51 protein-coding genes (2 of these 51 cut by a window edge) are annotated in these 57671 nt (G+C 40.5%); 29 read left to right on the top strand and 22 right to left on the bottom strand.

Annotation, left to right across the window (positions count from 1 at the left end; genetic code table 11):
• The 7 genes from QVH07_RS06240 to QVH07_RS06210 form a co-directional block, all read left to right on the top strand.
• A protein-coding gene (locus tag QVH07_RS06240) for a Gfo/Idh/MocA family protein (RefSeq protein ID WP_289999295.1) crosses the window boundary here: on the top strand, nucleotides 1-1330 show its 3' portion. 17 nt of this gene lie to the left of the window's left edge; only the last 1330 of its 1347 coding nucleotides appear in the window; its start codon lies off the left edge, out of view; its stop codon occupies nucleotides 1328-1330.
• A gap of 17 nt (nucleotides 1331-1347) precedes the next feature.
• Complete coding sequence (gene uxaC / locus QVH07_RS06235; protein WP_289999294.1) at nucleotides 1348-2769, top strand: glucuronate isomerase; 1422 nt, start codon at nucleotides 1348-1350, stop codon at nucleotides 2767-2769.
• Nucleotides 2770-2772: 3 nt separating this feature from the next.
• Entirely contained in the window at nucleotides 2773-3591 is an 819-nt protein-coding gene (locus QVH07_RS06230; protein ID WP_289999293.1) for an SDR family oxidoreductase, read from the top strand.
• 12 nt (nucleotides 3592-3603) lie between these two features.
• Complete coding sequence (gene uxuA, locus QVH07_RS06225) at nucleotides 3604-4779, top strand: mannonate dehydratase (protein ID WP_289999292.1); 1176 nt, start codon at nucleotides 3604-3606, stop codon at nucleotides 4777-4779.
• Nucleotides 4776-5339 carry a sugar O-acetyltransferase gene (locus QVH07_RS06220; RefSeq protein WP_289999291.1) on the top strand — a complete coding sequence of 188 codons (564 nt, stop codon included), beginning with the start codon at nucleotides 4776-4778 and terminating at the stop codon, nucleotides 5337-5339. Before uxuA ends, QVH07_RS06220 begins: the two co-directional genes overlap by 4 nt.
• Before the next feature lie 4 nt (nucleotides 5340-5343).
• The gene (locus QVH07_RS06215) at nucleotides 5344-7125 is read left to right on the top strand and encodes an acyl-CoA dehydrogenase family protein (protein ID WP_289999290.1); all 1782 of its coding nucleotides are present in this window, start codon (nucleotides 5344-5346) and stop codon (nucleotides 7123-7125) included.
• A 141-nt stretch (nucleotides 7126-7266) separates the two neighbouring features.
• Nucleotides 7267-8199, top strand: coding sequence for a UDP-glucuronic acid decarboxylase family protein (locus QVH07_RS06210; protein ID WP_289999289.1), 933 nt, complete (start codon nucleotides 7267-7269; stop codon nucleotides 8197-8199).
• Nucleotides 8200-8222: 23 nt separating this feature from the next.
• Here QVH07_RS06210 and QVH07_RS06205 read toward each other — a convergent pair whose 3' ends face one another.
• The 5 genes from QVH07_RS06205 to QVH07_RS06185 are packed head-to-tail and all read right to left on the bottom strand — an operon-like array spanning nucleotide 8223 to nucleotide 13456.
• On the bottom strand, nucleotides 8223-9293 hold the full coding sequence (locus QVH07_RS06205; RefSeq protein WP_289999288.1) for an alanine/ornithine racemase family PLP-dependent enzyme: 1071 nt from the start codon (nucleotides 9291-9293) through the stop codon (nucleotides 8223-8225).
• A 7-nt stretch (nucleotides 9294-9300) separates the two neighbouring features.
• Nucleotides 9301-10455 (bottom strand): alanine racemase, encoded by a 1155-nt coding sequence (gene alr, locus QVH07_RS06200; protein WP_289999287.1) that lies wholly within the window; start codon nucleotides 10453-10455, stop codon nucleotides 9301-9303.
• Nucleotides 10456-10457: 2 nt separating this feature from the next.
• Nucleotides 10458-11585 (bottom strand): amidohydrolase, encoded by a 1128-nt coding sequence (locus tag QVH07_RS06195; RefSeq protein WP_289999286.1) that lies wholly within the window; start codon nucleotides 11583-11585, stop codon nucleotides 10458-10460.
• Nucleotides 11586-11591: 6 nt separating this feature from the next.
• Complete coding sequence (locus QVH07_RS06190) at nucleotides 11592-12026, bottom strand: GNAT family N-acetyltransferase (protein WP_289999285.1); 435 nt, start codon at nucleotides 12024-12026, stop codon at nucleotides 11592-11594.
• 2 nt (nucleotides 12027-12028) lie between these two features.
• A complete protein-coding gene (locus QVH07_RS06185; RefSeq protein WP_289999347.1) occupies nucleotides 12029-13456 on the bottom strand; it encodes a sodium:solute symporter family protein in 1428 nt (475 codons plus the stop codon).
• 151 nt (nucleotides 13457-13607) lie between these two features.
• Between QVH07_RS06185 and QVH07_RS06180 the strand changes: the two genes are divergently transcribed.
• From QVH07_RS06180 to QVH07_RS06145, 8 genes are all read left to right on the top strand, one after another.
• The gene (locus QVH07_RS06180; RefSeq protein WP_289999284.1) at nucleotides 13608-14885 is read left to right on the top strand and encodes an MFS transporter; all 1278 of its coding nucleotides are present in this window, start codon (nucleotides 13608-13610) and stop codon (nucleotides 14883-14885) included.
• A gap of 61 nt (nucleotides 14886-14946) precedes the next feature.
• Nucleotides 14947-15654 (top strand): head GIN domain-containing protein, encoded by a 708-nt coding sequence (locus QVH07_RS06175; protein WP_289030960.1) that lies wholly within the window; start codon nucleotides 14947-14949, stop codon nucleotides 15652-15654.
• 95 nt (nucleotides 15655-15749) lie between these two features.
• A complete protein-coding gene (gene msrB, locus QVH07_RS06170) occupies nucleotides 15750-16196 on the top strand; it encodes a peptide-methionine (R)-S-oxide reductase MsrB (RefSeq protein WP_289999283.1) in 447 nt (148 codons plus the stop codon).
• Between the two features lie 78 nt (nucleotides 16197-16274).
• The gene (locus tag QVH07_RS06165; protein WP_289999282.1) at nucleotides 16275-18044 is read left to right on the top strand and encodes an arylsulfatase; all 1770 of its coding nucleotides are present in this window, start codon (nucleotides 16275-16277) and stop codon (nucleotides 18042-18044) included.
• A 59-nt stretch (nucleotides 18045-18103) separates the two neighbouring features.
• A complete protein-coding gene (locus QVH07_RS06160) occupies nucleotides 18104-19006 on the top strand; it encodes a bile acid:sodium symporter family protein (RefSeq protein ID WP_289999281.1) in 903 nt (300 codons plus the stop codon).
• Nucleotides 19003-20004 (top strand): 1-acyl-sn-glycerol-3-phosphate acyltransferase, encoded by a 1002-nt coding sequence (locus QVH07_RS06155; protein ID WP_289999280.1) that lies wholly within the window; start codon nucleotides 19003-19005, stop codon nucleotides 20002-20004. Before QVH07_RS06160 ends, QVH07_RS06155 begins: the two co-directional genes overlap by 4 nt.
• A 72-nt stretch (nucleotides 20005-20076) precedes the next feature.
• Nucleotides 20077-21171 (top strand): 4-hydroxyphenylpyruvate dioxygenase, encoded by a 1095-nt coding sequence (gene hppD, locus QVH07_RS06150; protein WP_289999279.1) that lies wholly within the window; start codon nucleotides 20077-20079, stop codon nucleotides 21169-21171.
• Between the two features lie 55 nt (nucleotides 21172-21226).
• Entirely contained in the window at nucleotides 21227-21814 is a 588-nt protein-coding gene (locus QVH07_RS06145; RefSeq protein WP_289999278.1) for a DUF502 domain-containing protein, read from the top strand.
• Here QVH07_RS06145 and QVH07_RS06140 read toward each other — a convergent pair.
• A complete protein-coding gene (locus QVH07_RS06140) occupies nucleotides 21811-23067 on the bottom strand; it encodes a hypothetical protein (protein WP_289999277.1) in 1257 nt (418 codons plus the stop codon). The two genes, QVH07_RS06145 and QVH07_RS06140, sit on opposite strands and share 4 nt — an antisense overlap.
• Nucleotides 23068-23203: 136 nt before the next feature.
• On the opposite strand from QVH07_RS06140, the gene QVH07_RS06135 reads away from it, so the two are divergent.
• Nucleotides 23204-24934, top strand: a complete 1731-nt coding sequence (locus QVH07_RS06135) for a phospho-sugar mutase (protein ID WP_289999276.1) — start codon at nucleotides 23204-23206, stop codon at nucleotides 24932-24934.
• A gap of 29 nt (nucleotides 24935-24963) precedes the next feature.
• On the opposite strand, the gene QVH07_RS06130 is transcribed toward QVH07_RS06135, so the two are convergent.
• The gene (locus tag QVH07_RS06130) at nucleotides 24964-25932 is read right to left on the bottom strand and encodes an L-histidine N(alpha)-methyltransferase (protein ID WP_289999275.1); all 969 of its coding nucleotides are present in this window, start codon (nucleotides 25930-25932) and stop codon (nucleotides 24964-24966) included.
• A 9-nt stretch (nucleotides 25933-25941) separates the two neighbouring features.
• Entirely contained in the window at nucleotides 25942-27081 is a 1140-nt protein-coding gene (egtB, locus tag QVH07_RS06125; RefSeq protein WP_289999274.1) for an ergothioneine biosynthesis protein EgtB, read from the bottom strand.
• A gap of 128 nt (nucleotides 27082-27209) precedes the next feature.
• Here egtB and murB point away from each other — a divergent pair, with 128 nt between their 5' ends.
• From murB to QVH07_RS06095, 6 genes are all read left to right on the top strand, one after another.
• The gene (murB, locus tag QVH07_RS06120; protein ID WP_289999273.1) at nucleotides 27210-28253 is read left to right on the top strand and encodes a UDP-N-acetylmuramate dehydrogenase; all 1044 of its coding nucleotides are present in this window, start codon (nucleotides 27210-27212) and stop codon (nucleotides 28251-28253) included.
• 175 nt (nucleotides 28254-28428) lie between these two features.
• Complete coding sequence (locus QVH07_RS06115) at nucleotides 28429-29031, top strand: DUF4136 domain-containing protein (protein WP_289999272.1); 603 nt, start codon at nucleotides 28429-28431, stop codon at nucleotides 29029-29031.
• A 6-nt stretch (nucleotides 29032-29037) separates the two neighbouring features.
• The gene (locus QVH07_RS06110; RefSeq protein ID WP_289999271.1) at nucleotides 29038-29355 is read left to right on the top strand and encodes an Mpo1-like protein; all 318 of its coding nucleotides are present in this window, start codon (nucleotides 29038-29040) and stop codon (nucleotides 29353-29355) included.
• 102 nt (nucleotides 29356-29457) lie between these two features.
• A complete protein-coding gene (locus QVH07_RS06105) occupies nucleotides 29458-29814 on the top strand; it encodes a response regulator (RefSeq protein WP_289999270.1) in 357 nt (118 codons plus the stop codon).
• A 72-nt stretch (nucleotides 29815-29886) separates the two neighbouring features.
• Nucleotides 29887-30375 (top strand): hypothetical protein, encoded by a 489-nt coding sequence (locus QVH07_RS06100; protein ID WP_289999269.1) that lies wholly within the window; start codon nucleotides 29887-29889, stop codon nucleotides 30373-30375.
• A 55-nt stretch (nucleotides 30376-30430) separates the two neighbouring features.
• Nucleotides 30431-30580: a hypothetical protein gene (locus QVH07_RS06095; protein WP_289999268.1), complete on the top strand. Its 150-nt coding sequence runs from the start codon at nucleotides 30431-30433 to the stop codon at nucleotides 30578-30580.
• A gap of 45 nt (nucleotides 30581-30625) precedes the next feature.
• Here the strand turns inward: QVH07_RS06095 and QVH07_RS06090 are convergent, their stop codons facing one another.
• The 3 genes from QVH07_RS06090 to QVH07_RS06080 all read right to left on the bottom strand — a co-directional run bounded on the left by QVH07_RS06090 (nucleotide 30626) and on the right by QVH07_RS06080 (nucleotide 34766).
• Nucleotides 30626-31735: a glycerate kinase family protein gene (locus tag QVH07_RS06090; RefSeq protein ID WP_289999267.1), complete on the bottom strand. Its 1110-nt coding sequence runs from the start codon at nucleotides 31733-31735 to the stop codon at nucleotides 30626-30628.
• Nucleotides 31732-33087, bottom strand: a complete 1356-nt coding sequence (locus tag QVH07_RS06085) for an alanine/glycine:cation symporter family protein (RefSeq protein ID WP_289999266.1) — start codon at nucleotides 33085-33087, stop codon at nucleotides 31732-31734. The genes QVH07_RS06090 and QVH07_RS06085 overlap by 4 nt, the downstream gene beginning before the upstream one ends.
• Before the next feature lie 89 nt (nucleotides 33088-33176).
• Nucleotides 33177-34766 carry a beta-N-acetylhexosaminidase gene (locus QVH07_RS06080; RefSeq protein WP_289999265.1) on the bottom strand — a complete coding sequence of 530 codons (1590 nt, stop codon included), beginning with the start codon at nucleotides 34764-34766 and terminating at the stop codon, nucleotides 33177-33179.
• Nucleotides 34767-34967: 201 nt separating this feature from the next.
• On the opposite strand from QVH07_RS06080, the gene QVH07_RS06075 reads away from it, so the two are divergent.
• The gene (locus QVH07_RS06075) at nucleotides 34968-36386 is read left to right on the top strand and encodes a Gfo/Idh/MocA family protein (protein ID WP_289999264.1); all 1419 of its coding nucleotides are present in this window, start codon (nucleotides 34968-34970) and stop codon (nucleotides 36384-36386) included.
• A gap of 24 nt (nucleotides 36387-36410) precedes the next feature.
• Here QVH07_RS06075 and QVH07_RS06070 read toward each other — a convergent pair whose 3' ends face one another.
• From QVH07_RS06070 to QVH07_RS06045, 6 genes are all read right to left on the bottom strand, one after another.
• Complete coding sequence (locus tag QVH07_RS06070; RefSeq protein ID WP_289999263.1) at nucleotides 36411-38051, bottom strand: OmpA family protein; 1641 nt, start codon at nucleotides 38049-38051, stop codon at nucleotides 36411-36413.
• 1 nt (nucleotide 38052) lies between these two features.
• The gene (locus tag QVH07_RS06065) at nucleotides 38053-39024 is read right to left on the bottom strand and encodes a deoxyhypusine synthase family protein (RefSeq protein WP_289999262.1); all 972 of its coding nucleotides are present in this window, start codon (nucleotides 39022-39024) and stop codon (nucleotides 38053-38055) included.
• An 85-nt stretch (nucleotides 39025-39109) separates the two neighbouring features.
• The gene (locus QVH07_RS06060) at nucleotides 39110-39712 is read right to left on the bottom strand and encodes an OmpH/Skp family outer membrane protein (RefSeq protein WP_289999261.1); all 603 of its coding nucleotides are present in this window, start codon (nucleotides 39710-39712) and stop codon (nucleotides 39110-39112) included.
• Nucleotides 39713-39805: 93 nt separating this feature from the next.
• The gene (locus QVH07_RS06055; protein ID WP_289999260.1) at nucleotides 39806-40708 is read right to left on the bottom strand and encodes a histone deacetylase family protein; all 903 of its coding nucleotides are present in this window, start codon (nucleotides 40706-40708) and stop codon (nucleotides 39806-39808) included.
• A gap of 54 nt (nucleotides 40709-40762) precedes the next feature.
• Nucleotides 40763-41320, bottom strand: a complete 558-nt coding sequence (locus QVH07_RS06050; protein ID WP_289999259.1) for a hypothetical protein — start codon at nucleotides 41318-41320, stop codon at nucleotides 40763-40765.
• A gap of 152 nt (nucleotides 41321-41472) precedes the next feature.
• Complete coding sequence (locus QVH07_RS06045) at nucleotides 41473-41841, bottom strand: phage holin family protein (RefSeq protein ID WP_289999258.1); 369 nt, start codon at nucleotides 41839-41841, stop codon at nucleotides 41473-41475.
• 133 nt (nucleotides 41842-41974) lie between these two features.
• Between QVH07_RS06045 and QVH07_RS06040 the strand changes: the two genes are divergently transcribed.
• Together QVH07_RS06040 and QVH07_RS06035 are read left to right on the top strand one after the other, a co-directional pair.
• Nucleotides 41975-42724, top strand: a complete 750-nt coding sequence (locus QVH07_RS06040; protein WP_289999257.1) for an acyl-CoA desaturase — start codon at nucleotides 41975-41977, stop codon at nucleotides 42722-42724.
• 152 nt (nucleotides 42725-42876) lie between these two features.
• Entirely contained in the window at nucleotides 42877-43206 is a 330-nt protein-coding gene (locus tag QVH07_RS06035; protein ID WP_289999256.1) for a BlaI/MecI/CopY family transcriptional regulator, read from the top strand.
• A 34-nt stretch (nucleotides 43207-43240) separates the two neighbouring features.
• Here the strand turns inward: QVH07_RS06035 and QVH07_RS06030 are convergent, their stop codons facing one another.
• Nucleotides 43241-46459 carry a S41 family peptidase gene (locus QVH07_RS06030; protein WP_289999255.1) on the bottom strand — a complete coding sequence of 1073 codons (3219 nt, stop codon included), beginning with the start codon at nucleotides 46457-46459 and terminating at the stop codon, nucleotides 43241-43243.
• Nucleotides 46460-46628: 169 nt separating this feature from the next.
• On the opposite strand from QVH07_RS06030, the gene tyrS reads away from it, so the two are divergent.
• Entirely contained in the window at nucleotides 46629-47921 is a 1293-nt protein-coding gene (tyrS, locus tag QVH07_RS06025; RefSeq protein ID WP_289999254.1) for a tyrosine--tRNA ligase, read from the top strand.
• Nucleotides 47922-48050: 129 nt separating this feature from the next.
• Nucleotides 48051-48746, top strand: coding sequence for a TetR/AcrR family transcriptional regulator (locus tag QVH07_RS06020; protein ID WP_289999253.1), 696 nt, complete (start codon nucleotides 48051-48053; stop codon nucleotides 48744-48746).
• A 44-nt stretch (nucleotides 48747-48790) separates the two neighbouring features.
• Here the strand turns inward: QVH07_RS06020 and QVH07_RS06015 are convergent, their stop codons facing one another.
• Nucleotides 48791-50317, bottom strand: a complete 1527-nt coding sequence (locus QVH07_RS06015; protein ID WP_289999346.1) for a peptide MFS transporter — start codon at nucleotides 50315-50317, stop codon at nucleotides 48791-48793.
• Nucleotides 50318-50624: 307 nt separating this feature from the next.
• Here QVH07_RS06015 and pckA point away from each other — a divergent pair, with 307 nt between their 5' ends.
• Nucleotides 50625-52226 carry a phosphoenolpyruvate carboxykinase (ATP) gene (gene pckA / locus QVH07_RS06010; RefSeq protein ID WP_289999252.1) on the top strand — a complete coding sequence of 534 codons (1602 nt, stop codon included), beginning with the start codon at nucleotides 50625-50627 and terminating at the stop codon, nucleotides 52224-52226.
• 110 nt (nucleotides 52227-52336) lie between these two features.
• Entirely contained in the window at nucleotides 52337-52774 is a 438-nt protein-coding gene (locus tag QVH07_RS06005) for a peptidylprolyl isomerase (protein ID WP_289999251.1), read from the top strand.
• Between the two features lie 57 nt (nucleotides 52775-52831).
• Here QVH07_RS06005 and QVH07_RS06000 read toward each other — a convergent pair whose 3' ends face one another.
• The 3 genes from QVH07_RS06000 to QVH07_RS05990 all read right to left on the bottom strand — a co-directional run.
• On the bottom strand, nucleotides 52832-54391 hold the full coding sequence (locus QVH07_RS06000) for a hypothetical protein (protein WP_289999250.1): 1560 nt from the start codon (nucleotides 54389-54391) through the stop codon (nucleotides 52832-52834).
• A 62-nt stretch (nucleotides 54392-54453) separates the two neighbouring features.
• A complete protein-coding gene (locus tag QVH07_RS05995; protein WP_289999249.1) occupies nucleotides 54454-55176 on the bottom strand; it encodes a TrmH family RNA methyltransferase in 723 nt (240 codons plus the stop codon).
• A protein-coding gene (locus QVH07_RS05990) for a DNA gyrase/topoisomerase IV subunit A (RefSeq protein WP_289999248.1) crosses the window boundary here: on the bottom strand, nucleotides 55176-57671 show its 3' portion. Its footprint extends 261 nt past the window's final position; the window shows 2496 of its 2757 coding nt (coding positions 262-2757); the start codon falls outside the window, past its right edge; it ends in the stop codon at nucleotides 55176-55178. The genes QVH07_RS05995 and QVH07_RS05990 overlap by 1 nt, the downstream gene beginning before the upstream one ends.

Genomic DNA, 57671 nt, shown 5'->3' with positions numbered 1-57671 from the left:
AGAATTCATCAAAAAATCAAGCGCTGCAACTCTTGGAATATCTGCCCTTGGGTCAGCCGCTTTTTCAGCAAAATCCTATGCAAGAATTATTGGAGCCAATGAAAGACTGAATGTGGCCATCGCAGGACTAGGTCGAAGAGTTGGAGCTTTTTATGAACCGATTTCTTTGCCTTCCAGTAACGTGAATCTGCTTTACCTCTGCGATGTGATGACATCACAAATGGACAGAACAGCAAAGGCTTTTTCAGAGAGAGTCGATTATCAACCAAAGCTTGAGAAAAATATCCTCAAAGTATTGGAAGACAATGAATTAGATGTACTTATAAATGCTACCCCTGATCATTGGCATGCCCCAGGTACCTGGCTAGCTTTAGAACAAGGAAAACATGTTTATGTGGAAAAACCTTGCTCCCATAATCCGTACGAAGGCGAAGTCCTCATGGCTCTTCAAAAGAAATATGGGAAAGTGGTACAAATGGGCAACCAACAAAGATCCGCTCCAGAATCGGTGGAAATTATCAAAGCCATTCATGATGGTGCCATTGGCAAAGCTTATAAGGCAGTTGCCTTTTACAGCAACAGACGTGGTGAAGTGGTCAATCAAACAAAAGCCCCTGTCCCAGAAGGTTTAGACTGGGATATGTTTCAAGGTCCGGCACCTAGAAGAGAATATACCAATGATACCTGGAACTATAATTGGCATTGGTATGGATGGGATTACGGAACAGCTGAGACGGGCAACAATGCTACGCATGAATTGGATGTTGCGAGATGGGCACTACAAGTAGAGTATCCGGAGAAAGTACAGGTAAGCGCAGCCAAGAATCACTTTTTAGATGATGGCTGGACCATGTACGACACCATGGAAGCAAGCTTTATGTTTGGTGATAACAAAGTAATCCAATGGGATGGAAAAAGCCGAAATGGATACAACACATATGGATCAGATCGAGGAACCATCATTTATGGCTCTGAAGGTACGGTATTCGTGAACCGTGGTGGTTATAAGCACTATGATCGAGATGGAAATCTAGTCAAAGACAGTAAATCAGCTGGCAATGAAGCTGGAACCCAATTGGGTGGTGGAGGAGATATGAGTACCCTTCATGTGGTTAATTTCTTCAATGCAATTCGTGGTACAGAGGCCCAAAACTCAAATATTGAGGATGGAGCTATTTCCACCTTGCTTTGCCATCTGGCTAATATCAGTTACCGTGTGGATGAAGATTTAATCTGTGACCCTTCGAACGGACACATTCAAAACTCTAAGAAGGGCAAGGAGCTTTGGACCAGGAATTATGAAAAAGGCTGGGAAGCACCAAAAATCTAAATATTCCATAATTCCGTATGATAAACCCAATAGTCCAACCCGACTTTTTGCTGAGTAATAGTTTCGCGGAGAAGCTTTATTTTGGTTATGCCGCAGACCTTCCTATCATCGATTATCATAATCACCTTCCTCCTGCTGAAATCAATGAAAACCGTCAATTTGAGAATATTTCACAGATTTGGCTAGCAGGTGATCATTATAAGTGGAGAGCTATGAGAACCCTTGGTATTCCCGAAAAATACATCACGGGGAGTGCATCTGATTCGGAAAAATTCTCGAAGTGGGCAGAGACTGTACCCTACACCGTAAGAAATCCACTCTACCACTGGACGCATATGGAATTAAGCCAATACTTCGATATAGAAAGGCTTCTTTCACCAGAAAATTCCAAAATCGTTTACAAGGAATGTAACTCAAAATTGAAGTCCTCAGACTTTTCAGTTTTAGGCTTACTAGCCAAGAAAAAAGTTGAGACAGTTTGTACTACGGATGATCCGATAGATTCTCTTGATCATCATCTTCAGTTTAGCAGAAAAGGCCATGATTTGGGTTTATTTCCTGCTTTTCGTCCGGACAAAGCTTATGCCGCAGAAAACCCAATCACTTTTATAAAGTACCTGGAAAACCTATCCAGCACCAGCGGGATTGAAATTAGCAGCTACGCCGATTTACTTGCAGCCTTAAAAGCAAGGATTGAACATTTTCACAAGCGAGGCTGTCGGGTCGCTGATCATGGTCTGGAAAACTTGAGGTTTTTCAATTGGGGGTCTTATAACCCAGAGAGCTTATTCCACACCTTGCAAGAAGGGAAACGACTTCAGCCAGATGAAGTAGCTTATTTTAAGTTTCATACCCTCGTGGAACTGGCAAAATTGTATCACCAAAAAGGCTGGGTAATGCAGTTCCATTTGGGGGCCTTAAGAAACACAAATAGTAGAGCCTTTAGCACCTTAGGTCCTGATACCGGATTTGACTCTATTGGAGATTTTGATCAGGCTTCCGGTCTAGCCAAGTTCCTCAATCAAATGGATAGTACTGATCAGCTTTGTAAAACAATTATCTACAATCTGAATCCAAGAGATAATGAGGTTTTTGCCAGTATGATTGGCAATTTCAATGATGGCTCAGTGAAAGGAAAAATTCAATTTGGCTCAGGATGGTGGTATCTGGATCAAAAAGATGGCATGGAAAAACAGCTAAACGCTTTGTCAAATATGGGCTTGGTCAGCTGTTTTATAGGGATGCTCACGGATTCAAGGAGTTTTCTTTCCTTCCCAAGACATGATTACTTCAGAAGAATTCTGTGTAACCTATTTGGGCAGGACGTGGATGCAGGTATGCTTCCAAAAGATGAAAAATGGCTAGGTAAAATAATCTCCGACATCTGCTATTTTAACGCGAAGTCATATTTTGACTTTGACTCAAAAAATATTCAATGAGATATGAATAAGAATCTGTTTTCACTAAAAGACAAGGGAATATTGTTTTCTGGGGCAACTGGAGTGCTGGGATCCGAAATGAGCAAGTATTTAGCAAGGCAAGGTGCACATATTATTGTTTTGGGAAGAAACATTTCAAAAGTCAATAATTTGGTGGATGCCATCAAGGCAGAGGGAGGAAAGGCAGATGGACTCATTGCGGATGTTACTGATCAGGAGGATTTGGAAAAATCCTATTCAGAACTGCAAGAAAGAGAATTAGACTTTGATATTTTGATCAATGCTGCCGGAGGAAACCAGAAAGGAGCGGTTATTGGACCTGATCAAACCTTTTTGGATTTGAATATAGACGCTCTTCGTGAAGTAATAGATTTAAACTACTTGGGAACAGTTTTACCCATTTTTACTTTCCTACCCTATTTTCTTAAACAGGGATATGGGAATATTATCAATATCAGCTCCATGGCTGCTGAAAGGCCAATGACCAGAGTTATGGGCTACGCATCTGCAAAAGCCGGAATCGATAATTTAACCAAATTCCTGTCAGTGGAATTAGCTCAGAAGCATGGACCAAATTTTAGAGTTAATGCACTTGCTCCTGGTTTTTTTCTTACGGATCAAAACCGAGAATTATTAACCGATCCTAGCGGTAATCTGACAGAGAGAGGTAAACAAATCATTGATCACACACCTATGGATAGGTTTGGTCAGCCGGAGGATTTACTTGGCGCCATTCACTGGCTATGTAGCGATGCTTCTGGTTTTGTGACCGGATCAGTTGTCAAGGTAGATGGCGGTTTCAGCGCTTATTCAGGGGTATAATTAAATTAGCATATGATTCCAGAAATGATTCAAACCATGCGTTGGTACGGACCAAATGATCCTGTCAGCCTTAAAGATATTAGACAGGCCGGAGCTGTAGGAGTAGTCACAGCTCTTCACCAGATTCCAAATGGAGAAGTTTGGCCGATCGATGACATCAAGGAAAGAAAAAGCCTGATTGAGTCTGAAGGGCTAAGCTGGGTAGTGGTAGAATCGGTTCCGGTTCATGAATCCATTAAAACACGCTCGGGAGATTTTAAAGGGCATATTGAAAATTATAAGCAAACCCTTTTGAATCTTGGTCAAGAAGGAATTAAAACGGTGTGTTATAACTTTATGCCCATTCTGGATTGGACCAGAACTAATTTGGAGTGGCCTTTGGAAAATGGGGCAAGGGCCTTAAGATACGATAGTAAGGCAGTTGAAGCTTTTGATTTATTTATCCTTGATAGACCTGAAGCCAAGAGAGAGTATTCTGAGGAAAGAATTAAGGAATTAGAATCCTATTTTAACTCCCTGACCCAGGATGAAAAGGATTTAATCACCGCAAACATTCTGAAAGGATTACCCGGCTCAGAAATTGGTTACACGCTGGATGAGTTCAGGGAAATGCTTTTGACCTACTCAGATATAAATACCGATAAGCTTCAATCTCATCTCAGACTTTTCCTTGAAGAAATCGTACCCATAGCTGAAAAAGCAGGTATTTACCTTACCATTCACCCAGATGATCCTCCAAAAAGCCTTTATGGTTTGCCAAGGATCCTGAGTACCGCTGAAGATTGTAGAAGGGTCTTCGGTGACAATCCCAGCCTAAATAATGGCTTGTGCTTTTGCACAGGAAGTTTTGGGGTAAGAGCTGATAATAACTTGGTGGGAATGGCTAAGGAATTTGGCGAGCATATCAACTTCATTCATTTACGAAGTACCAAAAGAGACGAAGAGGGAAACTTTTATGAAGCAAATCACCTGGATGGCGATGTCCCCATGGTAGAAGTGATTGAAGCCATTCTACAAATTCAAAAAAAACGTGGTAAATCCATACCTATGCGGCCAGATCATGGACATCAAATGCTCGATGATTTGGGGAAAAAGACAAATCCAGGTTACTCTGCCATAGGAAGATTGAAAGGACTGGCTGAAATAAGAGGAATAGAAAAAGCACTTATTCATCACATGCAAAAATGACGGAGAAGGAAAAAATGCTTGCCGGACAGCTCTATCAGGCAGGAGGAACTGAATTAACCCAGGAACGAACCAAAGTCAGGAAGCTATTAAAGAGATACAATGATTCGGAACCGGACTCTTCAGAGGAGCGGGACAGGCTCCTTGAGCAAATTCTTGGGAAAAAAGGAAAAAATCTTTGTATAGAGCCCCCTTTCTTCTGCGATTACGGTTACAATATCGAAGTAGGAGATGATGTCTTTTTCAACTTCAATTGTGTGATTTTGGACGTAGTTAAGGTAACCTTTGGTGACAGAGTTTTTGTCGCACCAAATGTTCAGTTTTATCCTGCCACCCATCCGATAGAAGCCAAAACCAGAGGTCAAATGTGGGAGTTTGGCAAGCCTATTTCCATAGGAGATGATGTTTGGATTGGTGGTTCATCTGTAATTTGTCCTGGAGTAAGTATCGGCAACCGGTCGGTTATAGCCGCAGGAGCAGTCGTTACCAAAGATGTTCCTGAAGACGTTGTAGTCGCGGGAAACCCCGCCAAAATAATTAAGCATATCAAACAAGAAGATTAAGCCAATGGCAAATTTTTATTCACCCAGAGATTTGAATTTTCAGCTTTTTGAGAATATCGACTTATCTAAAATTACCGATATCCCCTACTTTTCAGACCATTCAAAAGAAAACTTTGAGCTGGTCCTTGAAGCAGCAAAAGAAATAGCCGAGAGGAAGCTTCACCCACTTCTTACCGAGATGGATAGAAAGGAACCCCAATTAAAAGATGGCTCCATTTTAATTCATCCGGGAATGAAGGAGATCGTTCGACAATTTGGGGAAGACGGCTGGATTAACGCAACGTTTTCCTATGATGAAGGTGGGCAGCAACTGCCTTGGACCATACACCTAGCTGCTGGATATATATTGCAGGCGGCCAACTATTCATCCAGCGTTTTTCCTTTCCTCACCACGGGTGCAGCTAATCTGATTCGTTCTTTTGGTAGCAAAGCTCAGATTGATCGATTCACCCCAAAAATGTATTCCGGCCAATGGCAGGGAACTATGGCCCTGACGGAACCTGATGCTGGAAGTTCTCTTTCAGACTTGACAACCCAGGCTATTCCGACCGAAGAGGAAGGAACATTTTTGATTAAAGGGCAAAAAATCTACATATCATGCGGAGACCATGATGCATGTGAAAATGTGGTGCATTTGCTTCTGGCAAGAATAAAAGGGGCACCAGCAGGAACAAAAGGCATATCGCTTTTTATTGTACCCAAGTTAAATCCGGAATCTGGAGAACCAAATGATGTCACAACAGAAGGTTTATACCATAAAATGGGCTATAAAGGAGCTCCCATCGCACATCTCATGTTCGGGTCAAATGAGGCCTGTAAAGGGTATTTGGTAGGAGAAGCGAATCATGGATTAAAATACATGTTTCAGATGATGAATGAGGCCAGGCTTGGTGTAGGAATGAATGCGGTAGCGATAGCAACTGCCGCCTTTCATGCATCCTTGGCTTATGCAAAAGAAAGACCCCAAGGAAGAAAACTGGGGGAAAAGAATTTGAGCCAACCTCAAGTTAAAATAATAGAACATGCTGATGTGAAGAGGATGCTTCTATTTCAGAAAAGCATTACCGAAGGTACCTTAGCCTTGCTGATTTATTGCTCCTGGCTGTCTGATCAGGTTACCCATGATAAAGACTTTGAAACCAGAAAAAAGAGGGAGAGTCTTTTGGATTTACTCACACCCATTGCGAAGTCTTTTCCCTCGGAAATGGGGCTCCAAACCACTTCTGCGGCTGTTCAGGTATTAGGTGGAGCCGGATATACCACAGACTTTCCTGTGGAGCAATATTATCGCGAAGCGAGAATCCACCCTATTCATGAAGGCACCACAGGAATTCATGGTCTGGATCTTTTGGGTAGAAAAGTTATCCAAAATGATGGACTTGGCTGGAAGGAATTGATGAAAGAAATGCAAAAGGATTTAATAAAGGCAAAATCTTTTCCTGAGCTTAAAACTCAGTGTGTAAAATTCGAATCTGCCATACAAGAAGTGAATACCTGCCTGCAAAAGCAGCTAGGCAAAGCTCAGAAAGGGCCTGAAGTGTTCCTGGCAGATGCTACACTATTCCTTGAAGTGAATGGAATTCTTTGCGTTAGTTGGATGTGGCTAAGACAAGCTGCTACTTCAATCCAAGCATTAAAGAATTCAAGTGATAAAGACTTTTATCAGGGAAAAATCACAACGGCTGAATACTTTATGGAATATGAGTTGCCAAAAATTCAAGGGCTAATTTCGAGATTAAACTCAGAAACCTTCCCGACAATTAAGATGAAAGAATCGGAGTTTTAAAAAGGAACTTTCTTACTCTCAAACACTTACCCAAAAAACGTAGCAATTGGACGAGTAAAACGGTTCAATTATCGAAAGTCAGGGGTTGTATTGTGAATCATTTGTCTATTTTTACCCATCGATTTTTAAGGAACTGAATAAATGAAAAGAGTACTAGTTAGTGGTGGCGGAGGATTTCTCGGAAGCCATTTGTGTGATCGACTACTAAGTGAAGGAAATGAAGTATTATGCGTGGATAATTTCTTCACAGGAAATAGAAGGAATATCCATCATTTACTGGATAACAAAAATTTCGAGTTGTTAAGGCATGATATAACTCACCCGCTTTTTGTCGAAGTAGATGAAATATATAATCTGGCATGTCCTGCTTCTCCAATCCATTATCAATTCGATCCAGTCCAAACCACTAAAACTTCGGTAATTGGAGCGATGAATATGCTTGGTTTGGCTAAACGCCTTAAAATTAAAATTCTTCAAGCCAGTACTTCTGAAATTTATGGTGATCCTGAAGTGCACCCACAGCCTGAATCCTACCGGGGAAATGTGAATACCCTTGGTCCCAGAGCTTGTTATGACGAGGGGAAAAGATGTGCTGAAACTTTATTCTTTGATTATCATCGCCAGCATGGAGTGAATATAAAGGTCATGAGGATTTTTAATACTTATGGACCAAGAATGCACCCAAATGACGGTAGAGTCGTGAGTAACTTCATAGTGCAAGCCTTAAAAGGAGAAGATATAACCATATACGGGGATGGCCAGCAAACCCGATCTTTCTGCTATGTAGATGATAATATCGAAGGAATGTACCGTCTTATGAATAGTCGGGATGGTTTTACAGGCCCTGTGAATATTGGTAATCCTGGTGAATTCACCATGCTTGAACTGGCTCAATTGATCATTGAATTGACAGCAAGTAAAAGTAAGTTGATTCATTTTCCACTACCTGAAGACGATCCACTTCAAAGAAAACCAGTGATTGATCTTGCAAAAGAAGAGTTAGGCTGGGAACCAAAAATCCCATTGAGAGAAGGCTTGGAAAAAACCATTGCCTATTTCGAGTCGATTATCTAATAAAAACCTTAAAGAATTAGCCTTTAGATTACCTTTTTCTCGATGTACTCAGAGTTAAGTAGGGTGAGAGCACCCATATACTTGAGGTCAAAAGGGATAAGGTCTCCTACTTTGTAGCCTTGGTCATTGTCATCGATATCTATGACAAGCATATCGCTGCTTGCTCCCACGAATTCAAATGAAGCATCCTCAGGGATCAAAAAATCAGAATTGATATCCAGTAAACCTAGATCAAGGATGGCTCTGTGGGTAGTTCGACCATAATCATTCGTATCCACTTCAAATTTTTCCCCACTGGGATTTGCTTCCAAAGTCCCTATTGGAACGACAGGTTTTCTTGTAATCTCAATAATCTCGGCATAAAGTCGGATCACATCAGGCTCCATTCCTTCAAATACAGTATGATTCACCAGATCCGTCCCAAAATATAAGGTCTCTCCTACTCTGAAATGATTGATTCCTTTAGGCAATTGATGGATCTGTAGAAGTGGGATTACCACAGAAGTCCCACCTGTCACCCAAGGTATTTTTTGGTTGAATTTAGCCTCTATAAGTTGCTCATAAAGAGATAGTTGTATAAACTTATCGTGACTGGGCATAACCCCATGAAGGCAATTCAAATTTGAACCAATTCCGGTTACTTTGATATTTGGTAGCTTAAAGATGGACTCATAAAAGCTCATTAAGGTATCTCCCATAACCCCTTCCCGAAGATCACCTAGTTCGATCATAATGATCACTTTATGAAGCTTATTTTGCTTTTTAGCCTCCTCTGAAAGAAGCTTAATAGTCCTGTACTCAGTATTAAAACTGGCATCTGCATACCTGACGATATTCTCGATTTCTCGCTTTGCAGGTGGCTTTATGTAAACTGTCTGAACATCAGGGGCCAGTTTTTTGATTTTTTTTAGATTACTGATTCTTGCATCACATACCTCTTTTATGCCAAGATCCAAAACCTCTTTTAAGTAGGGTTCATATCCACAAAGCATTTTAGTCACTATCGCCCATTCAATACCATTCTCTTTAAACAGGTTATCGAGGTATTCATAATTCTTTTTAAGCTTTGCCCTATTTAGGGTTATATATGCCATACAATCTCTATTTTACGATTTTTCTAGGAATATCTCGAGGCAATCGAGTCAGTAATTCGTAGTTCAACTGATCACTGAAATCACCAAAGGATGCCACAGAAATACTCAGATCTCCTTGATTTCCTATCAGAACCACTTCATCTCCCTTTTCTACTCCATCAACATGGGTCACATCCAGTAACATCAAATTCATATTCACTGTTCCTATTACAGAAACTCTTGAGTTTTTTACCAGTGCCCGGCCAGTGTTGCTTAATGATCTGCTAAAACCATGACCATATCCAACGGGAATTGTTGCAACTTTTATCTCAGAAGTAGCCAGATAGCTCATTCCATACCCAATATATTCCCCTTGATTCACCGTTTTCACATCCATCACTCTGCTTTTCCAGCTAATCACTCTTTTGAGCGGATCTTCATCACCAATCCCTACAGGCTTGATTTTCTCTATATAGGTTTCCTGAGAAGGCCAGAATCCGTATTGTAAGATCCCAATTCTTACCATATCGAATCTTGACTTAGGGAATCTTACTGCACCTGCACTACATGCTGTATGAAGTCGCTCAGCTTTCAAGTTGTTTTTAGCAAGAAATTTTACCCCTTTTTTGAATTTTTGGAATTGAGCTTTGACCCGAAAAAAATTCGCAAAGCTTTCAGCACCTGCATAATGTGTACAAATGCCCTTAATTTCGACCTGGTCTGGATAGTAGTGAACTAACCTCAGAACCTCATTAAGTTTGTCGAACTCAAAGCCAGTTCGGTTCATTCCTGTTTCCAATTCTATATGTATCAAAGCAGGCTTGCCTATTTTCTTTGCCACTTTGATACACTCCCTCAAACGGTCGAACTCAAACACAAAAAACTCAATCCCATTCTCAATGGCCCACTCAAGCTGATCATTTAGGATCATCCCCATGATCATCACCGGAACTTTTCCATCCGTAACTTGATGAACCTTGTAAGCTTCGTGAGCATCAAAAGTCGAAAAATGCTTTGCTCCCTTCTCTAAGGCAAGAGGAACATAAGTGTCAATTCCATGTCCGTAAGCATTGCCTTTCACCACATGTGAAACCAAGGTATCAGGACCTACAAGGCTATTCAAATAACTGAAATTATTCTCTACAGCCTCTTTACTGAGCTCAATGTAGCTGGTTCCTTCCATTTTTATGATTGAGTGATCGTGACTATCTCTTTAAACATGTTTAATCCCACAGGGGTAATTTCATCAGGATAATCATAATCCTCGGCATGAAGTGCAGGAGTAGATATTCCTGCACCTAAACCAAACATTGCCCCTTGAAATTTATTTGTAAAAAGACCAAAATCTTCCCCAAACCTAAAAGGAGTCTCTATTTCTTCAAAGGTCAAGCCTAAATTATCAGCTGCCTTTTTCACAAAATCAAAGGCCTCCTGACTGTTTATTGTGGCTTCGAATTTTTCTAATATCTCAAAATTAAGTTTCAGCCCATAGAAATTACAAAGGTCCATGGCTTTAGAAATTATTTTTGCTGTCAACTCCTCGGTTTTCACATTGCTCCAAGATCTAAGGGTAAAATGAAGTTCTCCATAGCCAGCTGAAACACCATATGCCTTTTCTCCTAAAACACTGTGCACCAAGGTCACCAAAGCAAAATCATCGGAATGGACTTCTTGGAAATTCAATGAGCTTGAAAAACTGATGGTTTCAGCTATGCAAAGCCCCGGATTGACACCCTTTTCCGGTTCGGAAGCATGCGAGGTACTCCCTTCAAACCTCAGAATTAAACTCTGTACTGAAGCAGTAAAACTTCCTGTTCTCGAAATGATTTTACCCTTTTCAAAACCAGGCAGATTGTGTAATGCAAAGACAAAATCAGGTTCAAACTCAAATTTTTCATCATTTAAGACCAACTCTGCGCCTTTTCCAGTTTCCTCAGCTGGTTGGAACAGAAGGCATATTTCTCCTTTGAAATTTTGTGCTGAGGAAAGGTAATCAGACAGGCCAATCAAAATGGAACAATGACCATCGTGTCCACACTTATGTGAAACGCCCTTTGTTTTTGACCTATGGTCAAAGCTGTTTTTTTCCTGAATAGGTAAAGCGTCGATTTCGGTGCGGAACATCAGTTTTGGTCCGGGCTCTGTTCCTTTAAAAAAAACGGCCAGACCTGTTCCTCCAACCTTAATTAACTTGAAAAAATTAAGGGTTGACAGTAGGTCTTTTAAATATTCCTGTGTTGAAAATTCCTTTCCAGAAAGCTCAGGATGGGCATGAAGGTACTTCCTGATTTGCTGAAGTTCACTCAGCTCCATAAACCATTAATTTGCTTTGGTCCAACGCATCTCCAGGTACTTATTCGTAAAACCCAGTCGTTCATACAGCTTCTTTGCTGGATTATCTGGCTCCACATGGAGTGCAATACTTCCTTTGGTTTTAGACTGTACATCCTCGATAAGTTTTCTACCTACCCCCTGTCCTCTAGTACTAGCATCCACGGCAATATAAACCAGAATATTTTCTGGAATATAACCTTCCATACCTGTATCATTCAATACCACTACCCCTTTCATGGTTTCCCCTTCGTGAGCGATGGAAATACTTCCTCCCTTTTCGAAGACATAATTGAGACATTTCATGATATCTTTTCTCTCATCTCCATATTGATCAAGATGTTGGAAAAGAAAGTCTGCGATTCTGTCATTATTAAAAGCCTTATGAGGCCCGTTGCCTCCTTCTATTCTCGTGATTTGCATGATTATTTTTTATTCAGAACAATGATATAAACAATAAGTGCCATCAGAATTCCAAAAATATTCGGATCGAGTCCTAATGGCATTTGAATTAGACTCTCTTTTTTTAGAATCTCCAAAGTCAGGGTCACGCTTCCTCCAGTGATCATAGACGCTAAAGCCGCTGAAGATTTTCTTCTTTTGTAGAACAAAGCTCCTAAGAGTGGAACTAAAAGTCCAGAGACCATAAATGAATAGGATAAAAGCATCAACTCAAGCACGTTGGTCATGGTGAGCGCCAGAAGCAAGGCTACAACCCCGATCAGAAAGGTGGCGATTTGAGAATATCTGAGACTGGATTTTTCAGATATTTTTCGAAAAAACCCAATGATATCCGTCACCACATTTCCACTTGCTGCCATGAGACAGCTATCGGCTGTACTCATGATTGCAGAAAAATAGGCAGACATCATCAAACCCATGAGACCTACAGGCAATATAGTTCTGAGTAACACAGGAAGTCCCATTTCGCTATCCATCTGTGAAACCTCAGAATACCCAATGCTTTCAAACATTCCTTGCTGGATGGCTACTCGCGCAAATAAACCAAGTAGCACACCCATAAAGGCCATAATCGGCCACTCGAAGATACCCGCGATATACCAGGCCTTTCTAGCAGTCTTTTCATCCCTACTGGCATAAATTCTTTGATAAAGAGTCATGGCAATAAACCATATGGGTATGATCGTCACACCCCAATTCACCAGCTGCTGCCACTCTATATTCCAGATATCCAGGAAACTTGGATCAAGGGTGTCTTTGATTCCTGACCAACCTCCAATCGCGGTATAACCAAGGGGAATTCCAATGAAAATTAAACCTCCCATTAAAAGAAGCCATTGAAAAGTATCTGTGTAAATCACTGCCTTCAATCCTCCAAAGACCGTGTAAACCACTGCTGTGATTCCCATAATTAAAATGGCCTGATCCAAGTCCATACTTGGGAAGGTGGCTGTCGCTAGCTTTGCGCCAGCAAGGATCTGGGCACTGGTAAATCCCAGATACCCAATGGCTGAAATAATTCCTGCTAATAGGGCTACCCTACGATCAAAAAAATGTCCAAAAAGCTCAGGAAAGGTTAACAAAGGTTTAAGCTTGAGAACTTTGAATACTCTGGGTATCAATAAAACTGCGCTCAGCCAAGCCCCTATAAGCCCTGTAAATAACATCCAACTGCCTGCTATGCCTATGGCAAAGCCTAAGCCTCCCAAGCCTATAGAAAAACCTCCACCGACATCAGTTGCAACCACGCTTAGACCGATATGCAGGCTACTCATTTTCCTCCCTCCCACGTAGTAATCTTCTACACTTTCGTTTTTACGCAGAAAGTAAAAGCCTACACCGAGCATGGCGAGGAGATAAACTATGAATATGGTTAGATCTATTGGATTGATCAAAACGCTCGCTAAGTTGGCAATAAACTGAAGTAAATAAAAATCCAGGCTTATTGGATTGGCCTGAGAAAGAGTTGATGATTTTTCTTATTATGGCTTTTCCAGACTATTTGATTGCTCTGAGCATTATTCTCTCTGATTCTATTTTATCTTGAACCAAAAGTCAAAATCTTTTAAAAATCCATTTTACTTATTTCTACTCATTCTTTCGGGTGAAGCCATTTTTATCCTGCCTTTTGTTTTGCCAAGGATTTTCAGGCCTACTGTCATGGATGTGTTTAATCTGAATAATGTAGAGCTGGGCCTATGTTTTTCTGCTTATGGAGCAGTGGCTATGGCAAGTTATTTATTTGGAGGACCTATAGCTGATCGATATCCACCAAGAAAACTAATCGCCATTTCGCTCTGGGCCACAGCACTTGGCGGATTTTTCATGACCAGTTTCCCAGGATTATTGGGTCTTCAAATTCTCTATGGTTTTTGGGGTTTTACAACTATTTTTCTCTTTTGGGCTCCCATGATTAAGGCCACCAGAGTTTGGGGTGGTAAAACTTCTCAAGGCAAAGCTTTTGGAATTTCAGACGGTGGAAGGGGCCTTGTGGGTGCTGCTATAGGAAGTTTAGGAGTTTTGGTTTTCGCATTATTTTCACCAGAAGAAGCCATAAACTCACCTCTCGAATCTCGGCAAGAAACCTTTAAATACGTTATTTGGCTTTTCTCCTTTTTCATCCTACTCGTAGGTTTTCTTGTTTGGTTTTTTCTTAAAGTAGAGGGTAAAAATGAAGAGGAAGGCTCTGTCAAAACCATTTCAATAAGTCAGCTCAAAGCGGTACTTAAACTTCCTTCTGTTTGGTTATTGATGATGATTATCCTTTGTGCATATGTTGGGTACAAGGTTACCGATATCTTTTCTCTTTATGCTCAAGTCGTAATGGGTTACGATGAAATATATTCCGCACAGATTGGCACTTTTCTGTTGGTTATGCGCCCGATTGTTGGAATCTCATTTGGTTTGATAGCTGATAAAACCAATACGACTCTGTGGCTTTGGATTAGCTTTGTTCTTTCTGCTTTAGGATCTCTTCTGTTCGCCTCAGGAATAATTGGGCCTAATCACGTTGTATTATTTTTCTTTTCAGCCATTTTCCTGGCAACAGGAGTATTTGCTCTTCGGGCCTTATACTATGCTGTAATGGAGAAAGGACAAATCCCGTTGATGCTTACGGGAACCGCAGTGGGTGTGATATCTCTGGTAGGATATACTCCTGATGTTTTTGCCGGACCGGCAATGGGCTATTTTCTTGATGAGTTTCCTGGAGAATTAGGTCATCAATATGTTTTCGGATTACTTTCTGCATTTTCACTCCTCGGCGGACTGGCAGCATACATTTTCCATAAAAAATACGGAGGTAAAGAAGCAAAGGTGTAAGACTCCTCAGAATTGTAATTCTTAAAATTTAACTATCTTCTGGTTCTAAAACCAACTTACTATGAAGACTAATTTAATTGCAACGCTACTCCTAGTAGCCACACTAAGCGGCTGTGTTTTCAGCAAGAAATCTGAAGTAACCATAGACGAGGAATTCAGAATTAACAATCCCACAAAGCTCCGAATAGCAGGAGTAATTGACCTGAGATTAATCCAAGGCGATAATCCCTCCCTTTACATAGAAGGTGATGAGGATGCCGTTGAAGCGGTCAAAATCAACGAAAATGGAGGCACTCTGTCGATTACCTATGATGCAGAGTCGAACATATTTTCCAGTGTTTCTACCCCAAAAATAACCCTGACTATTTCGGATCTTGAAGAGCTTACCTTTGATGGGGTTGGTAATTTTGAAATGGAGAGGGAGTTTGTAGTTGACGAAGTCAAAATTCGTGGAAGCGGAATTGGAAATATCCAGTTGGCACTAGAAGCCGAAGTAATCGAAGCTAGATTTGATATTTTAGGTCGGGTGAGCATGAATGGATCAGCGGAGCGTATGGCCCTTACCAATGATGGTCTAGGACAAATTGACGCGGCTGATTTGATAGTCCAAAACCTCAACCTCGCCTCCAATGGAATAGGAAAAGTGGACATTCACTGTGAAAACGAATTATCATTAAATGTAAATGGAATAGGTTCGGTCAGTTATAGCGGAGACCCGACAATAATCGATCGACAAATCAACGGAATAGGGAAAGTCACTGCCAATTAATTCAGTCTAAAAAAATGCTTAGCTATTAAACTTGTCCGATCAAATCTTGGTTCTTCTTAAAGATTTATTACCATCTCAAATAGATTTGCTCGCATATGCTAAAGTGGAATGACATCATTCGGTTTACGGTCAATGGAAACCCTACTCCTCCCAAAAGAGTAGAAAAGTCTCTCGAGGAATGGAAAAAGATTTTAACTACCGAAGAATTCGAAATCACCAGGCTTAAGGGAACTGAAAGAGCACATAGCTCAGATATGTGTGGGCTTTTTGAACCAGGTAAATATGCATGCAAATGCTGCAAAACTCCTCTTTTTGATGCCAGTGTGAAATTTGAAAGTGGGACTGGTTGGCCTTCATTTACTCAGCCGATTGAAGAGAATGTAGTGGCTTATCACAAGGATACCAGCTTTGGAATGATTCGAGTGGAAGTACTATGTAATGTTTGTGATTCTCATCTGGGACATATTTTCCCAGATGGGCCAGAACCTAGCGGTTTGAGATACTGCGTAAATGCCCTTTCTCTGGAGAAAATTGAGGAATAGTACCGCTGGATTTCTACTTACCTTATAGGGGCTTTGACTGGAAGAGTAATTATTATAAATTCCTTTACTCTTCCCGTTATGAAAAATTCATCACTCATTCTTCCGCTATTGGCTTTTAGCCTAGGTATCCAAAACAGCTTTGCACAAGCTGAAAAGCCTAATATCCTCCTAATAATCACGGATGATCAAGGCTATGGTGATTTTGGATTTACTGGAAATTCCCAGATAGAAACTCCGACCCTAGACTCACTGGCTGCCGTTAGCGCCCAATTTATGGATTATTACGTCTCCCCGGTATGCGCTCCAACACGTGCGAGTTTAATGACTGGAAGGTACTCCCTTAGAACGGGAGTTCGTGATACCTACAATGGTGGCGCCATTATGTCTGCCGATGAAATTACGATTGCTGAGATGCTTAAAAAAGAGGATTATCGAACGGGAATTTTTGGAAAATGGCATCTTGGCGATAATTACCCTAGTCGTCCAAAGGATCAGGGGTTTGACGAGTCGGTCATCCATTTATCAGGAGGTATGGGTCAGGTTGGTGATTTTACGACCTATTTTCAAGGAGACAGAAGCTATTTCGATCCTGTGCTTTGGAAGAATGGCAGACAAGAAAAGTATTTCGGATACTGTTCCGACATTTTCACGGATGAGGCAATCAAATTTGCCGCTCAAACAGATGAAAAACCATTTTTTCTTTACTTATCCTTCAATGCTCCCCACACCCCATTACAGGTTCCAGATAAATACTTAGAGCCCTATAAGGATGTTGACCCACAGCTTTTGCTGGAAGCAAACAATCCCCATGGTCTAGAACTGACTGAAAAAAATAAGGAAGATGCAAGGAGGGTTTACGCAATGATCAGTAATATCGATGAAAACTTAAATCGACTATTTAGCTCCTTGAGAGAATCTGGAAAACTGGAAAATACGCTTATCATATTTATGACCGATAATGGCCCTCAGCAAAGAAGATACGTGGCAGGAATGAGAGGGCGGAAAGGCTCTGTTTTTCGAGGTGGTGTTCGCGTCCCATTACTTATCAGCCACCCCGTTTTGGTTCAAGGAAATCGTAAAATTGATCAAACAGCCGCTCATATAGATATTTTCCCCACCCTTGCCGATATATTAGACCTAAAAACTCCAACTGATCGAAAACTTGATGGGATGAGCCTCCTTCCGTATTTGAGGAATGAAAATGAATCCAAGAAAGACAGAGTGCTATTCTTTTACTGGACCAGAAAATATCCAACGCTGTATCAAAATATTGCTTTGCAAAGAGGTACATACCGGCTGATAGCCGACCAGGACTTTGACGGTGACAATTCTGATTTTAGTTTTTTTGACTATCATTCAAACCCGAGTGAATTAGAAAACTTATCTTTCAAAAACCTTCAAATTATAGAGGATTTGAAATCCAGATTGGATGAAACATACCGGGAGCTAATCCACTCTGAAAATATACTTACCCCCCCCTACATTCATGTGGGAACCATCTTTGAAAATCCATCCTATTTGAACAGAAATGATGCCGGTGGGGATCGAGGTATATGGGCTCAGGAAGATATTTTCGGCAAGTGGGATGTGAAGACGGAAAAGGGGCTTTACAATGTTGAGTTTAAATTCATTAAACCCGTCCCAGCTGGAGGACTAGTAATTATGGAGTTCGGGCCATATGTGTTTCGAAAGTCAGTCAAAGAAGAAACAGATGTCGTCATTCTGGAAAATGTAGCACTACATGATTATCATGGAGATTTAATTCCTTTTTATCAATGTGATGGTTCTCGAATTTTCCCATTTTGGGTAAGAATGGACCGAATTGATATGCCTAGACCTATCCGATGAAGCAAATATTTTTTCTTTATAATTGAAGGATGAATTTAAGCCCGGCCTAATCCAAGCGAATGCAAAGCGAAAACCCACTTGATTCAATTCGTCTAAATTTTTCTCCGGATGACCTACTTCTCCTGAACCTGGCGCTTGCACTGATTATGTATGGAGTTGCTCTTGACTTGAAGGTTGAGGACTTTAAATACTTAACAAAAAATCCAAAAGGTTTTTTCCTCGGTCTTTTCTCACAGTTTTTGCTTCTCCCCTTTCTTACCTGGGCATTGGTCCTGATTATCAATCCACCACCTTCTGTTGCATTGGGAATGTTTCTTGTTGCTGCTTGCCCCGGCGGCAACGTATCGAATTTCCTTAGCAGCCTAGCCAAGGGTAATGCTGCCCTATCTGTGAGTCTGACAGGCTTTTCAAGTACTATATCTATAATCAGCACACCTCTTAATTTTGCTTTCTGGGCAGGACTTTATTCTCCCACCTCAGAATTATTGAGGGAGATCAGTCTGGATTATGCTGATGTTTTCACCACTGTGGCCCTAATTCTTGGAATTCCATTAATACTTGGAATTTTGACTCGAAAGAAATCTCCTGGTTTTGCGGAGAAAGCATCAAAAATTCTTAAGCCTCTTAGCATATTAATTTTCGCGGCTTTTGTAGTCATCGCATTTTTAGGAAATTTCGACCTTTTCCTAAAATACATCTCCCTTATTTTTCTTTGGGTACTAGCCCATAACTTGGTGGCCTTGGGAGCTGGTTTTACCACGGGTAAATTATTTAAAATGCCTTTGGCAGACGTAAAATCTTTAACCATAGAAACGGGTATTCAGAACTCCGGCTTGGGACTTGTTTTGATCTTCACTTATTTTGAAGGTTTGGGAGGAATGGCTATCATCACTGCCTGGTGGGGAATCTGGCACCTGATATCAGGAATGCTAATTGCCTCGATCTGGAAAAGATACACATGAAAGACTTTTTGAATTTCTGTTTGAGATTGCTTGTTAAAGTTGCTTTGCATCTCTATTTCCATAGGATTTATGTGGAAGGCAAACAGAATATTCCTAAAAACAGACCAGTAATCCTTGTCGCAAATCATCAAAATGCCCTGATCGACCCCCTCCTTCTTGCAACCCATACCCGATTGAATCCTCATTTTCTCACACGGGCTTCGGTCTTTAAAAACCCAATCGCTGCTAAACTTCTTCATTTGATCCGGATGCTCCCGGTTTATAGAGTAAGGGATGGATTTTCATCCATCCAAAAGAATGAGAATACCTTTAACCAGACCTTCGAAGTACTAAGAAAAAACGGAACTGTGATCATTTTCGCAGAGGGAAGTCACAGTCTTCAAAGGTTTATCCGACCACTAAGTAAAGGTTTTACTCGAATGGCCTTTGGCCTGAAGGAGAAGTATCCTGAGCTCGAACCGGTGATTTTACCTGTAGGAATAAATTTTAGCGCCCATAAAAGGTCCGGAAGTGTGGTGAGGATAATTTTTGGTGAGGCCATACCGGTAGATATGCCTCCCGCCAAATCGGGGCTTCTCACCAAAAAAGTTCAGGAATCTGTCAAAGATTTGATGGTGGAAATACCCTCCGAAAACTATGAAAAAAACCTTGCTGAGTTACTCGATAAAGGTGTTGACTTAAGTAGCCCTATTGCAGTAAAGAATTACTTTGAGAATGGGAAAGTCAATATCCCTGTTGGGAATCCTAGTTTACTGCCAAATAAGCTGATGAAAATTTATCACTTCCCATTATTTCTCATCTGGCTTTGGCTCAGGCCAAAAATAAAAGACACGGTCTTTTATTCCACTTTCAAGTTTCTTATTGGATTTTGTCTTGCACTAATCTGGTACCTTATTTTGCTAGGGCTAGCACTGGAAACTTCAATCGGTGCCTGGGCCATTGCGATTCTTTTTTTGGGTTTGGTTAGTCTTTGGACGAACCAAAATCCTCAAGAATAAGGAAGAAGGATTCCTGAAATAAAGGAGGGAATTTATAACTTCGCATGAAAATAAACCCAAAATAAACTTCCAATGAATCAAGATTTTCTGCCTATCAACGGAACCGACTACGTGGAACTGTATGTCGGAAATGCAAAGCAGTCAGCACTTTACTATCAATATGCTTTTGGTTATGAATTAATTGCATATCAAGGACCAGAGACGGGTGTCAAGGATCGGGCTTCTTACGTATTAAAGCAAGATAAAATCAGGCTGGTTCTTACATCACCTCTTGTAGAAGATCATGACATTACCAGACATATCGCAAAGCATGGAGATGGGGTAAAAGTATTAGCCCTTTGGGTGGATGATGCACAAAAATCATGGGAGGAGACAACAAAGCGTGGGGCAGTTTCTTATTCAGAGCCTCAGATTCTCTCAGATGAACATGGTGAGGTTAAAGTTGCATCTATTCGCACTTATGGGGAGACTATCCACACTTTTGTCGAGCGCAAAAACTATTCAGGTGTTTTTCTACCAGGTTTTGTTCCGAGAAAAAGCACATACAAATCTGAGCCTATAGGATTGAGATACATTGATCATTGCGTCGGTAATGTGGAACTAGGTGAAATGAATCAGTGGGTAGACTTTTATGAAAAGGTCATGGGCTTCAGCCTTTTGGTAACTTTTGATGATAAGGACATTTCCACTGAATACACAGCCCTCATGTCAAAAGTGGTATCTAATGGAAATGGCTACATCAAATTTCCTATCAATGAACCTGCAGAAGGACGGAAAAAGTCCCAAATCGAAGAGTATCTGGACTTTTACAACGGAGCTGGAGTTCAGCATATGGCCATTGCTACCAATGATATTATCGAAACGGTAAGCCAGCTGAGAAAAAGAGGAGTTGAGTTTCTGGAGGTACCCAGCACCTATTATGATGATCTCTTGGATCGAGTAGGCAAAATCGATGAAGATCTACAGCCACTGAAGGATTTAAATATTTTGGTAGATCGTGATGATGAAGGATATCTACTTCAAATATTCACCAAACCTGTCCAGGACAGACCGACCTTGTTTTTTGAAATCATACAAAGAAAAGGTGCCAAATCCTTTGGGAAAGGGAACTTTAAGGCTCTTTTTGAGGCAATAGAAAGGGAGCAGGAACTCCGAGGAAATCTCTAAGTTTAACGCCGGCGAAATTCGCCGGCTTTTTTTATCTTCCTGAAACCTTTAGCACATGAAAAATCTATTCCGCTCTCTTTCAGGATTAATCAAATCGGGAATATTCTTCCTTCTTCCCATCGTTTTATTAATCATCCTTTTTGAGAAAGCTGTTGCTATTGCTCGGCCATTGTCTTTAGAACTTGCTTCCCTAGTGAATGCTGATGGTTTCTTTTTGAACTATCCTTTCACAAGCAGTATTGTTTTGCTCCTTCTTATCAGTCTCATTCTTGGGTGGTTGACAAAATACAGGAAGAAAAAGGTGATAGTTAACTGGATAGAAAATAACATTCTAACCTTTATACCTGGATATCAGCTGATGAAAACTACAATGGAAGCTAAAGCTGGAATTGACAGTGGTAAAGATTTCCCAATTGTGCTCGTTCCCATTGATGGGCAGATGTTCGGTTTTCATGTGGATACCCTCGCAAATGGAGATCTGGTGGTTTTTGTACCTGGGTCTCCTTCCGCCTGGGAAGGAAATGTGATAATTTTCAAAGAAAAAGATGTCACAAAAACCAATTACCGCAAGGACACCATAGTCAAAATAATGCGGCAACTCGGAACTAATACTGAAAAACTGTTAAGCAACGAAATCCATTAAGGTGCTTTTTTGAAGTCGAACCAAAGGGTTAAACCTTTTTTAAATTCGTTTTGTGTTGCTTGTTGACTTCCTTCTCCTGAGGGGCTGCTTTCTGCTTCAGGAACATAAGCTTGATAAAAGTCATCCTTATTAATGAGCAAACCTAAATCAGAATTAATAGAATAGGTAATTGGTAAGTCGCTATTGGAAGTACCCCAGATTGGATTCTGTAATTCAAAAAATATTCCTTGAGTTTCCGATCTGATTATTACATCTGTTCTCTCAAATTTTAATCTTAAAGCGTAGAGATCAGCTTCACTTGTTATTCCTCCACCCATTGAAAAATCCGGATTAGAATTCTCATTCAGAAAGCTTTGCCAAATTCCAAACTTTGAAGAATGCAGAACGGATTCAGCCTTTGGACCATTTCCTATCCATTTAATCTCCTTCAGTTTGTTTTCATTTAAATCAAATCCTAATCCTGGTTTATTAATTATTTGATTATCAGAAATATATAAATCGGTTTCTAGTTTTAACCTACCATCTGCGAATACAGTCCAAGCAACCTTAGAATCAGAAGGTGTAAACTCAAAGTACACCGTCAAAGAGCCATTGGAATTCCAATCGTAATACTTTTTTCCTTTCAAAAGATCTAAACCTTCTATAGAGTAAGAGACTTGCGCAAAGGGTATCATCTCACCATCTAACCATATCTCACGGAGGTAATTCGCTCTCATATCAAAGACAAACTTCCTTGTACCTGCGATTAGAATTAAATCGCCATCAATTTCCTGAAGACTTAATGGCTCCCTCGCAATCCTTTTATAAGGTCCTAATACTTTGTCATTCATTTCGAATGGCAAAAGGAATGGGTATGTCCAGTTACTAATTTCTTTACCCTTATCATCCACCAAACTCAACTCAAGAAAATCCCCCCGCTCCCATCTCTCAGGCAAATCCAAAAAAAGAGTTCTTCCAGAAAATTTAGTTCCCTGGAAAAGTGGAATGGAGCTTTGATGTATGGTGGAAGGCTTACCCCAGCGATCCAGTTTCCGGATGGCCCAGTTAAGCTTTCTTTCTTTGATCTCTGAATCCGGCATCCTACTAGCCAATTCGACCTTCCCGGTAAAACTCTCATCAATGACCAAAGGCTTAACAGTCAATCCAATTGAGTCCTGAGTATCCGGATTCATCACCACCAGTACTTCGTTGTAACTGAAAACAGAATGAGAAGAAATGAAAAGGAAAAGGGTGATGAGTAGAATTTGGCGCATATACTTAGAAAGCTTTGCAAAAATAATGCAATCCTTGGATTATTGTTTAACCGTTTACAAAGCAAAACTCTCACTGAATTGCATAGCTATTTTTCACAAATTCGATATCTTGAGTGTTTTAAGAATTTAAAAGATAATGAGCAATATCGACCCAAAAATTACCGAAAGAGCACAAAAATGGCTTGAAGGAAATGTAGATCAGACTACAAAAGAATCAATTAAAAAGCTTAGGGATTCTGACCCCACTGAATTCATTGATTCCTTTTACAAGGATTTAGAATTCGGTACTGGAGGTCTTAGAGGGCTTATGGGGGTAGGAACTAACCGAATGAATGTCTATACGGTTGGGATGGCTACTCAGGGCCTTGCGAATTACCTTCTGAAATGTTTTCCAGGGGAAGAAATACGCGTAGCTATTACCCATGATAGTAGAATCAACAATACGCTCTTTGCGAAAACTACTGCAGATGTTCTTACAGCAAATGGAATTCATGTATACTATTTCAGAGAGATGCGCCCTACTCCTATGTTAAGTTTTGCCGTGAGGCATTTCGGATGCAAAAGTGGCGTAATGATCACTGCGTCACATAACCCAAAGGAATACAATGGCTATAAAGCATATTGGGACGACGGCGCTCAAGTAGTTGCTCCTCATGATAAAAATATCATCGATGAGGTGAATAAAATATCTTCGTTCGACAAGGTGAATTGGAACAAGAACGAAGAGCTCTTCCATTATATTGAAGAAGATTTTGATAAGATTTACCTTGAAAAAGTAAAGGGCTTAAGCCTATCACCAGGAGCGATTAAGTCAAATGAAGACATGCCCATAGTCTTCAGTCCTATTCATGGTGCATCAGGCAAAATGGTTCCTGCGGCTTTGAAGGCTTTTGGGTTCAAGAATATTCATGTGGTGAAGGAACAAGCCGAACCTGATGGTAACTTCCCAACTGTCATTTATCCAAATCCTGAAGAAGCAGAGGCCTTGTCCATGTCCGTCGCACTGGGGAAAGAGGTTAATGCAGAACTGGTATTAGCCTGTGACCCAGACGGAGATCGCTATGCTGCAGTAGTACCTAACGAAAAAGGTGAGTATGAGCTGCTGAATGGAAATCAAACTGGGACTTTGCTCACAAATTACCTTTTAAGCAAATGGAAGGAAGCGGGAAAGCTAGATGGAAACCAGTTTATGGTGAATACCATCGTAACCACCGAGTTGATCAATCGGATTGCAGAAGGGTTCGGAGTAAAATGTTTCAATGTTCTTACTGGATTCAAAAACATAGCAGCCATCATCAGAGAACTCGAAGGGAAAGAAACTTTCGTGGGTGGTGGCGAGGAGTCTTATGGCTATCTGGTCGGTGATTTTGTCAGGGATAAGGATGGAGTGAGTGCCTGTGCAATGGTTGCTGAGGCGATCGCCTATTACAAAACCCAAGGGAAAACAGTCTTTGAAGTTCTCGCAGAGGTTTATGAGAGATTTGGTTTCTACAAGGAGTCTTTGATTTCTGTGACCAAAAAGGGAAAAGACGGTGCAGAACAAATTCAAGCTTTGATGAATGGATTTAGAACGGATCCACCAAGCGAAATGAATGGAATCCCTGTAGAAAAAGTGATCGATGTAAAGGAAGGAACCATCAAAAATGTGTTATCTGGAACGGAGGAAAAGCTTGATATGGATTCATCTAATGTAATCCAGTTTTACCTGAAAGATGGAAGCAAAATTTCTGCACGACCATCAGGAACTGAGCCAAAAATTAAATACTATTTCTCTGTGAACTCCCCTTTAGCTTCAGAGGATGACTACCGAAAAGTAGAACAGGAATTGGTCGAAAAAATGGAAGGTCTAAAAAGCTACTTCAGTTAAAAATGAGCCGGATCTGAATCCGGCTTTTTTTAAACCCTTTCCCAAAGGACATCTGCAAAAAAAGATTCCCCATCCAAAAAGGCCTCCTTCAATTCAAAACCAGAACGGCGAGCTAATTTTTTAATCTCACCCAGATTATACTTTTTACTGATTTCAATAAAAATCGGCTCAAAAGCCTCAAATTCAAAAGCTTGGTTAAGCGCAGTAATATCCACCTTTTGCTTTTTCAATGAGACTAGATGGCTTCTACATTCACCATTCACGGGGTTGTAACTTGGCCAATGCATAAACTCTTCCACATCGAAATTAGCTCCGAGCTCCCGGTTCATTCTTTTCAGTAGGTTTAGATTGAATTCTCGCGTGATTCCTTCTTTGTCATGGTAGGCATCCAGAATGGTCTGTGGATTTTTTTTGAGGTCAAAGCCTAAAAGTACTTCGTCCCCAAACACCGTTCCCAGCCTCAGATGATCCAGTACATCGCGGGCTTCCTTTAATGGAAAATTTCCAATATTCCCTCCAAGGAAAAGAATCAGGGAAGGCTTACCATTCTCCCATTCCCTTTTTAAGAGTGAGCCTCGGTAGGTATCCTCAATGGGTTTCACTGGAAGGTTTGGAAGCTCCTCTGCAAGGCTGCCTTTTAATTCTTCCAAAACTGTTCCCGAAAAATCAATTGGAAAATAAGTGAAATCTGCGCCAATTACATCCAAATACCTGAGTAGTATTTTCGTCTTGAGTCCATCACCAGCCCCTAGTTCGACCAAATTAAATGGCTCATTTTTAGACAAGATTTTCTTTAAAATGGATTTGTGCTGGTTTTCAAGAATTTCAAATTCCTTTCTGGTCAGATAATATTCCGGCATTGCCATGATCTGTTGGAAAAGTTTATCCCCTGTGGCATCATAAAAATATTTGGAAGGTATTGACTTAGGCTTTGACGATAGTCCAATCAAAACATCCTGAGCAAAACTGCCCAAATCAAGATTTTTCTTTGCTGACATTCTCTCTAATTATTTGGCTAAGCGAATCCCCATAAATTGCCATCTCAAATGAGGATGGAAAAAGTTTCTATAAGTAGCTCTGGAATGGTTGGGAGAAGTGGCTATGGAAGCACCTCGTAACACCATCTGGTTTACCATAAATTTCCCATTATATTCTCCTAGGGCTCCCGGGGCGATTTTAAACCCTGGATAAGCCAGATAGGCGGAATTGGTCCACTCCCATCGAGAACCCCATTTAAACCTTTCATTCGAAGCTTCCCATTCAAATTCTGTGGGAAGCCTCAGCCCTTTCCACATCGCATAAGCAGAGGCCTCGTAAAAGCTCACATGGGCAACTGGGGATTTTGGGTCAATCTCCTCCCTACCGTTTAACGTGTAATAGGTCCACTTCCCATCTCGTTTTTCCCAGTATAAAGGAGCATCTATTTTATCCCTTTTCACCCAGGCCCAACCTTCATCGTGCCAATATTTTGGGTTTTGATACCCATCTGACTCCACAAAAGCGAGGTATTCTTCATTGCTCACGAGATTCTTTCCAATAGAAAATGGTTGCAAAAACACTTTATGTGGCCCTAGTTCATTATCAAAGCAAAACCCATCTCCCCTATGGCCAATTTGATACAATCCTTCGCTCATCTCTACCCATCCATTTTCCTTTTCAGTTGGGTATTCATGGACATCCATGACTTGGACATCCAGTGGATTGTGCCAAATACTAAATTTCAAATCTGTGATTAGAAGTTCCTGATGTTGTTGTTCGTGATGTGTACCAAGGATCACCAGTTTTTCCACTTCCTCATTTCCCTGCTCAATCAAACGTAACATTGCCTCATCCACGTATTTCCTGTATTCCAATACTTCATCCACACCAGGTCGCGACATCAAGCCACGCTGATTTCTAGCTGTCCTGTTTCCGTGGGTGTTGTAATATGAATTAAATAGGAAATTGAACTGAGGGTGAGCAACCTTATAATCATCCATATAATTGATGAGGATAAATTGCTCAAAAAACCAAGTAGTGTGCGCCAAATGCCACTTTGGGGGGCTAACTTCTTCGGAGGCCTGCAGCCCAAAGTCTTCTTTTATCAGGTTTTTACATAAATCCAGGGAATATTGTCTGACTGACAAATATCGCTCTCGGGTGTTCATTGTGGTAAAAAGTTAATTCTTGAAGATATACTTTTATTGGATTCTTCTGCCATTTCTGTCGAGTTTATGATTTTGGAAGGTGATTTTTGAATTTTTAATTCCTTCTGAAATGCCGATTCGCATAAATCTTGCTTTCTTCGCAAAAACAAGCTCCAAAAATGAAAATTAAGCAGCACGTTTCTCTTTTTCCATATAACACCTTCGGAATAAATCACATGGCAAGCTTTTTCGTTGAAGTTTCCGATGTAGAAGATCTGAAAAAGGCCTTACTCTGGGCAAAAGAGAATAAGCACGAAATATTAATCATTGGGGGCGGAAGCAATATTCTACTCACTCAAGACTTTAAAGGACTCGTGATCCTTATCAAGCTATTAGGAGTTGAAATATTGAAGGAAGACCAGGATGAAGTTTTTGTGAAGGTGGGTGCAGGTGAGAACTGGCATGCTTTCGTCATGCAAAGCATTGAAAAAGGCTGGTGTGGAATAGAAAACCTTTCACTTATTCCAGGTACTGTTGGTGCCAGTCCTATGCAAAATATCGGAGCTTACGGGGTAGAGATAAAAGAAGTCTTCTATGAATTAGAAGCTTTAAATAGGGAAAGCTTAGAACTGGAGACTTTCAATAAAACTGAATGCCAATTTGGATATCGTGAAAGCATATTCAAGAATAAGGCTAAGGGCAAATATATCATCTCATCCGTGACCTTCAGGCTTTCCAAAAATCCGACTTTAAACACAGAATACGGGATTATCAAAGAAACTCTCAAAGAAATGGGAATTCAGGAAGTCACGGTGCGTGATGTAAGTAAAGCAGTAATTAAAATCAGGGAATCTAAACTTCCGAACCCAGCTGAAATCGGCAATGCTGGATCATTTTTTAAAAATCCTACCATTTCCCAAGAGAGCTTTGAAGCGCTCAAAAAGCAATATTCAAACATCCCCGGTTATGTTCAAAAGAATGGCGTTAAAGTCCCCGCAGCCTGGTTGATTGAGAATAGCGGCTGGAAAGGAAAGAGATTTGGAAACATCGGAGTTCACCAAAAACAACCGCTGGTTTTGGTGAATTATGGGCAGGGAGAAGGAAAGGAAATTGTAGAATTAGCAAAAAAAATTCAGTCCTCAGTCAAGGAAAAATTTGATATTCTTTTAATGCCAGAGGTTAATTTTGTTTAAACCGAGAGCCCTTAATTAGCGTTTTTTAGTAGGTATTCTGTTTTCATTCGAAAAAATTGAAGTGGATATTCTATCCCTTTTAAGACCTTCATGGATCGAAAACATAGGTTAGAATCTTCCATTTTCAACTAAACAGAAATGTATTAACTTTAAGTGAAAGACGAAGTTTAAGAATATGTATCACCCATCCATCAACTTCAAAAAGCTTCCAGTTTTCCTTTATAGCCTTATGATCAGCCTGGTCTTAACGGGTTGTAGTGCTATTGATATTTTCAAGGAAAACTCAGAGATCGCCCCAAGGAAAGATTACGAGTCCTTTGTAATTGTGAATCAGGAAATCGGAATTAGGGGTTTTTCATCTCAGTTTCTTGATCAAAATGTACAGATTCGATTAAAGGAAAATTTAGAAAATGCTGGGATGCTTTATGAAAAAAACAGACCAGATGTTGTAATACGCTACACCTCAAATGAGGACCCAAGGCAAAAAGAAATCCGTCCAAACCCTTACCCCACTCGATTTTGGGGAAATAGGATTTATGACCCTTGGATGTTTAATCCGTATGGGCCTATGATGGATGATTTTCAGGTCAGAATCGACAATTATGAGTTAGTTCAAGTAATTGTTGATTTTATAGATCCTGAAGAAGATAAGTTCTTGATGACATTGACCGGAGTGACAGAAGTAGGAAGTCAAACCACCAAGGAGAAAAAAGTATTAAAAACAGTGGATAAAATAGTAGAGCGGTTTATTCAAGAAGTTAACCAGAACCCAAAATAACTAATTATGGAAACCAGATACACCAGTCTTAAGGAGTTCTACCCTTATTATTTACAGGAACATCAGGACCCAACCTGTAGAACATTGCATTTTGTAGGTACCGGTCTTTTGTTTTTTATACTGGCTGCGGCCATTTTTCTTAACAATTATTGGCTCCTACTCACTATCCCATTGGTTGGCTATGGATTTGCTTGGGTAGGACATTTCTTTTTTGAAAAGAATAAACCTGCCACTTTTAAATACCCCTTTTACAGCTTGGCCTCCGATTTTATTCTCTTTTTCGATCTTTTAAAGGGAAAAGAGAAGTTTAAACCCCAAAAATAGATGTTTTTGCCTTGGTTGAAGAGAAAAAGTTTGAAAGACAGAAATTAGTTCATACTTTTACAACATAATTAATGCATTTCAAAATCCTTTTTTTGCATTTCAATGTTGAAGGTTGTACTTATAGATGATGATCCGATTAGCACGTTTGTGACGGAAAAGTTAATAGAAAAGAACGTGAAGGAGCCGGTGCAATTTTTCAAATTCACCAATGCAAGAAAGGCTTTGGGAGAACTTTATAAGTTAAGGCCTAACTACCTGTTTCTCGATCTCAATATGCCGGAAATGAATGGCTGGGATTTTTTGGATTCATTGAATGGTGAGAGTGAAGGTACTTCCATTTATATTTTGAGTAGTTCTGTGGATGAAAGAGATATCAATCGGGCATCAAGCTACTCCATGGTGAAAGACTATCTTTCCAAGCCCCTGATCAAAAAGGCTATTTCAAGAATTTTTTCTTAAGCTTTCAAAATTTTAGTAGGAATTTTCAAACCTGATTTTGTCTATTTAGTTTAGTAGGCAAACAGTGAGATTATGGCAAAAGCAACAATTGAAATTATTTCAGCGCTTGAGAGGACGGCAAACAAATTAGAATCAGGGGCATCCTATCAGTGGGGACACATGGGAGCCTGTAATTGTGGGAATCTCGCACAGGAGTTGACCAAACTAAGTAAAGGTGAAATTCATCGATATGCGATGCAAAGGCATGGTGATTGGACAGAACAAATATTGGAGTTTTGTCCTACGAGCGGATACCCTATGGATCTAATGATCCAAAAAATGCTTGATATCGGATTGACCACCGAAGATCTTAAGCATTTAGAAACTCTGACTGATCGAAGGATACTATCTAAAATCCCTCTTCCTAAAAGAAATGAGTTGAATAAAAATAAAAAGGAGGATGTGGTTTATTACCTCAGGACTTGGGCCAATATGCTCCGCGAACAATGGGTAGAAAATAATCCAGAAATTGATTTGGATGAAGCACTAGTCCAGAAAAAGGTGGAGACAATTCAAACTTAGGTTGTTAATTTAAAAGCTTGATTTTATCTTCGTGCAACTTTAGAAAACAAAAAATATGGTACTACTTGATGTCTTCAGTTCACCCATCGCTGGTGGAGCACAATTATTCCTTCTTATTGTATGTATCCTTGCAGGTCTAGGAGCAGGTTTATCAGCAGTGGACGCAAGGTCAACCCTGTTTGGAAAAAAGAAATCAGAAGATTAAGTCTGAATTAAAAAAAATATTCAAGGAGGTAATTACCTCCTTTTTTTATGCCCAATTTTTCGCAAAAAGCTCAACGGTATGTTCTAAACTCCTCTTGGCCTCAAGTTTAACGTCTGGATTTATCAAATCAAGATCTGGTAGTTGAAGAAAATGTGAGAAGCCCGCTTCTTTTCCTGCATCTCCTGAACTGATCAATAGACAATCTTTTCCGTAGTTATCACAAAGTTTTTTTAATTCGAATGGACCTTTGCCTTTGGCAGATTGCATGTCAAATCTTCCCTCTCCTGTAATAACTAAGTCCGCGTCCTGAATTAATTCATGAATTTGTACTGAGTCAAAGAAAAATGGCGCTCCCAGTTTCATATTCACATCAAAGAAAAATGAGAGTCCATAGGCTATTCCACCTGCCGCACCAAATCCTCCAATATCTTTAATGGACTTTTTGCTCTTTTTTTCCAGCAATTGGATCACTTTCTCACAGACCATTTCATAGGATTCAAACTCATCCTCCTCCAACCCTTTCTGCCTTCCAAAAACTGGAATTGCTCCCTCCTTTCCAAAGAATGGATTGCTCACATCACAGAGACATTCAAATTCGATATCTGAGATGGGGTGTTTAACTTGAATATGTTCGATTCGAGATAAGAAATTCGGACTGAAAGCAGGTATTTCCCTTCCATTTTTATCCAAGAAAATAATACCCAGTTTCTGAAGGATTCCAAGACCTAAATCGATTGTTGCTGAGCCACCAAGGCCAAGAACGATGCTTTTACAGCCGTTTTTGATTGCTTCATGGATTAAAACTCCGGTTCCAAAAGTCGATGTATTTTTAGGATTTTGAAGACTAAATTCTAAACCTCCCAGTCCAGAGGCTGCCGATACATCAATAAATGCTTTTCGTTCATCAGCCTTCCAACCATAATCAGCCTGAATTGGCCTTCCAACGGGATCAAGCGTCCAGTGAGTTATTTTTTCTAATTGCAGATAATCTGTGATTAATTCACAAGTACCGTCCCCTCCATCCGCAATTGGACATATATGGAAACTAGACTCAGAAGAACATTTTTCAAAGGTTTTAGCGATAATCTCACCCGCCTCCCAGGCTGTTAAAGTGCCCTTAAATGCATTTGGTGCGATCAATATTCGCCTTTTCATGCCTTTTGATCCTTCATTCGACGGAAATAGTCCTTCGCAGCTGTCCTCACTTTTGGGGCTAAAAAGAAAGTGGAAATCATCGTGGGAATAGCCATAACAGCATACATCCCATCGACAAGGCTGATTACAACCTGCAGCGAAGCCACAGCTCCTGCCACGATGGTAATTAAATAGAAGTAATTGTAATAGTCAGCTTTGTCGGCACCAAATAGATAATTGAAGCACTTATGCCCATAGTAACTATAAGTAAACATGGTGGACAATGCGAACACAAGAACAGCAAGCATCAAAAGGTATCGGCCAAAACCAGGTAATGCCTGATCAAAAGCGGCCAAGGTAAGTCGTACTCCATCTGATTCTGTGGTTTGCCAAACTCCGGTCACCATAATTACAAGGGCAGTAAGGGTACACACAACGATGGTGTCGATAAATGGACCTAGCATAGCGATCAATCCCTCACGAATTGGTTCATTGTTTCTGGATGCCCCATGGACCATAGGTGCCGTTCCGATCCCAGCTTCATTAGAAAAGGCTGCTCTCCGAGCTCCCGTGATAATTACGGCACCGACTACCCCGCCAGCGGCCGCTTTGCCTGAAAAGGCATCCGTGATTATCATCAAAAGCATCTCCGGAATCTCTCCCAGATAGTTGAATAGAATAAGCAATACGGTCAGAAAATAAAGAACGACCATAAATGGAACCAATTTGGACGCTACAGATGCAATTCGCTTTATCCCTCCAAGTATAACGATGGCCACTAAAACCATCATAGAAACTCCAATAATCCATCTTGTTTTGTCTCCTTCATCCAGCCCATTCGGCTCTAAAAGCACGGTGCGGATAACCGCTGTGAGTTGATTCGCCTGGAAAATGGCCAGTAGTCCCAAAACCCCTGCAATACAGAAGATGTAGGACAAAAACTTCCATTTTTTTCCCATTCCCTCTTCTATCACATACATAGGACCGCCTTGGATTTCACCATTACTGTCTTTGCCTTTATACATGATAGCAAGAGAGCAGGTGTAAAACTTGGTTGCCATTCCTACGAATGCCGAGACCCACATCCAAAAAATAGCTCCAGGACCACCCATTGTAATTGCAATCGCAACTCCGCTAATATTCCCCAAGCCTACCGTAGCGGCTATGGCTGAGGAAAGTGCTTGGAAGGATGTGATCTGGCCGGGAATATTCGAATCATCATATTTTCCCCTCAGTAAACTTATCGCATGGCCTATCCTTCTAAATGGGACAAAACCCGAGTGCACGAGAAGGATAATTCCTCCTCCCATTAAAAGAATAAGCATGGGGGTACCCCAAATCCAATCTGCAAAAGAAACAATAAAGTCTCCCATAAGAATTACTGAGAATTAAAATGATGAAAAGTTCAACCTCTTTACGAAAGGCTAAAGATAGAAATCCTACCTAACTATCCTTGGGTATTCTACCAATTCACCCGAGGTGACTTATAATAATTGATTCCCCGAACATCCCATCGTTTGGATGCAGAAGCAAGTCTCTCTGAGAAATTATTGAAGTTTCTCATGCTTGAAGGTGTCCAGGCCACTTCCGCCGTAGCATAAATTCTAGGGAAAATCATGTATTCTATCTCTTCTCGGTTTGTTATGGTCTCTGACCAAAGTGGAGTCTCTACCCCAAGGATATTTTCTTTCTCTATTCCTTCGAGGTAATTGGCTGGATCCCAATTGTAAGCATCATCAACTTCAATATAAGCAGCCCAATGCAAACCAAGATAGGTTGTAGAATCATACTGCATATCCATATAAGTCTTTTTGGCTGGGGACATTAAAACCTTATTTCCTTGCTCAACGGCTAAAAGAGCATTTTCATCATCTCCCCAATATTGAGCAATGTTTTCTGGACGTAGAGTGGTGGTTGCTACTTCATCCCAGCCAATGCTAATTTTTCCATATTTAGCGACAATTTCCTGAGCCCGCTCCACAAAATTGATGTAGTCCCCTTTCTCGGTTACATGAGATTCATCTCCTCCGATATGAAAATATGGTCCTGGTGTAAGCTCCACTATCTCCCTTACCACATCATCAACGAATTGATAAGTCAGTGGCAAATCAGTGGCAAATGTGGAAAACCCGACTTCAATTCCAGTATAAAGTTCTGCTGGTTGAGGGTTTACCAAAGGCATATCATAATCGAGAGGTAGCTTTGTCAAAGAATCTAAAACTCCATTAGCAAGGTTAACTCCGGGATTTAGCTCAGCGTAAGAAGCCAGCGCCGCATTGGTATGTCCAGGCATATCGATTTCAGGAACCACTGTAATGTATCGCTGAGCAGCATAATTTACGATTTCTCTGTACTCTTCCTGAGTGTAAAATCCGCCTTCTCCACCACCAACTTCGGTACTTCCTCCAATTTCCGTCAGCTTTGGCCAAGATTTAATCTCAATTCTCCAGCCTTGATCATCAGAAAGGTGTAAATGAAAAAAATTGTACTTAAGCCTTGCCATAATATCTATGTAGTGCTTTACATCTTCCACACTGAAAAAGTGTCTAGCCACATCCAACATGGATCCTCGATAGCCATATTCCGGTTCATCAATGATTTTTCCAGCGGGGATTTCTACTGGCAATTCCAATTGACCATTAGAAGCAATCTCAGGTGGAAGAGTCTGCAAAAGTGTTTGTACAGCATAAAATAATCCCGGCTCTCCATCTGAACTCAGAATAATTGACTCTTCTGAAATATCTATTGAATAGGCTTCATAATTCGTTCCTGAGGTTCTTTGAAGAATAATTGTTCCTCCATCAGATACAGCCGGAGTGGACCCACTTGCTTTTCCTATTTCGTCAGCTAAGAATGAAGCAATCCAATCGATCCCTTCCCCACTACCCTCAATCTTGATGGATGAAGATTGATTAATTTGAAAACTACCTGAGCCATTAGATACTTCTCTTGGTAATGGAATTATACTTTTTTCTGTCAGAGATTCTTCCGGCTGGCTACCGCAGGAAGAAAAGAGAATTAATAAAAGAATGGGGATTAAATATGACTTCATAATGTTAAATTTAGACCAAACTTAATCTAAATTTTCAATAAAGATTAGTATAAAAAAGGATTTCTTAGATAAAGCAAGATGCCATAGGATTAGGGGAAATCGAGGATAGAATAAATCTGATTCTCAACTTTTCTGATAAAATCTGACTTTTTGCTAGCTTATGATTTCATAACCATAAAACAATTAACCCAAAAATATCTCATGAAAAATAGTAGGAGGAAATTTCTTAAAACTGCTGCCGCTTCCGCTGCTTCTTTTTATATAGTTCCCAGAAGTGTCCTTGGTGGACCTGGATTTATTGCACCTAGTGATAAGCTTAGGGTGGCAGGAATCGGTGTTGGAGGAATGGGAGGCAATGATGTTCGAGGAGTTTTTCAGAGTGGAAAAGCAGAATTCATTGCGCTTTGTGATGTAGATGATTCTAGAGCATCCCAGGTAGTTAATAAAATGAAGAAGGCCAAATACTACAAGGATTTCAGAAAGATGCTTGAGGCTGAGGAAAATAACATTGATGCCGTAACAGTTTCTACCCCGGATCACATGCATGCAGTCCAAGCGATGATGGCTATGAAAATGGGTAAACATGTGTATGTGCAGAAACCTTTGTCCCACGATATTTATGAGGCAAGAAAGCTTACTGAAGCTGCCGAAGAGTACAAAGTGGTCACTCAGATGGGAAATCAGGGCTCCTCGGGTGATGGAGTTAGAAAAATGGTAGAATGGTATCAAGCTGGACTGATCGGAGAAGCAACTAAGGTATACTCGTGGACAAACCGGCCGGTGTGGCCACAAGGCATTCCATGGCCAGAAAATAAAATGACTCCACCAGAAGACCTGGATTGGGATTTATGGTTAGGAACCGCTCCTTACAAGGATTACGTGGGTAACCTTGTTCCCTTTAACTGGAGAGGTTGGTGGGATTATGGGACGGGAGCCCTTGGAGACATGGCATGCCATATCATGGAGCCTCCTTTCCGAGTTTTGGAACTGGGATACCCAAAATCAGCAGAATGCAGTGTGGGATCAGTTTATGTTGGTGAGTTCCAAAGAGGATTCTTCCCTGAGAGCTGTCCTCCCTCCTCTCATATAACCTTACGATTTGATAGACCAGGCAAGGAGGACTTAGAATTCCACTGGATGGATGGTGGAATCCAACCCACTCGTCCTGAAGAGCTAGAACCCAATGAAATAATGGGTGATGGAGGAAATGGTGTAATTATAGAAGGTACGGAAGGTAAGATGATGTGTGCTACTTATGGAAGAAACCCACAGCTTCTTCCGACCTCAAGAACAAAAGATATTAATGTCCCAGAAACATTATATCGAGTACCAAAAGGTGATGGAGGTCATTACAATAATTGGGTTGAAGCATGTATAGCAGGATATGGCTCAGAGGAATTCAACAGATTGAGCTCACCTTTTTCAACTGCAGGCCCATTAACTGAATCAGTGCTTATGGGAAATCTAGCCATACGAAGCTATGATTATCAAGATAAAAAAGGTGAATTTCCCGGTCGTGGTATTAAGTTGGTTTGGGACGGACCAAATATGCAGATTAAAAACTTTGAACCTGCAAATCAATTTGTGAGAAGAGACTACCGAGACGGATATAGCCTTTAAATAAGGTGAATTAAAAGAAGGGTATTACTGGACTTCCAGTTCAACCCTTCTGTTTTTTTGTCGTCCGGCTTCTGTTGCATTTGAGGCAATCGGTCTCGTACCTCCCCAACCGGAGATTCTTAGTCTTTCAAACTCAACCCCCAAATCCACAAGATAATCTCTAACTGCACGTGCACGGTCGAGTGATAATGCCTTGTTCAAGCCAGGATCACCTGAACTGTCCGTATGTCCATGGATGCGGACTGATAGCTCCTTATTTTCCAAAAGAAAAGTGCTCAGTTCCTTCAAGGCTAATTCAGTATCTAAGCCTTCAAATTCAGCTGTTCCTCTGGAAAAAGCCACCTTTTCCAGTTTTATACTTTGACCTTTTTGAACCTTAGCCAGAAGGGCAATATTGGGCTGATCGACAATTAATTCATCTGTAGAGAAAGTAAATGGGAAGTAACCAGGACTACTGACTTTAACTTCATCAACCCCTTTTGACAGCAAATCCGCATATAGGATGGAATCAGTTTTACTAAAGGTCACAGGATTTTTTTTAGACATGAACTCTACTGTAAAATCAAGTTTGATCTTCTCCTTTGCATCCACAGCAATCCAAACCAATGGCTTAGATTCAAGCTGCACTGAGTCAAGAAACAACCCAATTTCAGGCTTTCCAACCATTATTTTTGGAGATATCGGTTTGATCTTTTCCTCCGTCAAATAAGTCACTGATTTTTCAGGAGCAGAAATGTCTGCTGACTCGCGGGCCAAAGACCTTCTCAACGCAGGTTCAAAATCTGAAGGAATATCCAATTCCACTTCCGTGGCAAAGCTCCTCAAATCAAAAAACCCACCACTATTTTGACTAGATCCCCAAACCACTTCATTTTCCGCTATAATTGCCAGACCTGATTCAGAGCCTGCACTGTTAATTTGGTCCCATCTTATAGGATTACTCCAATCCTGCCAAGATTCTCCGGTTTTTAAAGCCACATAAACATCCTTTCCTTCGGCGTCAGGTCGATTGTTCGTTGAATAGTAAAGCCTTTGAGTTTTTGAATCGAATAGTGGACTTACCTCCTGACCAAAAGTATTGATCACAGTACCTAGATTAATAGGTTCGGACCAAGTGATTCCAAAAACTAACTCAAATACATAAAGGTCCTCATTACCCATTGAATCAGGTGTTTCGCCAGATAAAAAAATTAATTTTCCATCCACCACAGAACCACTTACCAAACCTGAGAACTGATCGATTTTAGGTACTTCTAACCTTCTTCGGTAATTCCAATCCCTCCCAAATTTAGCGTATTCATGAATACCACGATTTCCATTGCCCTCCTCATGAAAAACAAGCAGAGTGATCACGTTTGGCATTCCAAGAGCTAGGTCATACCCGGATGTACTTAAGTCAGCACGGTGAATTGCCTCTCTCCACTTTCCGTTTTCATCCTTTTCGATCATCCAGATGTCTCCCCGGTCACTAGTTCCTCCAATATTTTCGGGATGAAAAGCTCTCGTGAATAGCAATCTTCCATCTCCAAGCCAAACAGGATTCCAATCATTCTGATTTGAGTTTGCCCCAGTTACGGAAACCGTTTCCTGGGCCAAGACCGGAGAGGCCAGCGTGAATAAGCTTAAGACTATAAGTCTAAATACTGGTTGTTTTATTATTGACATATTACTCTCCTAGAACGATCGCGAACACCAATGGTGCCACAATTGTTGCATCGGATTCAATGATATACTTTGGAGTATCCACTCCCAATTTTCCCCAGGTGATCTTTTCGTTGGGTACAGCACCGGAATAAGAACCATACGAAGTGGTTGAGTCAGAAATTTGGCAGAAATAACCCCATAGAGGAATGTTTTCCATTTGAAGATCCTGATGCAACATGGGTACAACACAAATCGGGAAATCACCTGCAATGCCCCCTCCTATTTGGAAGAAACCAACAGTACTTTCTTCTTTCGCTTTAGAAATGTACCAATCAGATAAATACATCATATACTGAATGCCCCCCTTAACGGTATGCACATCTTTCACATCTCCAGAAATACAATGAGACGCATACATGTTTCCAAGTGTAGAGTCCTCCCATCCCGGTACGATAATCGGAAGATTCTTTTTAGCAGCCTCTAGCAGCCAACTGTTCTTTGGATCAATCTGGTAGTATTTCTCCAATTTTCCAGAGAGTAAAATTTTATAGAAAAACTCGTGTGGAAAATAGGATTCTCCATTTTTATCAGCATTCATCCATTCATCGAGAATAATGTCTTCTATTCTCCTCATAGCCTCCATTTCAGGAATGCAAGTATCGGTCACCCGGTTCATGTGCCTTTCCAGGAGATCCTGCTCCTGTTGAGGAGACAAATCCCGATAATTTGGAATACGCTCGTAGTAATCGTGAGCAACCAGATTAAACACATCCTCTTCCAGGTTGGCACCTGTGCAAGTAATGATTTGGACCTTATCCTGTCGTATCATTTCAGCCAGAGAAATGCCCAGCTCCGCAGTAGACATGGCTCCTGCCAAAGTAACCATCATCTGGCCACCGTTATCGAGGTGATTCTTGTATCCTTCAGCAGCATCGATCAATGCGGCAGAGTTAAAATGTCTGAAATGATGTTTTAAGAAATTCGTGATTTTCATATGGAAATGAGATTAGTCTCAAAAATACTTCTTTCGCACAAAAAAACCCGGACCAGCCGGGTTTAACAATATCAATTTAACCCAATCATTTAACTGAGTCTGTTTTGTTTTCATTATAAGCCTTATTCAAGCCTTCAATTACGGCTTCCGTAACATCAATCGACTCATTGGCATACCATACAGCCCCTCCTCTTGTTTTGCTCAAAATCATGCTATAGCCATTTTCCTTTGCAAAACCTTCCATGAAGGTTTGAATCTCTTCGTAAACCTCATTATACAGATTCGCTTCATCTGCAGAAAGCTCCTGCATAATGTTATTTCTGTAGGTCATTAGGTTTTGCTCCTTCTTTACAAGTTCATCCTGCTTTGCAAGTGCTTGATTCTGAGTCATATTATTCGCTGACTGCTGGAAATTAGCGACTTCCCTTTCGAATCCTTGGGCGCGGCTCTGAAGCTCGGTTTCGAATCTTTTCCCCTTTTCTGTGATCTCTTCAGATTTAAGCTTGAAATATTCATACTTGTTGATCACACTATCTGTGGAAACATAAGCAATATTCAAATCGCTAATTGAAACACTGCTTTCAGTTTCTGTAGTTTCAGCAGAATCTGAAGAGGCAGGTTGATTACAGGAATAAAGGGTAATTCCGAATAATAATAAGAGTGATAGTATTCTAAATGATTTTTTCACTTTGGAATAATTTAATGATAAGGCCGCAAATATAATTAAAGAATTGAATTGAGGAGAGTGTATGGCCAAAGGCTTACATTAATTTGAGTTAAACTAAAAGAAAATATCCTGAGCAAGACGGTAAACCATGGCGTGGGCCTCAATAATATCCCGAATCTGAGGTGAATAGCCACCACCCATGCAGCACATTACAGGAATATCTTTTTCGAATGCCGAACCCAAAACAAATTCATCTCTTTCTCTAATCCCCTGTAATGATACGCTCAGCTTTCCAAGCTTGTCTGAATCTAAAATATCCACTCCACACTGATAGATTATGAAATCCGGTTGGAACTTATCGATAAGCTTAGGTAAAGTAATTTTAAGGTTTTCAAGATATATCCCGTCTTTGGTATGATCTGGAAGTGCAATATCGAAATCAGATTTTTCTTTGTGCATAGGGTAATTGGATTTACCATGCATGCTAAAGGTAAAAATGTTGGGTTCATCTTTGCAGAGCAAAGCGGTCCCATTTCCTTGATGAACATCCAAGTCAACAACTAAAACCCGCTTAGCCAATTTGTTTTTTAATAAATAATTGGCTGCAACTGCGATATCATTCAATAAACAAAAGCCCTCCCCATGATCAGCATAGGCGTGATGCGTTCCTCCCGCAATATTCATTGCAATGCCATGTTCTAAGGCAAATTCACAAGCCATTACTGAGCCACAGAGAATATTGATCTCTCTTTGGACTAGTTGTTTAGAAAGTGGAAACCCTGTCTTTCGCTCCTCTTTTCTGCTGAGTGATAAAGAATGGAGCTTTTGCAAATAATCGTGATCATGAACATCTAGAATCCACTTCTCATCAAGCATCCCTGGTTCAAAGAAGTGGGAATCATTTGCAGTACCCTCATATTTTAATTGCTCTGGAAGTAGCGCATATTTTTCCATTGGGAATCTATGACCCTCTGGCAATGGATGTGAATAAAGGGGTGACCAGGCAATTTTAAGCATAAAAAAACGCTTGATTGAAAACCAAGCGCACGGTGATTTGTTCGTGATTTATTATTAAATGTCTTCCTCTTCAGTCTGGAAGGAAAAGGCGGTAGGGTCTAGCTTGAGTGTGTCATCATTGAATTCTTTGATGAACTTTCGAATTACTGAATCATCAATGGCATCTACATTCAATGCAGCATCAAGGCCTAATCCAAAGTCATGGTTTGTATCAATATCCACAAACTCTTGAACCTTTATTCTCTCTTCTTCCTCAATCTCCATTATTATTTCCGTAATGAACCAGCCTATTTCTTCCTGAGCGCTATTTAGGGGAAGCATATTACCATTTTCATCTTCATCGTATGAAATGCCATTAAAGTCCGGGAATTTTTTTGCTGCTTCATGCTCTGCTAGTTCATAAACTTCTGAAGAATGGTGAAGCCGCAAAGTATAAAGTGCAGCATCGTAAATTACTTCCTTGCCTTCATACATTCCTATAAAGTAAAAATTCACAAACTCATCTGAGTTTTCGTCGTCGGGAATGACCTTATATATAGAGTTGGCTTTAGCCAATTCTGCCTTGAGCTCAGCAATGCGCTCCTGATCAAATCCTGGGTTTTGGGTAAGCATATTCATCTTAAATAATCAAAAAAAAAGATTCACAATTCCGTTTTTTCCTGAATCCATCAGAAAAAGTAAAGTATTTCATCAAATTGAACAAATATCCTCAACTTTATTGATCATAAATTTAAATTATGATACTTATTATCAATAATAATGGTTTAACGCTGGGTGGAATCTAGAGAATTTCCAAAAAGACCATTAAGGATACTGAGAACTAAAGCAAAAAGCAAAGCCCACCAAAATCCATCCACAATAAAACCGGGAATCAACCAGTCACAAACCAATATTACCAAAGCATTTATTACCAACAAGAATAAACCCAAGGTAAAGACCGTGATTGGCAAAGTTAATATGATGAAAAGAGGCTTTATCGTCAGGTTGATTAAAATAATCACAGCTGCTAAAATAAATCCGGTCATCACACTGTCCAGATGGATCCCAGGGAGTAAAAATTCAGCAATTGTGACTGCGACACCGCCAATCAAAATTTTGATCAAATAGGTCTTAGCCTTTGATTCGTTTTGCATAAATGAAAAAACAAAGAAATCCTGAAGTTAGCAAACCATAAAAAATCATATTTCTACACATATCTGACTGAATAATTGAGGCTTTCTTGCTCTCGTCAATTATATTTGAATTCTAATCAACCAGATCCTTCAAGTGATTATCATTATTTTCTTTTTACTGCACTGGTACTTCTCGTTATTCTGCCAGAGCTTTTTCCTTCACAGATACGCTGCTCATCAAATGTTCGTGATGAATAAATTTTGGGAGCGTTTCTTTTATCTCTTCACCTGGGTATGGCAGGGAAGCTCTTACCTTTCCCCACGCGCCTATGCTGTTCTTCACAGGATGCATCACGCTTACAGTGACACTCCAAAAGACCCACACAGCCCGCATCATACCGAAAATCTTTTCACCATGATGTGGAAGACTAAAAACATTTATAATGAGTATTTTTCTTTCAGATTGAAGCCAGAAGAGAGATTCTCAAAGGATATTCCTGATTGGTATAAGTTTGACAAATTTGCGGACCAAATGGGAGTTCGAGTTGCTTGGGGATTAATTTATGTGGCCATTTATGTGCTATGTATTTCCGTTTTCGAATTGCCTGGAACTCATTGGTGGATGTACTTCCTTTTACCAATCCACTTCTTAATGGGACCAGTCCACGGTGCGATAGTGAATTGGAGCGGCCATAAGTACGGATATGCTAACTTTGACAATAACGATAAATCCAAAAACAGTCTACTCCTTGATGTATTGATGCTCGGAGAGCTATTCCAAAATAATCATCACAAACTGCCAAACCGACCCAACTTTGCAGTGAAGTGGTATGAATTTGATCCAACTTATCCAGTTGTGAAGCTTTTGCATGCCACGGGAATCATTAAATTGAGGACTGCTTAACCCAGCTTTTACAATAAATTTGGAAGCCTTCCCGATTTGGAAGGCTTTTTTTTATACAAATTTGATGAAAATCAATTCTTATTCCTCAAAAAATTTGATTAAAAAAACTAAAGCCATAATTTGAGACAAAATTTAACTTAACACCTCAAATTATGAAACCACTTACTAGAGCCGAAGAAGAAGTTATGCAGATCCTTTGGCAAATGGAAAGAGGCTTCGTTAAAGATATGCTTGAGCATATGCCCAACCCGAAGCCTGCTTACAACACAGTCTCAACTATTGTTAGAATTTTGGAAAGAAAAGGCTTCGTAAGTCATAAATCATACGGAAAAAGCCATGAATACTTTCCTATTGTTTCAAAGGATGAGTACAGAACCTTTATCATCAAGAAGATGCTCGACGGATACTTTGACAGTTCGTTTAAAAAGCTCCACGAGTTTTTCAAAAACGATGAAGCTTTGAATACTAAAGAGTATCAATAAAAAAAGCCCTGATGGAACCATCAGGGCTTTTTTCTTACTTAATTTCTTCTAATAAAACTTCGATCGCCTTATCTAACTGTTGATCTATCCCACGATCTATCTGACCGGGCATATTTTTTATCTGAATTTGTGGTTTAGTTTCATTGTTTTCTAGCCACTCACCTGCTTTGTTTTTAGCAGAAACAGGAACTGTTCCCCATCTGGAACCATCAGGCAATCCTTCCCATCCTGCAAAGGAACAGGTGCCAGGAGTAGGCATCCCCAATGTGGTCCCTATTTCAAGGTCGGTATATCCACAAGCAAAGCAATGCCCATCAGAGTAATTCGCTTCGTTAAACATGGCCAGGGTTGGTTTAGTCCATCTTGCTGTTGGTTCATACCCAACTGCCCTTTCTTCGGTAGCATATGTGAGAAATTTTTCACCTGTGAAAAACATGGCCAAATCTGCCACTAAATCCCCACCTCCATTGAAACGGGTATCCACAATCACTGCATCAGCATCATGGTATTTACCCATCATTTCCTCATACATATCTCTATATGGACCATCACTCATCCCAGGAATGTGTACATAGCCGAGCTTACCCCCAGATTTCTCTTCTACTTCCCTCTGGTTCATTTTTACCCATCTTTTATAGAGTAATCGATTTTCCTCACCTAGTGAAATTGGCTTTACAGTGATCTCTGAAATGGATCCAGAGTCATTAGAAAGCTCTAGAAGGGTTAAATCTCCAGAAATTCTGTTTAGCATTTGTGCAAAATCCTTATCAGCTGTAATCGGGTTTCCATTAATTTTAGTAATGATCATCCCTTCTGAGACATCTAAATTAGCTTTGTCCAAAGGACCACCTTCAATAACCTCAGTGATTTTGATTCCATCACCTTCAAATCCATAGTCCCAGAAAATCCCTAAAGCTGCGGTCTGGTCGGGCATACTTACGTTTCTTGAATATCGCGCTCCAGTGTGAGAGGCATTCAGTTCCCCTAGAAGCTCAGAAATCATTTCTGAAAATTCATAGCTATTTCCAATATATGGTAGGTACTTTTCATAATCTGACTTTAGCTGTTCCCAATCCACTCCATGCATATCAGGAGTATAAAATATCCCATCTGTCCTTAACCAAACATGATCAAACATATATTGGAACTCAGCAGTCTTGTCAAACTTCATCTCACCTGAAATTTTAACCGTCTCCCTTTTCATACTGCTCGGATTGATTTTCGAGATTGAACCTCCATTCACAAGGAATAAGTTTTCTTTTTCTTTATCCCAGGATAAACTCGCATAGCCAGCATTCAAGGACAATTCTTGCTTAGTTTCTTTAGTTCTAAGATTTGTACTCCATAGATTATAGCCCTTTTCAAAAGAGGCCAAATAGTAAAGTTTTTCCCCATCCTTAGACAAAACTGCATCAGTAAGCCTGGAGCTATGAATAGTTAACCTTGCTTTCCTATCATCAATATCATCTAAATCAAAGGTGAGATCTTTTACCTTTTCTTCTTTATCTTCCTCATCATCTTCCTTCTTTTCATCGGGTTTATTGGCTTTTTCGATCTCCTTCATCAGCTTAAACTCCTCCTCTGAAAGATTAAACTTATCCCAGGCTTCTTGTTCGAAGAACATCGTATACACATCCAATTCACTTCGACCACTCGTAGCATAACTTCTCAAACCATCCCGATTAGAAAACCAAAGCATTTGCTTACCATCGTTTACCCAAGTTGGGCTGGAATCAGAATACCCACTTCGAGTCAGCTTCTTCATCTCCTGCTCCCCAGAAGCATCTAAGAGTACAACTTCAGAGTTCACCATCGTTGGGCGGTAAGTAGCCAAAAGCCACTTGCTATCGGGACTCCAGGTAAAATACTGATCACCATCTCTCATGTGGAAGAGTTCATCCGAAGACAGCAATCGTACTTTTGATCCACTCTGAAGATCATAAATCATTAAATTCTTTCTGTCTTCTATATAAGCCATTTTCTTCCCATCTGGAGAAAGCTTAGGCAAATATGCTTCTCCTTCTATATCCAGGACAGGAGTTTCCTCGATTAGGGTGGAGGCAAAGAAAAAAGGCTCTTCTTCACGTTTGATTTCTGCTTTAAAAATCTGCCAGCGCTCATCACGCTCACTAGCATAGTAGATTGACTTTCCATCTGGGGCGAACTCTACAAACTTCTCCTGCTCTGGAGACTTGGATATTTGCTTTGTCATTGTACCGTCCACAGAGGTCACGAAAACCTCACCTCTGGCCACGAAAGCTATTTCTTTTCCGTTCGGAGCAATGGACATTTCCTGAACTCCGCCATTTATTGAAATGAAGCGATCTGCGTTTGCACCATCTTGCGTACGGATTGTTACAGATACCTTTTGTGGAGATTGTCCTTTTTCTAAGGTGTAAAGCTCTCCATCATAGCTAAAGGCCATTTTTCCTTGTTGAGAAATGGAAAGGAATCTTACTGGGAAGCCTTCAAAATTTGTCAAAGACATCGGTGTTGAATTTCCAGTAAGTGATTTTGCAAAGACATTGAAATCTCCTTCCTGCTCACTTAGATAATACATTTCAGATTCGTCAGGAGAAAAAACTGGATTTCGATCTTCTCCATAAAAATCTGTCAACATAGTATGCGTCCCATTCGAAGAGTCATACATCCAAATGTCCCTTGCGATACTTGATTCGTGATGCTTTCTCCACTCGTTCTCCCCGCCTTTTTTATCATGATAGAGCATTTTGGTTCCCTCCGAATTGCTTTGGACATATTCCGCAGGGATGGTCCAAACCTGATCTACTCTACCACCTGACTTTGGCACCTGATAAAGCTCTGTCATGGACCTGGAAGGATGCTGCCTGTGTTCTGCTATATCCATTCGGACCCCTCCAAAAATTACTGACTCATTATCTGCTGAGAAACTATATGGGGTCTCGTCATTTGAGTGAAAAGTCAGCCTGGTGGCGGAGCCGCCTAAAGCATCCATTACAAAAATGTCAAAATTCCCATACCGATCTGAAGCAAACGCTATTTGCTGGCTGTCCTTACTCCAAACGGGCATATAATCATGTGCTTCATGAAATGTCAGCTGTCTGGCTTCCCCGCCCTGACTCGGAACAGAATATAAATCCCCCTTATAGGTAAAAGCTATTTGAGTTCCATCGGGTGAAATGGAAGAATATCTCAGCCATTTTAGGTTTTCTTGTGCCAATAAGCCATTTAAAACAAGAAAGGACATGGCAATAGCCGAATAAATTTTTTTCATATTTCAATTTATGGTTACGGAATAAATTAAATTAATAAATACAACATTATTGCATTTATATTACATAAACGGGTTCGGTGTCAAAAGTAATTAGAATCTCCCGGACAATGATTTCAATTAGCAAATTACCTAGGCTATATTTGCGCACTGAAAAAGCCGAATCAATCGAATGAACTCCTTTATTGAAGAATTGAAGTGGAGAGGAATGCTCCAAGACATGACACCTGGAATAGAAGATCAACTAAGTTCAGGGATGACCTCAGCATACCTTGGCTTTGATCCGACAGCCGATTCCTTACATATTGGACATTTGGTTGGGGTCATGACATTACTTCACTTTCAGAGAGCTGGTCATAGGCCTTATGCTTTGGTTGGAGGGGCTACTGGAATGATCGGTGATCCATCTTTTAAATCTGCTGAGCGAAATTTACTGTCTAAAGAAACCTTGGATCATAACATTGAGTGCATCAAGGCACAACTGGCAAAGTTTCTTGATTTTTCGGCTGAAGCCAAAAACCATGCTGTCCTTGTAAATAACTATGACTGGATGTCTGAATTTAGCTTCCTGGACTTCATCAGAGAAGTGGGTAAGCACATCACCGTAAATTACATGATGGGCAAGGATAGTGTTAAAAGAAGGTTAGAGGATGGTAATGGCCTTTCATTCACGGAATTCTCTTACCAACTTATTCAAGGCTATGATTTCTACCATCTCTGGAAGAATGAAAACTGCTCGGTTCAGTTAGGCGGTTCAGATCAATGGGGAAATATTGTTACCGGAACTGAGCTCATCCGAAGAATGGGCGGAGGATCAGCATATGCCCTTACCGTACCTTTAATTACTAAGGCTGATGGCTCCAAGTTTGGTAAAACTGAAAGTGGATCGGTCTGGCTTGACCCTGAAAAAACGTCACCCTATGCTTTTTATCAGTTTTGGCTGAACGTGAGTGATGAAGATGCTTCTAAATACATTCGGATTTTTACTACTCTTGATCAGGAAACCATATTAGACCTAGAGTCAAAACATGCTGAGGCACCGCATTTGAGAATTCTTCAAAAACAAATTGCCGAATCCATAACAAAAATGGTCCATGGAGATCAGGAATTGGCGATGGCAGTGAAAGCCTCACAGATTTTATTTGGAAAATCTTCCACAGAAGAATTGGCATCACTTGACGAGCGTACCTTCCTCCAAGTTTTTGAAGGAGTTCCTCAAGCGAAAGTCAGTAAATCAGATTTTGAATCAATCAATACAAATCTTGACCTTTTTGGCGAGGTAAGCCAAGGCTTGGTTTTCTCCTCCAAAGGGGAAGCCAGAAAGATGATTCAAGGAGGTGGGGTAAGTATAAATAAAACAAAGATTCAGGATCCAAATGCTGATTTCAAGGCCGACCTGCTACAAGAAAAATATATCTTGATTCAAAAAGGCAAAAAGAACTACTTCATCCTAGAAGTGAATTAACCCTTGGTCAATTTTGTTGTAAAACTCGTAAGTAAAAAGAGTCATATTTCGACAAAAATCATTACTTTGATGACGTATTGAGGTTTTTGACCGAAATTTAATTTTTCAAAAAATACACTATTTAAACCTATGCCTTCAGAAAAGAATAAGGAAAAAGTCATCCTTGAAGCGGCAGCAAGCCTCTTCACGAGCAAAGGTTATCAGGCCACCCGAATGGAAGATGTGGCAAAAGAGGCAGGAATAAGTAAAGGGTTGACCTATTTTTATTTTAAGAATAAAGAGGACCTATATCTTGCTTTAACCAGAAGAGCTTTTGACCAATTTAAAGAGGTTTTCAAAGAAGTGATTCGCAAAAAGGGACAAAGCGGTTTAGATCAGGTTTGCGACCTATTCACATCGGTATCCTCCTTTGCCAAAGCAAATCAGGTCTACTTTGATTCCATTGTGGATTTTCTGGACCTACTAAAAAAGTACAACGATCCATCTAAAAGAGATTCAATTCACCCTCGGATTTTAGAAAGTGAGCAATTCCAAAAGCTTCTGGAAACGCATCATGATCCTGCTAAGCTTGGAATTCGAATGATAAGCCAAGGAATTAAAGATGGAAGCATCAGGCCAGAACTACAGCCCGAAATCACCTTTTATGCTATTTGGAGTATGATGATTGGATACGAGAAGCTCCGGGGTCCGATAGGCTATGAAGAAAAGGAAATCAAAATAAACGATGAGAATTGGGAAAAGGGATACCTTAAATTAATTAAGGATATGCTCAAAGGCACCGTTCAGGCCAGTAAGCCCGTGACGGTTCAAGGAAGTTTATTCTAGACAAAAAAAAGCCCCAGAATTGGGGCTTTTTAGCTTTAGGAGGATTAATGAACCTCTCCCATCATTTTCCGAATTATTGGTTTTAGCAAGAATAAAAGGACGGCCGATCCAATTACTGTGTAAACAATCAGCATGTACTGATCTGGCATTCTGGCAAGCGCTTCATCTGTTCCTCCACTTGCTTCTCCGGCTATTAAGCCCGCAATAAGATTTCCAAGAGATACAGATAGGAACCAAATGCCCATCATTTGACCCCCATAGCCTTTTGGGGCCAGCTTTGTCACCAAACTCAAACCAACAGGTGACAAACTCAATTCCCCGAAAGTGTGAAGCATATAAGTCAAAATCAACCAAAATGGGGCAGCCAAATCCCCTGAAGCAGCAATCTTTGCTGCGAAATACATCACAAAGAAGCCAATGCCCAGAAGAAGCAAACCAAAAGTAAATTTCATTGGAGAGCTAGGTTCTAAATGTCGCCTACCTAACCACACCCACATGGCTCCAAAAAACGGAGCAAAAAGAATGATAAACATACTGTTGATAGACTGGAAATAGCCCGTAGGAATTTCCCATCCAAAAACCGTACGATCAGTAAAGCGCTCAGCAAAAAGATTTAAGGTACTTCCCGCCTGCTCAAATCCCGACCAGAACATGGCAGAGAATAAAAACAGAATAGCTATCACCCCAACTTTATTCTTATCTCCTTTGGATAAACCTCCGAAAAGGATCACATAGCCTAAATATCCAAATGCGACCGCTGCAATAGTATAACCGGAAGCCCCGGCAATTGCTGTGGCTTCAAAAGAAATCAGCCCTGAAAAAAGAAACAAAACCACTCCGACCAAGGCAATACCAATCCAGGTTACCAAGGATTTTAGCTTTTTCTGTGAAGCGATTTCTTGTTCTGTTTGAACCTCCGGGCTTTCTCCATAGCCTTCAAGAGACTTTGCGGTGGCTTTATACTGAATCAAGCCGAAAACCATACCTAGGCCGGCTAAGCCAAAACCGAGGTGCCAGTCATACTCAGCCAAGGTACTACAAGCGATCGGGGCGATCAGAGCACCAATATTAATTCCCATATAGAAAATTGAGAAGCCTGCATCTCTTTTCGAACTTCCAGGTTTATATAACTGACCGACAATGGAACTAATATTTGGCTTCAAAAGCCCAGTTCCCAAAACAATCAGAATTAGTCCCAAAAAGAATGAAGTGGTGTCTAAAGAGGTCAATGCCACTTTGGCCTCATGCCCTTCTCCTGAAATCAGGTTTGATACGCCAGGCAAAGCCATGGTAAAGTGACCCAAGGCGATGATAATTCCGCCATACCATACTGATTTCTTTAAGCCAAAAAGCCGGTCAGCAAGCCATCCTCCAGGTAAAGCCAATAGATAAACACCCATGGTGTAGAGGCCATAAATGGCTCCGGATGTTTTATCATCAAAGCCCAAACCTCCATCTACAATGGCAGTGGTCATAAATAAAATTAGGAGAGCCCGCATACCGTAGTAGCTAAACCTCTCCCACATTTCGGTAAAGAATAGAGTCATCAGGCCTTTTGGGTGGCCAAACATGGTAGGTCCATCAAACTCTGAAGTTTTCAGATTTTCCAATGAATTTAATTTTTGGGTAAAATTAGATTTACAATGATAACCGATTTTGAAGATTTACCGAAAAAAACTACAGAAACGGCTGAATAAGCTAGAAAAAGGAATACTAAAATTTCATCAAAACCAAGAAATATGACATAAGGCATATTTTCTTCTGATTTTTGTTCGTAATCGATTACGCGACAAAATAAAGGCATTTTTTTGTTAGGTGGAAAAGTCCTTTTACTTACTTTTGTGTAGACAATTTTCAGATTTGTAAACCCAAATATTTATGCAGAACGAAGTTCTGGAAGCCAACGCTTCACCATTAGATTATCTGAGCTTTTCAACAAGCAAAAAATTGTACTTCAACCTACCTCCAGCGGCCCTAGTTGAGCGGTCGCTGGAGCGTGGTGAAGGACAACTCACCTCCACTGGCGCATTAATGGCGGATACTGGAAAGTTTACAGGGCGGTCCCCAAAGGATCGCTTTATTGTTTTGGATGAAAAGACCAAAGACTCCGTTTGGTGGGATGACATTAACATCCCCTTTGATTCGGAAAAATTTGAATCCCTGATGAATAAAATGAAAGACTATTTAAGTTCACAGGAATTATTTGTTCGGGATGCTTATGCCGGGGCAGATCCAAATCATCGTTTGAATTTACGGGTGGTGAATACTTGGGCATGGCATAACTTGTTTTGCCATAACATGTTCCTCAGGCCTGAAAAGGAAGAACTTGAGAAGTTTGAGCCTGATTTTACTATTCTTTGTGCTCCAGAGTTCAAAGCAAACCCTAGCGAGGATGGTACACGAAATGAAAATTTCGCAATCCTCGACATGACCAGGCGAATGATTATCATTGGAGGGACCGGATATGCAGGTGAAATGAAAAAGGGTATTTTCTCTGTCCTGAATTTTATCCTTCCGCATGAAAAGAATATCCTATCCATGCATTGCTCTGCAAATGTTGGTAAAGAAGGAGACACGGCAATATTTTTTGGGCTTTCCGGAACTGGGAAAACCACTTTGTCAGCCGACCCGAATCGAAATTTAATAGGTGATGATGAGCACGGATGGACCCAAAACTCTGTTTTCAACTTTGAAGGTGGGTGCTACGCAAAAGCCATTGACCTTTCGAGAGAAAAGGAGCCTGAAATTTGGGATGCGATTAAATTTGGAGCAATTGTAGAAAATACAAGATTTAAACCTGGCACTCGTGAGGTTGACTATTCGAACTCATCTGTCACGGAAAATACGAGAACTGCATATCCTATTGATCACATAGCAAATGCCATTATCCCATCGATAGCAGGAGTTCCTAAGAATATCTTTTTCCTAACAGCTGATGCTTTTGGAGTGATACCACCCATCTCCAAGCTCAACAAAAGTCAGGCTATGTACCACTTTATTTCTGGATACACAGCAAAAGTTGCAGGAACAGAAATGGGTGTCACTGAGCCTAAATTGACCTTTTCAGCTTGCTTTGGAGCAGCTTTTCTTCCACTTCATGCTACTGAATATGCTAAGCTTTTTGGTCAAAAAATGGAAGAACAAGATGTCAATGTCTGGCTCATCAACACAGGCTGGACTGGAGGGGTTTACGGAGTAGGCTCAAGAATGAAACTTTCCTATACGCGAGCCATGATCACGGCAGCACTGGAAAATCAGCTCGATAAAGTGGAATTCAAAGAGCACCCGGTATTTGGTGTGGAAGTCCCACAAAGCTGTCCGAATGTTCCTTCAGAAGTATTGAATCCTAGGAATACTTGGTCTGATGTCCAGGCTTACGATAAACAGGCTCAGGATTTAGCGAAAGCCTTCGTCGAAAACTTCAAGAAATTCGAAAGCCAGGCTTCCGAGGATATTTTAAAAGGAGAACCTAAAATTTAGTTTCTAAAAGGAGTGAAATATCACTCCTTTTTTTATTTGCGGTACAGAATACAAAGTAGCTTCCCCTATTTTTGTCATAATAATCTTTATTTGACTTTTTATATAACCAAATGAAAACAGCTGAAATAGTAACCGAAAAAGGAACCATGAAGGTAGAGTTCTATGAAAAGGACGCACCTAACACCGTAAAGAATTTTACAGATCTGGCTGAAAAGGGCTTTTATGATGGGCTCACTTTCCACAGAGTCATCCCTAATTTTGTAATTCAGGGTGGTTGTCCCAAAGGCAATGGCACTGGAGGTCCGGGGTATGTAATTGACTGTGAACTTGACCGGGAAAATCAATATCATGATCGGGGTGTTTTATCCATGGCTCACGCCGGACGAAATACAGGAGGCTCTCAATTCTTTATTTGTCACAGCAGAGACAATACCGCTCACCTCGATAGAAATCACACCTGCTTCGGTAAAGTGGTGGAAGGCTTGGATGTGATTGATGACATTAGAGCTGGTGATAAAATTGAAAAAATAACCATCAGCGAAGAATAAAAAAGCTCCTCAATCGAGGAGCTTTTTTTATTGATTTCTCTAAATATCTTCTGGAATTTACTTTAAGTCATTTAGGACTTCAAGTACCGCTCTGTGAATGGCTGGGGCCGTTTCCGGCCCAAGGGAGTTGATTTCTCCATAAGGTCTAGATTCGTACCCGTAGGTAAATGGAGGATTCACATCCCATTGTGATTTGGGTACTATATATCCAATCATGTCATTAGAAATTCCACCAAAAAATTTGAATTCCCCTTGAATCATTGTTTGGATAGCGGGTACCTCCTGTGGTTCGATGGTATAATCTGCACCTTCAGGAGACTCCACCCCTCCATGAAGAATTTCTGGATAAAGCTCACCAGGAACATGCACAAAAGTGGCTGGCCCCAGTGTCCAGGCAGAGACTTCTGATCGAATATGCTTCCACTTGGTGAACCCCCTATCAAAAATCCCCAGGAAAGCTGCTAAATGGAAAAGTTGATTATCCATCTTTAATTCGAGACTTTTCGCTCTTACATTGAGATTGAGTTCCTCAATAGTTGTTACCGAGGAATCAGAAAGTGTTTCAAGTGTAGCTTTCGCCAAAGCTCTTCCCTGAGCCATAATTTTATTTACATCCTGGTATTGAAAAGATCCTCCAGAGAAGGGGTCAGTAACTTCCATGGATGGATGTGTAGTCATCAAGCCTCCCACAGCCCCATTTAAAAAAATGGCAACACCTCCTACCCCATCCATCAAAGTACTATCTCCAACCACAATCCCTGATTCTACCATATTTCGCCATGGATCAGCAAAATCCGAACTCACCTTGATATTCTCCAGCCACAGTGTTTCTGGATGATTCCCCCAGTTCATTAATGTCCCAAGAGTTTCATCAGTTTTTTTATTTATAACCTGCATTAACTTAAGTGAAGAATCGAAAACTTGTGGATCTCGGGTATCACCAACTAATGGCTTCAATTTTTCTTCCTCAATCGCAAATTTAAACTTGGCTGGGACTCGAGACTTAAAAGCTTCAGTTACTGCCAACTCAATTCCCTCTTGAACCTTTTCAAGGTACTTTGGGTCGACCCCTCTTTCATATTCTGAAGGCCCCCACATCCCCATCAAATCTGGTGATGAATGTACATGTGTACTGGAAATAATTACATAATCCAGTTCTGGAACACTTTCCTGAATCATCTTTCGGGTAGTGATTACCTCATCATTTCCAAACCCGATCATATCGATAACACATATGGCAATTTGATTTTGACCGTCATCCAAAACCATCGCCCTAGCCCAAAGAGGATCTAAAATGGATTGAGCTGCTCTGGAATTCTGAAAACCTGCTAACCAAACTGCATCGAATTTTCCATTACCATTGACGTCGTCAAAGGTATCCCCATCTTCAGCATTGAACTGAGCATCTCCATTGACATCAATCCATGTCTCAGTAATTTCCGGGCTGATATCAACTTTGGCAAAGCCGGATTTAACCTCACCTGGATTAGAACTCTTCAGAGTTAAATCAAGCCAATAGCCTTCGTGCCGATCCTTAAATTGAAAAAAACCATAAATGGTGACCGAGAAAACACCAACTACTATTATGGCCAAAAGAAAAAGAAAGAATTTTTTCATGCTTTAGGTGATTTTCCTAAAGATATTATTTCAGCCTTACTTGATAAACTAGTTCCTCAAAATTACACCTGATCTTTCCCCCAGATCTTAATAAACTTGGCTTCATGAGCATCCACATTCTTCACGACGTCCCGAAACCAGTGATACTCAATTTCATCCTTCTCTTCCTTTGAGAGGAAATATTCCGGATCCGATTCAAAGCTTTTTCCTTTAGTCAATTCATATAAAAAAATCGCCGCAGCAACCGAGATATTAAAACTCTCTGAAAATCCATGCATAGGGATATGAACCATTCCATCGCAGGAGCTTTTCACTTCTTCCGAAACTCCTTCGTGTTCATTTCCAAAAACTAGAGCGATCTTTTGGCTCGCATCTAGGTCCTGTACTGGAATTGATCCGGCTTCTGGACTCGTTGCAAAAATCTTATAACCCGACTTCTTGAGAGTCCCAAAGCAATCTTGAACAGAAGAGCCCTCCGCATTAAAATACTTATGTAAGGTTATCCATTGAGCGGCGCCCCTGGTGACATAAGGATTAATATGATACTCCTTAGATTTCTCAATCACATGCACATCCTGTATGCCGAAGCAATCACAAGTTCGAAGAACAGCACTGGCGTTGTGAGGTTTATAGATATCCTCCAAAACCACTGTGAATTTTCTCGTCCTTTTCGATAAGACCGCACGAATCAGCTGTTGTTTATGAGGGGTTACATACTTTTTTAAATAGGCTTTGAATGCCCTTTGAAAAGATATTGAGCTTTGAATATCTTCAAAAGACCTCATTAGAAAAGCCCCAGTTGATCATCACTATCTTTCTTTTTTGGAGAAAGGTCAATGGTGGACCCCACTTCTAAATCATCCCCTTCAGAATTCTCTGATTCAGATTCGGTCTTCTTTTTGTCTTCAGATTTGGTAACAGCTTTCGCTTTTTCTACTGTTGGCTTTTTTTCAACAGTTTTACCGGAATTTAATTCTCCTTTCGGAGAATTTGAATCAGCCTTCTCAGACTCACCTTCCTCCTCCTTTTGTTCAATTTCCACCTCTTCAGAATCTGTGTCCAAAAGCACCAATTTCTTCACTGGATAATTGCTCAATTTATTACCAATAGCTTTCCACCCCTTTACATCAATAAGCATATCCAGATCATATTCTGTTTCTACTCTCTCCTTATTCTTCAATATAGTGGCCTTTACCTGCGGCTGCTTTGCGGTAGATGCTATCAAGAGCTTTGAGGACCTGTGCTCGGTGATAAAGTTAAATCGCTTATTCAAAGTGCTAGTTTCGATCTGGAAGCGTTTCACATAGTGAGTTTTGCTGGCACCATCATAATAAACCACCGATATAACTTTCTCAGGATCGAATTTTTCAATTAAAAGGAGATTTGGAGCATCGTAGCGATTGGTCAGCTCAAAACTCGTTAGCTCATATTCGCCATTTTTATAGATTGCCAAAATTCTGTCGTCACCGAGGAAATTATCAATTAGCTCTCCTCTCTCGTCGGTATTAAGCCTACCCACCACTGAATCATAATAAATATCTAAACCACCAAGCGTGGAAACCCCTTCCATTTTAAGCACCACTTTGCGTACAGGGTATTTGGTAAGGATATTTCCTCCGGCACCTCTTCCTTTTATGTCTAAAGTGGCAAAATCGAAATCAAAAACTTTCACTCTTGCCTTGGCTCCTTGAGTCAAGCTAACGGTAACGATTTCCGCCTCACCATTTGGATTTGCCGTCAAATAGAGAACTTTAGAACCTTTTGCACCTTTAGTGAGAACATATTCTTTATCTCTGGTAACTGCTAAAACCTGAAATCTTTTTACCATGGTCCTACCGGAGCCACCGTCAAGATAAATCAGGTTATAAACCATCCTTTCATCGCCCTTCCTAAAAACTCCTACGTACAGAATATCCTTACCCATGAAGTTTTTTTCTTGGATTTTGGACACCATGCAGATTCCATCTCTTCGAATGACAAGAATATCGTCCAGGTCTGAACATTCACTTACAAACTCTTCCTTCTTCAGACCAAAGCCAACAAAACCATCTTTTCGATTTACATAAAGCTTGGCATTGTTTGCTGCAACTACTGTGGCTTTGATGGTGTCAAAAGCCCGGATCTCAGTCTTTCTTTCTCTTCCTTTGCCATACTTATCCAGAAGCTTCTGATAATACCCAATGGCATAATCAGTCAGGTTTTCGAGGTTATAATTCACCTGATCCAGTTCCTCCTGAAGTCTTCTCATCAATTCATCCGCCTTGAAAGCGTCAAATTTTGAGATTCGTTTGATCCGAATTTCTGTCAAGCGAACCAAGTCATCCTGAGTGATTTCTCGATAAAAATCCGGCTTATAGGGCTCCAAACCGGAATCAATTGCTTCCAACACTGCTTCCCAAGTTTCACACTCTTCGATATCCCGGTAAATTCTATTTTCTATGAAGATCTTCTCAAGTGATGAGAAAAGTAACTTCTCCATTAATTCTCCCCGCCGGATTTCCAGCTCTCGCTTGAGGAGATCCTTCGTCTGACTAGTATTGTAAGTGAGAATATCATTCACCGACATGAATACCGGCTTCTCCTCTACAATTACACAGGCATTGGGTGAAATGGAAACCTCACAATTCGTGAAAGCATATAAGGCATCGATAGTTACATCAGGTGAAACCCCTGTGGCTAAATGCACGATAATCTCTACATCCTTGGCAGTATTATCAACCACCTTTTTGATTTTGATCTTTCCTTTATCATTGGCTTTCAGAATAGAATCTATCAATGAATCCGTAGTTTCACCATAAGGTATCTCTCTGATGGCAAGTGACTTACTGTCTACTTCTTCTATTTTTGCTCTAACCTTTACCCTACCGCCTCTTTGGCCTTCATTGTATTCAGAAAAATCTGCTAGACCTCCTGTGGCAAAATCTGGAAAAATCTTCGGTTTCTTACCCTTTAAAACCTTGATGGATTGCTCGATTAGCTCACAAAAGTTATGAGGAAGAATTTTGGTCGAAAGACCAACAGCAATCCCTTCCACACCCTGAGCAAGTAAAAGTGGGAATTTAACGGGAAGAGTAATCGGTTCTTTTTTACGGCCATCGTAAGATAGCTGCCATTCGGTGGTTTGAGGATTGAAAACTACTTCCAAGGCAAACTTGGAAAGTCTTGCCTCAATATATCTGGCGGCGGCGGCCCTATCACCGGTTCGGATATCTCCCCAATTTCCCTGAGTTTCTATCAGCAGGTCTTTTTGGCCTAGGTTAACAATGGCGTCCCCAATGGA

Origin of the sequence: Algoriphagus sediminis (genome assembly GCF_030403435.1) — a bacterium.
Lineage (GTDB): Bacteria > Bacteroidota > Bacteroidia > Cytophagales > Cyclobacteriaceae > Algoriphagus > Algoriphagus sediminis.
Note: the sequence above shows the minus strand (reverse complement) of the source record. Positions and strands in the feature narration are given on the sequence as shown.

Excerpts from the sequence above, each read along its gene's own strand:
- uxaC (WP_289999294.1), top strand. The coding sequence starts at position 1,348 with ATGATAAACCCAATAGTCCAACCCGACTTTTTGCTGAGTAATAGTTTC.
- QVH07_RS06230 (WP_289999293.1), top strand. The coding sequence starts at position 2,773 with ATGAATAAGAATCTGTTTTCACTAAAAGACAAGGGAATATTGTTTTCT.
- uxuA (WP_289999292.1), top strand. The coding sequence starts at position 3,604 with ATGATTCCAGAAATGATTCAAACCATGCGTTGGTACGGACCAAATGAT.
- QVH07_RS06220 (WP_289999291.1), top strand. The coding sequence starts at position 4,776 with ATGACGGAGAAGGAAAAAATGCTTGCCGGACAGCTCTATCAGGCAGGA.
- QVH07_RS06215 (WP_289999290.1), top strand. The coding sequence starts at position 5,344 with ATGGCAAATTTTTATTCACCCAGAGATTTGAATTTTCAGCTTTTTGAG.
- QVH07_RS06210 (WP_289999289.1), top strand. The coding sequence starts at position 7,267 with ATGAAAAGAGTACTAGTTAGTGGTGGCGGAGGATTTCTCGGAAGCCAT.
- QVH07_RS06205 (WP_289999288.1), bottom strand. The coding sequence starts at position 9,293 with ATGGCATATATAACCCTAAATAGGGCAAAGCTTAAAAAGAATTATGAA.
- alr (WP_289999287.1), bottom strand. The coding sequence starts at position 10,455 with ATGGAAGGAACCAGCTACATTGAGCTCAGTAAAGAGGCTGTAGAGAAT.
- QVH07_RS06195 (WP_289999286.1), bottom strand. The coding sequence starts at position 11,585 with ATGGAGCTGAGTGAACTTCAGCAAATCAGGAAGTACCTTCATGCCCAT.
- QVH07_RS06190 (WP_289999285.1), bottom strand. The coding sequence starts at position 12,026 with ATGCAAATCACGAGAATAGAAGGAGGCAACGGGCCTCATAAGGCTTTT.
- QVH07_RS06175 (WP_289030960.1), top strand. The coding sequence starts at position 14,947 with ATGAAGACTAATTTAATTGCAACGCTACTCCTAGTAGCCACACTAAGC.
- msrB (WP_289999283.1), top strand. The coding sequence starts at position 15,750 with ATGCTAAAGTGGAATGACATCATTCGGTTTACGGTCAATGGAAACCCT.
- QVH07_RS06165 (WP_289999282.1), top strand. The coding sequence starts at position 16,275 with ATGAAAAATTCATCACTCATTCTTCCGCTATTGGCTTTTAGCCTAGGT.
- QVH07_RS06160 (WP_289999281.1), top strand. The coding sequence starts at position 18,104 with ATGCAAAGCGAAAACCCACTTGATTCAATTCGTCTAAATTTTTCTCCG.
- QVH07_RS06155 (WP_289999280.1), top strand. The coding sequence starts at position 19,003 with ATGAAAGACTTTTTGAATTTCTGTTTGAGATTGCTTGTTAAAGTTGCT.
- hppD (WP_289999279.1), top strand. The coding sequence starts at position 20,077 with ATGAATCAAGATTTTCTGCCTATCAACGGAACCGACTACGTGGAACTG.
- QVH07_RS06145 (WP_289999278.1), top strand. The coding sequence starts at position 21,227 with ATGAAAAATCTATTCCGCTCTCTTTCAGGATTAATCAAATCGGGAATA.
- QVH07_RS06140 (WP_289999277.1), bottom strand. The coding sequence starts at position 23,067 with ATGCGCCAAATTCTACTCATCACCCTTTTCCTTTTCATTTCTTCTCAT.
- QVH07_RS06135 (WP_289999276.1), top strand. The coding sequence starts at position 23,204 with ATGAGCAATATCGACCCAAAAATTACCGAAAGAGCACAAAAATGGCTT.
- QVH07_RS06130 (WP_289999275.1), bottom strand. The coding sequence starts at position 25,932 with ATGTCAGCAAAGAAAAATCTTGATTTGGGCAGTTTTGCTCAGGATGTT.
- egtB (WP_289999274.1), bottom strand. The coding sequence starts at position 27,081 with ATGAACACCCGAGAGCGATATTTGTCAGTCAGACAATATTCCCTGGAT.
- QVH07_RS06115 (WP_289999272.1), top strand. The coding sequence starts at position 28,429 with ATGTATCACCCATCCATCAACTTCAAAAAGCTTCCAGTTTTCCTTTAT.
- QVH07_RS06110 (WP_289999271.1), top strand. The coding sequence starts at position 29,038 with ATGGAAACCAGATACACCAGTCTTAAGGAGTTCTACCCTTATTATTTA.
- QVH07_RS06105 (WP_289999270.1), top strand. The coding sequence starts at position 29,458 with ATGTTGAAGGTTGTACTTATAGATGATGATCCGATTAGCACGTTTGTG.
- QVH07_RS06100 (WP_289999269.1), top strand. The coding sequence starts at position 29,887 with ATGGCAAAAGCAACAATTGAAATTATTTCAGCGCTTGAGAGGACGGCA.
- QVH07_RS06095 (WP_289999268.1), top strand. The coding sequence starts at position 30,431 with ATGGTACTACTTGATGTCTTCAGTTCACCCATCGCTGGTGGAGCACAA.
- QVH07_RS06090 (WP_289999267.1), bottom strand. The coding sequence starts at position 31,735 with ATGAAAAGGCGAATATTGATCGCACCAAATGCATTTAAGGGCACTTTA.
- QVH07_RS06085 (WP_289999266.1), bottom strand. The coding sequence starts at position 33,087 with ATGGGAGACTTTATTGTTTCTTTTGCAGATTGGATTTGGGGTACCCCC.
- QVH07_RS06080 (WP_289999265.1), bottom strand. The coding sequence starts at position 34,766 with ATGAAGTCATATTTAATCCCCATTCTTTTATTAATTCTCTTTTCTTCC.
- QVH07_RS06075 (WP_289999264.1), top strand. The coding sequence starts at position 34,968 with ATGAAAAATAGTAGGAGGAAATTTCTTAAAACTGCTGCCGCTTCCGCT.
- QVH07_RS06070 (WP_289999263.1), bottom strand. The coding sequence starts at position 38,051 with ATGTCAATAATAAAACAACCAGTATTTAGACTTATAGTCTTAAGCTTA.
- QVH07_RS06065 (WP_289999262.1), bottom strand. The coding sequence starts at position 39,024 with ATGAAAATCACGAATTTCTTAAAACATCATTTCAGACATTTTAACTCT.
- QVH07_RS06055 (WP_289999260.1), bottom strand. The coding sequence starts at position 40,708 with ATGCTTAAAATTGCCTGGTCACCCCTTTATTCACATCCATTGCCAGAG.
- QVH07_RS06050 (WP_289999259.1), bottom strand. The coding sequence starts at position 41,320 with ATGCTTACCCAAAACCCAGGATTTGATCAGGAGCGCATTGCTGAGCTC.
- QVH07_RS06045 (WP_289999258.1), bottom strand. The coding sequence starts at position 41,841 with ATGCAAAACGAATCAAAGGCTAAGACCTATTTGATCAAAATTTTGATT.
- QVH07_RS06035 (WP_289999256.1), top strand. The coding sequence starts at position 42,877 with ATGAAACCACTTACTAGAGCCGAAGAAGAAGTTATGCAGATCCTTTGG.
- QVH07_RS06030 (WP_289999255.1), bottom strand. The coding sequence starts at position 46,459 with ATGAAAAAAATTTATTCGGCTATTGCCATGTCCTTTCTTGTTTTAAAT.
- tyrS (WP_289999254.1), top strand. The coding sequence starts at position 46,629 with ATGAACTCCTTTATTGAAGAATTGAAGTGGAGAGGAATGCTCCAAGAC.
- QVH07_RS06020 (WP_289999253.1), top strand. The coding sequence starts at position 48,051 with ATGCCTTCAGAAAAGAATAAGGAAAAAGTCATCCTTGAAGCGGCAGCA.
- QVH07_RS06015 (WP_289999346.1), bottom strand. The coding sequence starts at position 50,317 with ATGTTTGGCCACCCAAAAGGCCTGATGACTCTATTCTTTACCGAAATG.
- pckA (WP_289999252.1), top strand. The coding sequence starts at position 50,625 with ATGCAGAACGAAGTTCTGGAAGCCAACGCTTCACCATTAGATTATCTG.
- QVH07_RS06005 (WP_289999251.1), top strand. The coding sequence starts at position 52,337 with ATGAAAACAGCTGAAATAGTAACCGAAAAAGGAACCATGAAGGTAGAG.
- QVH07_RS06000 (WP_289999250.1), bottom strand. The coding sequence starts at position 54,391 with ATGAAAAAATTCTTTCTTTTTCTTTTGGCCATAATAGTAGTTGGTGTT.
- QVH07_RS05995 (WP_289999249.1), bottom strand. The coding sequence starts at position 55,176 with ATGAGGTCTTTTGAAGATATTCAAAGCTCAATATCTTTTCAAAGGGCA.